Origin of the sequence: Cellulomonas alba, from assembly GCF_030362835.1 — a bacterium.
Classification (GTDB): Bacteria; Actinomycetota; Actinomycetes; order Actinomycetales; family Cellulomonadaceae; genus Cellulomonas; species Cellulomonas alba.
Window position 1 is genome coordinate 283355 of the sequence record NZ_JAUCGQ010000002.1, and the last position, 57671, is coordinate 341025.

53 protein-coding genes (2 of these 53 running past the window's edge) are annotated in these 57671 nt (G+C 74.1%); 44 read left to right on the plus strand and 9 right to left on the minus strand.

Annotated features, from left to right (window positions below; translation table 11 throughout):
• The 30 genes from ileS to whiG all read left to right on the plus strand — a co-directional run.
• On the plus strand, positions 1-1677 hold the 3' portion of the coding sequence (ileS, locus tag QRT04_RS14035; RefSeq protein ID WP_289456126.1) for an isoleucine--tRNA ligase. Its footprint begins 1599 nt before the window's first position; the window shows 1677 of its 3276 coding nt (coding positions 1600-3276); its start codon lies off the left edge, out of view; it ends in the stop codon at positions 1675-1677.
• The gene (locus QRT04_RS14040; RefSeq protein WP_289456127.1) at positions 1674-3047 is read left to right on the plus strand and encodes a bifunctional folylpolyglutamate synthase/dihydrofolate synthase; all 1374 of its coding nucleotides are present in this window, start codon (positions 1674-1676) and stop codon (positions 3045-3047) included. Before ileS ends, QRT04_RS14040 begins: the two co-directional genes overlap by 4 nt.
• Before the next feature lie 202 nt (positions 3048-3249).
• A complete protein-coding gene (gene dhaK / locus QRT04_RS14045) occupies positions 3250-4245 on the plus strand; it encodes a dihydroxyacetone kinase subunit DhaK (RefSeq protein ID WP_289456369.1) in 996 nt (331 codons plus the stop codon).
• Between the two features lie 37 nt (positions 4246-4282).
• Positions 4283-4915 carry a dihydroxyacetone kinase subunit DhaL gene (dhaL, locus tag QRT04_RS14050; protein ID WP_289456128.1) on the plus strand — a complete coding sequence of 211 codons (633 nt, stop codon included), beginning with the start codon at positions 4283-4285 and terminating at the stop codon, positions 4913-4915.
• Complete coding sequence (gene dhaM, locus QRT04_RS14055; RefSeq protein WP_289456129.1) at positions 4912-5652, plus strand: dihydroxyacetone kinase phosphoryl donor subunit DhaM; 741 nt, start codon at positions 4912-4914, stop codon at positions 5650-5652. The genes dhaL and dhaM overlap by 4 nt, the downstream gene beginning before the upstream one ends.
• 83 nt (positions 5653-5735) lie before the next feature.
• Positions 5736-6431: a TetR/AcrR family transcriptional regulator gene (locus QRT04_RS14060; protein WP_289456130.1), complete on the plus strand. Its 696-nt coding sequence runs from the start codon at positions 5736-5738 to the stop codon at positions 6429-6431.
• A 101-nt stretch (positions 6432-6532) separates the two neighbouring features.
• The gene (locus QRT04_RS14065; protein WP_289456131.1) at positions 6533-8269 is read left to right on the plus strand and encodes an MDR family MFS transporter; all 1737 of its coding nucleotides are present in this window, start codon (positions 6533-6535) and stop codon (positions 8267-8269) included.
• 9 nt (positions 8270-8278) lie between these two features.
• Positions 8279-8731 (plus strand): DUF4233 domain-containing protein, encoded by a 453-nt coding sequence (locus tag QRT04_RS14070; protein ID WP_326522473.1) that lies wholly within the window; start codon positions 8279-8281, stop codon positions 8729-8731.
• Positions 8732-8915: 184 nt separating this feature from the next.
• Positions 8916-9350 carry a nucleoside-diphosphate kinase gene (ndk, locus tag QRT04_RS14075; RefSeq protein ID WP_289456132.1) on the plus strand — a complete coding sequence of 145 codons (435 nt, stop codon included), beginning with the start codon at positions 8916-8918 and terminating at the stop codon, positions 9348-9350.
• Between the two features lie 24 nt (positions 9351-9374).
• Positions 9375-12941, plus strand: a complete 3567-nt coding sequence (smc, locus tag QRT04_RS14080; RefSeq protein ID WP_289456133.1) for a chromosome segregation protein SMC — start codon at positions 9375-9377, stop codon at positions 12939-12941.
• A gap of 120 nt (positions 12942-13061) precedes the next feature.
• A complete protein-coding gene (locus QRT04_RS14085; RefSeq protein WP_289456134.1) occupies positions 13062-13370 on the plus strand; it encodes a hypothetical protein in 309 nt (102 codons plus the stop codon).
• A 96-nt stretch (positions 13371-13466) separates the two neighbouring features.
• Positions 13467-14711: a signal recognition particle-docking protein FtsY gene (ftsY, locus tag QRT04_RS14090; protein WP_289456135.1), complete on the plus strand. Its 1245-nt coding sequence runs from the start codon at positions 13467-13469 to the stop codon at positions 14709-14711.
• A 164-nt stretch (positions 14712-14875) separates the two neighbouring features.
• Positions 14876-16201, plus strand: coding sequence for an ammonium transporter (locus tag QRT04_RS14095; RefSeq protein WP_289456136.1), 1326 nt, complete (start codon positions 14876-14878; stop codon positions 16199-16201).
• The gene (locus tag QRT04_RS14100; RefSeq protein WP_289456137.1) at positions 16201-16542 is read left to right on the plus strand and encodes a P-II family nitrogen regulator; all 342 of its coding nucleotides are present in this window, start codon (positions 16201-16203) and stop codon (positions 16540-16542) included. The genes QRT04_RS14095 and QRT04_RS14100 overlap by 1 nt, the downstream gene beginning before the upstream one ends.
• Before the next feature lie 2 nt (positions 16543-16544).
• Positions 16545-18368, plus strand: coding sequence for a [protein-PII] uridylyltransferase (locus QRT04_RS14105; RefSeq protein ID WP_289456138.1), 1824 nt, complete (start codon positions 16545-16547; stop codon positions 18366-18368).
• Positions 18369-18376: 8 nt separating this feature from the next.
• On the plus strand, positions 18377-19966 hold the full coding sequence (gene ffh, locus QRT04_RS14110; RefSeq protein WP_289456140.1) for a signal recognition particle protein: 1590 nt from the start codon (positions 18377-18379) through the stop codon (positions 19964-19966).
• 11 nt (positions 19967-19977) lie between these two features.
• Positions 19978-21072, plus strand: coding sequence for an amidohydrolase family protein (locus QRT04_RS14115; RefSeq protein WP_289456141.1), 1095 nt, complete (start codon positions 19978-19980; stop codon positions 21070-21072).
• Positions 21073-21271: 199 nt separating this feature from the next.
• Positions 21272-21718: a 30S ribosomal protein S16 gene (gene rpsP / locus QRT04_RS14120; protein ID WP_289456143.1), complete on the plus strand. Its 447-nt coding sequence runs from the start codon at positions 21272-21274 to the stop codon at positions 21716-21718.
• The gene (locus tag QRT04_RS14125) at positions 21718-21957 is read left to right on the plus strand and encodes an RNA-binding protein (protein WP_289456144.1); all 240 of its coding nucleotides are present in this window, start codon (positions 21718-21720) and stop codon (positions 21955-21957) included. Before rpsP ends, QRT04_RS14125 begins: the two co-directional genes overlap by 1 nt.
• Before the next feature lie 70 nt (positions 21958-22027).
• On the plus strand, positions 22028-22576 hold the full coding sequence (gene rimM / locus QRT04_RS14130) for a ribosome maturation factor RimM (protein ID WP_289456145.1): 549 nt from the start codon (positions 22028-22030) through the stop codon (positions 22574-22576).
• A gap of 5 nt (positions 22577-22581) precedes the next feature.
• On the plus strand, positions 22582-23352 hold the full coding sequence (trmD, locus tag QRT04_RS14135; RefSeq protein WP_289456146.1) for a tRNA (guanosine(37)-N1)-methyltransferase TrmD: 771 nt from the start codon (positions 22582-22584) through the stop codon (positions 23350-23352).
• 248 nt (positions 23353-23600) lie between these two features.
• On the plus strand, positions 23601-23963 hold the full coding sequence (gene rplS, locus QRT04_RS14140; protein ID WP_289456147.1) for a 50S ribosomal protein L19: 363 nt from the start codon (positions 23601-23603) through the stop codon (positions 23961-23963).
• Between the two features lie 173 nt (positions 23964-24136).
• Complete coding sequence (gene lepB, locus QRT04_RS14145) at positions 24137-25024, plus strand: signal peptidase I (protein ID WP_326522477.1); 888 nt, start codon at positions 24137-24139, stop codon at positions 25022-25024.
• 7 nt (positions 25025-25031) lie between these two features.
• Positions 25032-25961 carry a ribonuclease HII gene (locus QRT04_RS14150; protein ID WP_289456149.1) on the plus strand — a complete coding sequence of 310 codons (930 nt, stop codon included), beginning with the start codon at positions 25032-25034 and terminating at the stop codon, positions 25959-25961.
• A 33-nt stretch (positions 25962-25994) separates the two neighbouring features.
• A complete protein-coding gene (locus tag QRT04_RS14155) occupies positions 25995-26318 on the plus strand; it encodes a DUF2469 domain-containing protein (RefSeq protein WP_289456150.1) in 324 nt (107 codons plus the stop codon).
• Positions 26319-26551: 233 nt separating this feature from the next.
• A complete protein-coding gene (locus QRT04_RS14160; protein ID WP_289456151.1) occupies positions 26552-26908 on the plus strand; it encodes a YraN family protein in 357 nt (118 codons plus the stop codon).
• Positions 26909-28432, plus strand: a complete 1524-nt coding sequence (locus tag QRT04_RS14165; protein ID WP_289456152.1) for a YifB family Mg chelatase-like AAA ATPase — start codon at positions 26909-26911, stop codon at positions 28430-28432.
• Positions 28429-29679: a DNA-processing protein DprA gene (gene dprA / locus QRT04_RS14170; protein ID WP_289456153.1), complete on the plus strand. Its 1251-nt coding sequence runs from the start codon at positions 28429-28431 to the stop codon at positions 29677-29679. Before QRT04_RS14165 ends, dprA begins: the two co-directional genes overlap by 4 nt.
• A gap of 203 nt (positions 29680-29882) precedes the next feature.
• A complete protein-coding gene (locus QRT04_RS14175; RefSeq protein ID WP_289456154.1) occupies positions 29883-30815 on the plus strand; it encodes a tyrosine recombinase XerC in 933 nt (310 codons plus the stop codon).
• A gap of 20 nt (positions 30816-30835) precedes the next feature.
• Positions 30836-31756: an RNA polymerase sigma factor WhiG gene (gene whiG / locus QRT04_RS14180; protein WP_289456155.1), complete on the plus strand. Its 921-nt coding sequence runs from the start codon at positions 30836-30838 to the stop codon at positions 31754-31756.
• A gap of 17 nt (positions 31757-31773) precedes the next feature.
• Here whiG and QRT04_RS14185 read toward each other — a convergent pair whose 3' ends face one another.
• On the minus strand, positions 31774-32334 hold the full coding sequence (locus QRT04_RS14185) for a murein hydrolase activator EnvC family protein (RefSeq protein WP_289456156.1): 561 nt from the start codon (positions 32332-32334) through the stop codon (positions 31774-31776).
• A gap of 470 nt (positions 32335-32804) precedes the next feature.
• Here QRT04_RS14185 and rpsB point away from each other — a divergent pair, with 470 nt between their 5' ends.
• The 8 genes from rpsB (at position 32805) to dxr (ending at position 39926) form a co-directional block, all read left to right on the plus strand.
• Positions 32805-33782 carry a 30S ribosomal protein S2 gene (gene rpsB / locus QRT04_RS14190; protein WP_289456157.1) on the plus strand — a complete coding sequence of 326 codons (978 nt, stop codon included), beginning with the start codon at positions 32805-32807 and terminating at the stop codon, positions 33780-33782.
• A 34-nt stretch (positions 33783-33816) separates the two neighbouring features.
• Positions 33817-34662 (plus strand): translation elongation factor Ts, encoded by an 846-nt coding sequence (gene tsf, locus QRT04_RS14195; RefSeq protein ID WP_289456158.1) that lies wholly within the window; start codon positions 33817-33819, stop codon positions 34660-34662.
• A gap of 139 nt (positions 34663-34801) precedes the next feature.
• Complete coding sequence (gene pyrH, locus QRT04_RS14200) at positions 34802-35533, plus strand: UMP kinase (protein ID WP_289456159.1); 732 nt, start codon at positions 34802-34804, stop codon at positions 35531-35533.
• A 50-nt stretch (positions 35534-35583) separates the two neighbouring features.
• Positions 35584-36141 carry a ribosome recycling factor gene (gene frr / locus QRT04_RS14205; protein ID WP_289456160.1) on the plus strand — a complete coding sequence of 186 codons (558 nt, stop codon included), beginning with the start codon at positions 35584-35586 and terminating at the stop codon, positions 36139-36141.
• Positions 36141-36983: a phosphatidate cytidylyltransferase gene (locus tag QRT04_RS14210; RefSeq protein ID WP_289456161.1), complete on the plus strand. Its 843-nt coding sequence runs from the start codon at positions 36141-36143 to the stop codon at positions 36981-36983. The genes frr and QRT04_RS14210 overlap by 1 nt, the downstream gene beginning before the upstream one ends.
• Before the next feature lie 37 nt (positions 36984-37020).
• Positions 37021-38148 (plus strand): 23S rRNA (adenine(2503)-C(2))-methyltransferase RlmN, encoded by a 1128-nt coding sequence (rlmN, locus tag QRT04_RS14215; protein WP_289456163.1) that lies wholly within the window; start codon positions 37021-37023, stop codon positions 38146-38148.
• Positions 38145-38699 carry a DivIVA domain-containing protein gene (locus QRT04_RS14220; protein ID WP_289456164.1) on the plus strand — a complete coding sequence of 185 codons (555 nt, stop codon included), beginning with the start codon at positions 38145-38147 and terminating at the stop codon, positions 38697-38699. The genes rlmN and QRT04_RS14220 overlap by 4 nt, the downstream gene beginning before the upstream one ends.
• Before the next feature lie 54 nt (positions 38700-38753).
• A complete protein-coding gene (gene dxr / locus QRT04_RS14225) occupies positions 38754-39926 on the plus strand; it encodes a 1-deoxy-D-xylulose-5-phosphate reductoisomerase (protein ID WP_289456165.1) in 1173 nt (390 codons plus the stop codon).
• Positions 39927-39944: 18 nt separating this feature from the next.
• Here the strand turns inward: dxr and QRT04_RS14230 are convergent, their stop codons facing one another.
• The 3 genes from QRT04_RS14230 to QRT04_RS14240 are packed head-to-tail and all read right to left on the minus strand — an operon-like array spanning position 39945 to position 43131.
• On the minus strand, positions 39945-41303 hold the full coding sequence (locus QRT04_RS14230) for an NAD(P)/FAD-dependent oxidoreductase (RefSeq protein ID WP_289456166.1): 1359 nt from the start codon (positions 41301-41303) through the stop codon (positions 39945-39947).
• On the minus strand, positions 41288-42667 hold the full coding sequence (locus tag QRT04_RS14235) for an aspartate aminotransferase family protein (protein ID WP_289456167.1): 1380 nt from the start codon (positions 42665-42667) through the stop codon (positions 41288-41290). Before QRT04_RS14235 ends, QRT04_RS14230 begins: the two co-directional genes overlap by 16 nt.
• Positions 42664-43131 (minus strand): Lrp/AsnC family transcriptional regulator, encoded by a 468-nt coding sequence (locus tag QRT04_RS14240; RefSeq protein WP_289456168.1) that lies wholly within the window; start codon positions 43129-43131, stop codon positions 42664-42666. Before QRT04_RS14240 ends, QRT04_RS14235 begins: the two co-directional genes overlap by 4 nt.
• A gap of 173 nt (positions 43132-43304) precedes the next feature.
• On the opposite strand from QRT04_RS14240, the gene QRT04_RS14245 reads away from it, so the two are divergent.
• Positions 43305-44738, plus strand: coding sequence for a gamma-aminobutyraldehyde dehydrogenase (locus QRT04_RS14245; RefSeq protein WP_407653633.1), 1434 nt, complete (start codon positions 43305-43307; stop codon positions 44736-44738).
• A gap of 2 nt (positions 44739-44740) precedes the next feature.
• Positions 44741-46024 (plus strand): saccharopine dehydrogenase family protein, encoded by a 1284-nt coding sequence (locus tag QRT04_RS14250; RefSeq protein WP_289456169.1) that lies wholly within the window; start codon positions 44741-44743, stop codon positions 46022-46024.
• A gap of 19 nt (positions 46025-46043) precedes the next feature.
• Here QRT04_RS14250 and gabT read toward each other — a convergent pair whose 3' ends face one another.
• Both gabT and QRT04_RS14260 read right to left on the minus strand, forming a co-directional pair.
• Entirely contained in the window at positions 46044-47360 is a 1317-nt protein-coding gene (gene gabT, locus QRT04_RS14255; protein ID WP_289456170.1) for a 4-aminobutyrate--2-oxoglutarate transaminase, read from the minus strand.
• Complete coding sequence (locus QRT04_RS14260; RefSeq protein WP_289456171.1) at positions 47357-49093, minus strand: APC family permease; 1737 nt, start codon at positions 49091-49093, stop codon at positions 47357-47359. Before QRT04_RS14260 ends, gabT begins: the two co-directional genes overlap by 4 nt.
• 218 nt (positions 49094-49311) lie before the next feature.
• Here QRT04_RS14260 and QRT04_RS14265 point away from each other — a divergent pair, with 218 nt between their 5' ends.
• The gene (locus QRT04_RS14265; protein WP_289456173.1) at positions 49312-50616 is read left to right on the plus strand and encodes a M50 family metallopeptidase; all 1305 of its coding nucleotides are present in this window, start codon (positions 49312-49314) and stop codon (positions 50614-50616) included.
• 25 nt (positions 50617-50641) lie between these two features.
• On the opposite strand, the gene QRT04_RS14270 is transcribed toward QRT04_RS14265, so the two are convergent.
• Entirely contained in the window at positions 50642-51937 is a 1296-nt protein-coding gene (locus QRT04_RS14270) for an MFS transporter (protein WP_289456174.1), read from the minus strand.
• A 193-nt stretch (positions 51938-52130) separates the two neighbouring features.
• On the opposite strand from QRT04_RS14270, the gene ispG reads away from it, so the two are divergent.
• Entirely contained in the window at positions 52131-53267 is a 1137-nt protein-coding gene (gene ispG, locus QRT04_RS14275) for a flavodoxin-dependent (E)-4-hydroxy-3-methylbut-2-enyl-diphosphate synthase (protein ID WP_289456373.1), read from the plus strand.
• A 99-nt stretch (positions 53268-53366) separates the two neighbouring features.
• A complete protein-coding gene (locus tag QRT04_RS14280) occupies positions 53367-54254 on the plus strand; it encodes a GNAT family N-acetyltransferase (RefSeq protein ID WP_289456175.1) in 888 nt (295 codons plus the stop codon).
• A gap of 15 nt (positions 54255-54269) precedes the next feature.
• Here the strand turns inward: QRT04_RS14280 and QRT04_RS14285 are convergent, their stop codons facing one another.
• A complete protein-coding gene (locus QRT04_RS14285) occupies positions 54270-55160 on the minus strand; it encodes an Fpg/Nei family DNA glycosylase (protein WP_289456176.1) in 891 nt (296 codons plus the stop codon).
• 100 nt (positions 55161-55260) lie between these two features.
• Between QRT04_RS14285 and QRT04_RS14290 the strand changes: the two genes are divergently transcribed.
• Entirely contained in the window at positions 55261-57054 is a 1794-nt protein-coding gene (locus tag QRT04_RS14290; protein WP_289456177.1) for a proline--tRNA ligase, read from the plus strand.
• Positions 57055-57089: 35 nt separating this feature from the next.
• Here the strand turns inward: QRT04_RS14290 and QRT04_RS14295 are convergent, their stop codons facing one another.
• On the minus strand, positions 57090-57671 hold the 3' portion of the coding sequence (locus QRT04_RS14295) for a DUF4439 domain-containing protein (protein ID WP_289456178.1). Its footprint extends 459 nt past the window's final position; the window shows 582 of its 1041 coding nt (coding positions 460-1041); its start codon lies off the right edge, out of view — the gene reads right to left on this strand; the stop codon is at positions 57090-57092.

A 57671-nucleotide genomic window follows, 5' to 3' on the forward strand; every position in this document is an offset into this window, starting at 1 on the left:
CCCGACCTGCACCGCCCGTGGATCGACGACCTGACGCGCCCGAACCCGGACGACCCGACCGGTGCGTCCACGATGCGCCGCATCCCCGACGTGCTCGACGTCTGGTTCGACTCGGGGTCGATGCCGTTCGCGCAGGTGCACTACCCGTTCGAGAACGCGGACTGGTTCGAGCACCACTACCCGGGCGACTTCATCGTCGAGTACATCGGCCAGACGCGCGGCTGGTTCTACACGCTGCACGTGCTCGCCACGGCGCTGTTCGACCGCCCGGCGTTCCGCGACGTGATGTGCCACGGCATCGTCCTGGGCGACGACGGCCGCAAGGCCAGCAAGTCGCTCCGCAACTTCCCCGACCCCACCACGATGTGGGACGTCTACGGCTCGGACGCGGTGCGCTGGTCGCTCATGAGCAGCACGATCCTGCGCGGCGGCAACCTCATCGTCTCCGAGGAGGGCATCCGCGAGGGCGTCCGCCAGGTGCTGCTGCCGCTGTGGAGCACGTACTACTTCTTCAGCCTGTATGCGGCGGCCGCGCGCGGGGGCGAGGGTGTCGAGGGGCACCGCGTCACCGACGCCGGCGGCCTCGCCACGATGGACCGGTACGTTCTGGCGCGCACGCGCGAGCTCGTCGTGACGGTGACGGCGCAGCTCGACGCGTACGACATCCCGGCGGCGTGCGAGTCGGTGCGCGAGCACCTCGACGTCGTCACGAACTGGTACGTGCGCACGCAACGGCAGCGGTTCTGGGACGAGGACGCGGCGGCGTTCGACACGCTGTGGACGGTCCTCGAGACGCTGACGCGTCTGATGGCGCCGCTCGCGCCGCTCGTCACCGAGGAGATCTGGCGCGGCCTGACGGGTGGCCGCAGCGTGCACCTCACCGACTGGCCGACGGCGGACGACATCGTCGCGACCGATGCGGGGCAGGCGTTCACCGACGCCGAGCTCGTCGTCGCGATGGACCGCGTGCGCGAGGTCGTGTCGGTGACCCTCGGCCTGCGCAAGGCCGAGAACCTGCGGGTGCGCCAGCCGCTGCGCGAGCTGCGCCTCGCGGTGCCGCACCCGGAGTGGAACCTGCCGTTCGCCGACCTGGTCGCTGCCGAGGTCAACGTCCGCAAGGTCACCGTGCTCGGCGTGGACGACGCCGCGGCCGCCGAGGTGAACGTCTCGCAGCGCCTCGACGTCAACGCGCGCGCCGCGGGCCCGCGCCTCGGCCGCGCCGTCCAGTCCGTCATCCGCGCCGCGAAGGCGGGGGAGTGGCGCACCGACGAGGGCGCGGTCGTCGTCACGACGCCCGACGGCGAGGTGCCGCTGCTCGAGCCCGAGTACACGCTCACGACGGTCGTGGCGGACCGCGAGGGCGACGACGTCGCCGCGGCGGTGCTGTCCGGCGGCGGGTTCGTCGTGCTCGACCTGTCGCTCGACGACGACCTGATCGCCGAGGGCTACGCGCGCGACGTGGTGCGGGCGGTGCAGGACGCGCGCAAGGCGGCCGGTCTCAACGTCGGCGACCGCATCAAGCTGCTGCTCGACGTCCCGGCCGACAAGGCGCCGGCGGTCGAGGCGCACCGCGACTTCGTCGCCCGCGAGACGCTCGCGGTCGCGATCGAGGTCGGTCACGCTGACGAGCTCGCCGTCACGGTCGAGCCCGTCGCGGCCGGGGGGTACGAGCCGTGAGCGGCGCCCAGCACCAGCGCGACGAGGCGGCCCGCGCGGCGCGTGCGGCCGCCGACGCGGTGTACGCGCAGATCCTGGCGCGTGCCCCGGAGCACGAGCCGAACCCGTCGACCGACCGGGTGCGCGAGGTGTGCGAGCTGCTCGGCGACCCGCAGCGCGCGTACCGCGTGGTGCACCTGACGGGCACGAACGGCAAGACGTCGACGAGCCGGATGGTCGAGCGCCTGCTGCGCGAGCACGGGTTGCGCACGGGCCGGTTCACGAGCCCGCACCTGACGCGCGTCAACGAGCGGATCGCGATCGACGGCGAGCCGATCAGCGACGAGCGGTTCGTCGAGGTGTGGCACGACGTCGAGCCGTACATCGCGATGGTGGACGAGCGGTCGGCGCAGATCGGCCGCCCGCGGCTCTCGTTCTTCGAGGTCTTCGTGGTCATGGCGTTCGCGGCGTTCGCCGACGCGCCCGTCGACGTCGCGGTGATCGAGGTCGGCATGGGCGGCTCGTGGGACGCGACGAACGTCGCCGACGGCGAGGTCGCGGTCATCACTTCGGTCGGCCTGGACCACCAGCAGTGGCTCGGCGACACGATCCTCGACATCGCCGAGGTCAAGGCCGGCATCGTCAAGGACGGCGCGACCCTCGTGCTCGCGCAGCAGGAGGAGGACGTCGAGGGCGTCGTGCTGACGGTCGCCGCGGAGCGCGGCGCGCGCGTGGTGCGCGAGGGCGTCGACATCGCCGTCGTCGAGCGCCAGGTCGCGGTCGGCGGCCAGCTGCTGACCCTGCGCGGCCTCGGCGGCGTGTACGCCGACGTGTACCTGCCGCTGCACGGCGAGTTCCAGGCCCACAACGCGCTGCTCGCGCTCGCGGCGACCGAGGCGCTGCTCACCGGCGGCGCGGCGCTCGACGGCGACGTGGTCGGCACGGCGTTCGCCGACGTGACGTCGCCGGGCCGGCTCGAGGTCGTGCGGTCGAGCCCCACCGTCGTGGTCGACGGCGCGCACAACCCGCACGGCGCGGAGGCGCTCGTCGCGTCGCTCGACGAGGCGTTCGCCTTCGACCGGCTCGTCGGGGTGGTCGGCGTCATGGCCGACAAGGACCCCGAGGCGATCCTGTCGGTGCTCGAGCCCGTGCTGGCCGAGGTCGTCGTCACGCGGGCCTCGGTGCCGCGCGCGATGGAGCCGGACGACCTCGGCGAGGTCGCGGTCGACGTGTTCGGCGAGGACCGGGTGCACGTGGTCGAGCGGCTCGACGACGCGATCGCGCTCGCGGTCGAACGTGCGGAGAGCGAGGTCGAGCGCGGCGCGGGCGTGCTCGTGACGGGCTCGATCCTCGTCGTCGCCGAGGCGCGGGTGCTGCTGGGCCGCGCCTGACGCGCGCACGGTCCCGCGCCCGCGTCGGTCTCGGCCCGCGGGCGTGAGCCTGCACGAACGTGCAGCACGGCCGCACGTCCTCCACTTGACGCTCCCTTGGGCACGCCCTGAAGGTGAGTTTTGTCGCGGCGACCAGCCGCGACACCCCTGCGCAAGCGCCGAGGCGGGCTCGCCGACGAGCCCGCGAGGAGGGATGGCCGCAGTGAAGAAGCTCATCAACGACCCCCAGGACGTCGTCGCGGAGACCCTCGCGGGCTTCGGTGCGGCCCACCCCGACGTGGTCGCGGTGCACACGGACCCCAACTACGTGACGCGCGCCGGCGGCGCGAGGAGCGGCAAGGTCGGGCTCGTCAGCGGGGGCGGCAGCGGGCACGAGCCGCTGCACGCGGGGTTCGTCGGCGAGGGCATGCTCGACGCCGCCGTCCCCGGAGCGGTGTTCACGAGCCCGACGCCGGACCAGATCGCGCCCGCGCTGCAGGCCGCCGACTCGGGCGCCGGCGTGCTCGCGATCGTCAAGAACTACACGGGCGACGTGCTCAACTTCGAGACCGCCGCCGAGCTCGCGGACGCCGACGACGTCAACGTCAGGAGCGTCGTCGTCAACGACGACGTCGCCGTCGAGGACTCCCTCTACACAGCGGGCCGCCGTGGCGTGGCCGGCACGGTGTGCGTCGAGAAGATCGCGGGCGCCGCGGCCGAGCGGGGCGACGACCTCGACGCCGTCACCGCGGTCGCCGAGAAGGTCATCGCCAACGTGCGCTCGATGGGCGTCGCGCTCACGGCCTGCACCGTGCCGCACGCGGGCAAGCCGAGCTTCGACCTGCCCGAGGACGAGATCGAGATCGGCATCGGCATCCACGGCGAGCCGGGTCGCCGTCGGATCCCGCTCGCGGGGGCCGACGAGATCACGGAGATGCTGCTCGCGCCCGTCGCGGACGACCTCAAGCTCGCCTCCGGCGAGAAGGTCCTGCTGTTCGTCAACGGCATGGGGGGCACCCCCTCGTCCGAGCTGTACATCGTCTATCGTCGAGCGCGCGCCCTGCTCGAGGAGCGCGGCGTCGAGGTGGTCCGGTCGCTGGTCGGCAACTACGTGACGTCGCTCGAGATGCAGGGCGCGTCGGTCACCGTGCTGCGGCTGGACGACGAGCTGACGACGCTGTGGGACGCCCCGGTGCACACGACCGCGCTGCGGTGGTGAGGGCCGTGGCCGCCCGGCGGGGACGAGGAGCGTGGGCATGACCCTGGACGTGGCGTGGGCGATCGACTGGGTGCGACGCTCGGCGGCGACCGTCAAGGAGCACCGCGAGGAGCTCATCGAGCTCGACCGGCAGATCGGCGACGGCGACCACGGCGAGAACCTCAACCGGGGGTTCACCGCCGTCGTGGGGAAGCTCGACGCGCTCGAGTCCCCGCCCGGCGACGTCGGCGAGGTGCTCAAGCTCGTCGCGACGACGCTCATGTCCACGGTCGGTGGCGCCGCGGGTCCGCTCTACGGGACCGCGTACCTGCGGGCCGCGAAGGCGGCGGCCGTCCCCGAGCTCGACGCGAACGGCGTGGTCGCCATGCTCGAGGCGGCGCTCGAGGGCATCGTCGCGCGCGGCAAGGCGACCACGGGCGAGAAGACGATGGTCGACGCGTGGACGCCCGCCACCGAGGCGGCGGTCGCCGCTGCCGACGAGGGGGCGGCCCCGGCCGCGGTGCTCGCGGCGGCGGCGGACGCGGCGACGCGCGGCGCCGAGTCGACGATCCCGCTCGTCGCCACCAAGGGGCGTGCGTCCTACCTCGGCGAGCGCTCGGCGGGCCACCTCGACCCGGGCGCCCGCTCGACCGAGCTCATCCTGCACGCCGCCGCCGAGGCGGCCCAGTGAGCGAGACGGCGAACCGCGCCGAGGTCGCGCTGGTGCTCGTCTCGCACTCGCGCGACCTCGCCCGCGGCGCCGCCGAGCTCGCGGGCCAGATGGCTCCCGGCGTGCTGCTGCTGCCGGTCGGAGGCACGGCCGACGGCGGCATCGGCACGGACTTCGACGGCGTGCAGGCGGCGATCGAGCAGGGCACCGCGGACGGCGGGTCCGTGGTCGTCCTGACGGACCTCGGCTCGGCCGTGCTCACCACCGAGTCGGTGCTCGAGTTCCTCGACGACGAGGTGCAGGCGCGCGTGTCGCTCGCGGACGCGCCGTTCGTCGAGGGCGCGGCCGCGGCGGCGGTCACGGCGCACGGCGGGGCCCACCGCAAGGCCGTCCTCGACGCCGCCGAGCACGCGGGGCACACGTTCGCCCCGCACCCGGACGCGCCGCCTCCGGACGCCCCGCCGAAGCCGACCACCGGCGAGCAGGCTCCGCTGGACGACGGCGTCGCGCGCGCTCAGGTGACGCTGCGGAACAAGCTCGGCCTGCACGCCCGGCCGGCCGCCGTCGTCGCCCGCATGCTCGCCGGCTACGACGCCAAGGTCCGCGTCAACGGCGTGAACGCGGCCAGCGTCCTCGAGCTCATGAAGCTCGGCGCGACCGAGGGGCACTCGCTGACCATCGAGGCGGAGGGACCCCAGGCGCAGGCCGCGCGAGACGCGCTCGTCGACGCCGTCGAGAGCGGGTTCGGCGAGCTCTGACCGCGCCGGTGTGACGAAGGTCCCGTCCGTCGGGCCCGAATTGCAGTCGGTGCAAGTTTGCACGGGGTGTAAGTTTTAATTCCGTGAAGATTCTCGACGAGGGCTCGGCCGCGTCCGCGGCCGAGCCGAGCGGCGCCCAGCGCGGCCCCGCGACGGCCGACGCGGCCGAGGGTGCCCGCGCCGAGGGTCCCGCCGCGGTCGGCCTGCGCGAGCGGAAGAAGCGCGCGCGCCGCGAGGCGCTCATCGACGCCACGCACCGCCTCGTCGCGCGCGACGGGCTCGACGCCGTCACGGTCGACGCGATCTGCGAGGAGGCGGGCGTCTCGACGCGCACCTTCTTCAACTACTTCGACTCGAAGGACGACGCCGTGCTCGGCCACGCTCCGTGGCCGCTCACGGACGAGGCCGCCGAGACGTTCGCGACGGGCGGCCCGACGGGCGACCTGCTGGCCGACCTGCGCGTCCTCGTCACGCACGTCCTCGAGACGCCGCCCACGGGCCACGACCGCATGCGGCGCGGCTTCGAGCTCGCGGCCCACGAGCCGCGCCTGCTCGCCAAGCACATCGCCTGGATGGAACGCAGCAAGGGCGAGCTCACCGCGCTGCTGACCCGCCGGCTGGGGGACGACCCGAGCCACCCGCTCGACGTCGTCACGACCCTCGTCCTGTTCGTCACGCACACCGCCGTCATGCGGTGGGACGCGAACGGCGGCGAGGGCGACGCGGCCGACCAGGTGGACGCCGTGATCGCCGACATCCGGGCGCTCGTCGCGCCCTGACCTCTGCGCAGCCCGCAGACCCACCCGCAGACCCCGCACCACCACCCCGGCCGACGCACCCGCGGCCGGGTGAGCACCACCGACAGAACGAAGGTCCCCGCATGTCCGCCGCTGCCCCCGCAGCCGAGGCTACGAGCGACAAGCCGCTCATCGTCCTCACGCCACGCACCGTGTGGCTCATCTTCGGCGCCCTCATGGCGTCGATGTTCCTGTCCTCGCTCGACCAGTCGATCGTCGGCACCGCGATGCCCACGATCGTCGGCGAGCTGCACGGCGTCGAGCACCAGGGCTGGGTCGTCACCGCCTACATCCTGGCGATCGCCATCGTGATGCCGCTGTACGGCAAGTTCGGCGACCTGTGGGGGCGGCGCTGGCCGTTCCTCGTCGCGATCGGCCTGTTCACGCTCGCGTCCGCGGGCGCCGGGTTCGCGCAGTCGTTCGGCTGGCTCGTCGCGTTCCGCGGCATCCAGGGCCTCGGCGGCGGCGGTCTGATGATCCTGTCGCAGGCGATCATCGCCGACATCGTCCCCGCCAAGGAGCGCGGCAAGTACATGGGCCCGATGGGTGCCCTGTTCGGCATCGCGGCCGTCGTCGGCCCGCTGCTCGGCGGCCTGTTCACGCAGCACGCCACGTGGCGCTGGTGCTTCTGGGTCAACATCCCGATCGGCATCGCGGCGTTCGCCACGGCGTGGTTCACGCTCAAGCTGCCCTCGCACCGGTCGGGCAAGCGCATCGACTTCGGCGGCATCTTCTTCATGGTCGTGGCGACGTCAGGCCTGGTGCTCGCGACGGCGTGGACCAGCTGGAGCGGCAACACGGGCTACGACTGGTCGAACACCGGGTTCCTCGCGCTCGTCGCCGGCACGCTCGTCGCGATCGCGGCGTTCATCCTGGTCGAGCTCCGCGCGAGCGAGCCGATCCTGCCGCTGCGCCTGTTCAAGAACTCCACGTTCACGATCGCGACGCTGATCGGCCTGATCCTCGGCATGGGCATGTTCGCGGCGCTGGCGTTCCTGCCGACGTTCCTGCAGATGTCCACCGGCGCGGGCATCACCGAGTCCGGCTTCCTCATGCTGCCGATGATGGTCGGCGTCATGGCGACGGCTATCGGCTCGGGTATCGCGATCACCAAGACTGGTCGCTACAAGCTGTTCCCGATCGTCGGGCTCGCGGTCACCGCGGCGGGCCTCGCGTGGCTCACGCAGATCACCGGCGACATGTCGATGTGGCTGTTCGGCGCCATGATCTTCCTGCTCGGCGTCGGCATCGGCCTCGTCATGCAGCCCGTCGTGCTGGCCGTGCAGAACGCGGTCGACCCGCACGAGATCGGCACCGCCACCAGTGCGAACAACTTCTTCCGCGAGATCGGCGCCGCGGTCGGCACGGCGCTGTTCAGCTCGATCTTCACCGCGCGGCTGACCGAGCGGCTGACGGACGTGTTCGCCGGTTCGCCGGCGGCGGGCGGCAGCGGCGGCGCCTCGGGCATCACGCCGGCGGCCGTGCAGCAGCTGCCCGAGCCGTACAAGACGGGCGTCATCGACGCGTTCACCGACGCGCTCGCGCCGACGTTCTGGTACGTCATCCCGCTGGTCCTCGTCGGCCTCGTGCTGGCGATCTTCCTCAAGGAGGTCAAGCTCTCCGACGTCGCCGGCATGGTGGCGCGCGGCGAGGCGCTCGCGGCCGACGGCTCGGGTGTCGCGGGCTCCGCGGCGGCCGAGGTGGTCGACGAGCTCACGCCGCACGCGACCGAGGTCGACGTGCCGCACCAGCGCGGACCGGGCGCCGAGGCGGGCTCGGACGACGAGGTGCCCGACGGCGACCTCACGGCGCGCCGGTAGCCTGAGCGCGTGACTTCCCCCGAGCCGACGCCCGCGCCGGACGGGTCGGCAGGACCGACCGACGGCCAGGCCGTGCGCCGCAAGCGCCCCGCGAAGCCCCAGTTCACCCAGACGATCCTCGTGCTCGAGGCCGTCCTGGTGTTCTTCGCGACGCTCGTGGCCTACGGCCTGGCCCAGGGCGATCCCTCGCGGTCGCCCTCGACGAGCACCGTGTGGTGGCTCGGCGGCATCACGTCGGTCGTGCTGATCGTGCTCGCGGGCCTCGTCGGGCGACCCGGCGGGTACGTGCTCGGCTGGATCGGCCAGGTCGCGGTGCTCGCCGGCGGGTTCGTCGTGCCGATGATGTTCGCGATCGGCGGCCTGTTCGTCGTGCTCTGGATCGTCGCGCTGCGCCTCGGCGGCCGCATCGACCGCGAACGCGCGGAGTACGACGCGGCCCACCCGGGCGCCGTCGGTCCCTGACCCGCCGTGCCGGCCGGCGGCTCTCGACGGCCCGGCTCTCGACCTGCGAACAACGCCGCAAGAAGCGAACTGCGCAGTTCGTCTCTCGCGGCGTTGTTCGCGGCCGGCGGGTCCCGCGGCGCACCGTCTCGCCGTCCGGCGCACGCGACCGGCGGGTTCCGGCGGTCCCGTTAGGGTTTCCCCCGTGACCGACGCACCCGCCACGCAGCGCACCCTCGTCCTCGTCAAGCCGGACGGCGTCCGCCGCGGCCTCGTGGGAGAGGTGCTCCGCCGCATCGAGGCCAAGGGCTACGCGCTCGTCGCGCTCGACCTGCGCACCGCCGACGAGGCGCTCCTCGCCGAGCACTACGCCGAGCACGCGGGCAAGCCGTTCGTGCGGCCGCTCATCGACTTCATGCGCTCGGGGCCCGTCGTGGCCGCAGTGATCGAGGGCCACCGCGTCATCGAGGGCTGGCGCTCTCTGGCCGGTGCGACCGACCCCACGAGCGCCGCCCCCGGCACCATCCGCGGCGACCTCGCGCGCGACTGGGGCCAGAAGGTGATCGAGAACATCGTGCACGGCAGCGACGGCGAGGACGCCGCGGCCCGCGAGATCGCGCTCTGGTTCCCGGGGCTCTGACCCACCGAACCGTAGGCTCGGCCCGTGCACCTCAAGACCCTCACGCTGCGGGGGTTCAAGTCGTTCGCGTCCGCGACGACCCTGAACTTCGAGCCCGGCGTCACCTGCGTCGTCGGACCCAACGGCTCCGGCAAGTCCAACGTCGTCGACGCCCTCGCGTGGGTGATGGGCGAGCAGGGCGCCAAGTCCCTGCGCGGCGGCAAGATGGAGGACGTCATCTTCGCCGGCACGTCCGGCCGTCCGCCGCTCGGCCGCGCCGAGGTGTCGCTGACCATCGACAACACCGACGGCGCGCTGCCGATCGAGTACTCCGAGGTGACGATCAGCCGCACGCTGTTCCGCAACGGCGGCTCCGAGTACGCGATCAACGGCCAGGGCTGCCGCCTGCTCGACATCCAGGACCTGCTCTCCGACTCCGGCCTCGGCCGCGAGATGCACGTGATCGTCGGCCAGGGCCAGCTCGACGCCGTGCTCCGCGCGACCCCCGAGGAGCGACGCGGCTTCATCGAGGAGGCCGCAGGCGTCCTCAAGCACCGCAAGCGCAAGGAGAAGGCCCTCCGCAAGCTCGAGGCGATGCAGGGCAACCTGACGCGCCTCGGCGACCTGACCGCCGAGATCCGCCGGCAGCTCGGCCCGCTGGGCCGGCAGGCCGAGGTCGCACGCAAGGCCGCCGTCGTCCAGGCCGACCTGCGCGACGCACGCGCGCGCCTGCTCGCGGACGACCTCGCGCAGCTCACTGCGACGCTCGAGCAGGAGATCGCCGACGAGACCGCGGTGCGCGCGCAGCGCGAGCAGGTCGAGTCCGCGCTCGCCGAGACGCGCGCCCGGCTGGCGGCGCTCGAGGTCGAGGCAGCGTCCGCCGCGCCCGCGCTGTCCGAGGCGAGCGAGGTCTGGTACCGGCTGTCGTCGCTGCGCGAGCGGCTGCGCGGCACGGCGTCCCTCGCCGGCGACCGTGTCCGGCTGCTGGGCTCGGCGTCGGGCGGGGGAGAGCGCCAGGGCGCCGACCCCGACGACCTCGCCGCCCAGGCCGAGCGGGTCCGCGCCGCGGAGGCCGAGCTCGCGGCCGAGGTCCAGATCGCGCGCTCCGCGCTCGAGGCCGCGGTCGCGGCTCGCACCAGGGCCGAGACGGAGGCCGGTGACGCCGAGAAGGCGCTCGCGACCGCGTTGCGCGGCGCGGCCGACCGGCGCGAGGGCGTCGCCCGCCTCGCCGGCCAGGTGGCCGCGCGGCGGAGCCGCGTCGAGGCGACGCAGGCCGAGATCGGCCGCCTGCAGGAGGCGCTGGTCGCCGCCGAGCGGCGCGGCGAGGAGGCCACCACCGAGTTCGCGGCTCTCGAGTCGCAGGTCGCGGGCGTCGAGGAGGGCGAGGAGGGCCTGGACGCCGAGCACGAGGCCGCGACGCTGGCCCTCGAGAGCGCGACCGCGCGCGTCGCCGAGCTGAGCGAGCAGCTGCAGGCGGCCGAGGCGCAGCGCCAGCAGCTGACGGCACGCGCCGAGACGCTCGAGCTGAGCCTGACGCGCAAGGACGGCGCGGGTGCGCTGCTCGCGGCGGACTCGTTGCCGGGCACGATCGGCTCGGTCGCGGCGCTGCTCGCGGTCGACGCGCGCGACGAGGACGCGGTGGTCGCCGCGCTCGGTGCGCTCGCCGACGCGGTCGCCGTGGAGTCGGTCGACGCCGCGGTCGACGCGATCCGCTACCTGCGCACCGAGGACGCGGGCCGCGCGTCGGTGCTCGTCGCCGGCGGCTCGGGCGACCGGCGGCCCGGCGCCGCACCCGCGGGCTCGGCGTGGGCGGTCGACCTCGTCCGCGCGCCCGACCAGGTCCGCCCCACGGTCGAGGCGCTGCTCGCCGACGTCGTCGTGGTCGACGACCTCGCCGCCGCGCGCGCCGTCGTGGCCGCGCACCCCGACCTCGTGGTCGCGACCCGCACGGGCGACGTCCTGTCGCGCCACCGCGCGTCCGGCGGGTCGGTGAGCGCGCCGAGCGCGTTGCACCTGCAGGCCGCGCTCGACGACGCGCGCACGGGCGCGGCCGACGCCGCGGCGCGGGCCGAGCGGCTGCGCTTCGAGCTCGCCACCGCGACGACCGCGCGTGCCGAGGCGCGTTCCGACCACGAGCGCACGCTCGACCGCCTCAACGAGTCGGACGCGGCCCTCGCGGCCGTCGCCGAGCAGCTCGGCCACCTCGGGTCGACGGCCCGCGCGGCTCGCGCGGAGGCCGAGCGCCTGCAGTCCTCGCTCGACGCCGCCTCCCGCACGCTCACGGACGACACCGACCAGCTCGCCGAGCTCACCGAGCGCCTCACGGCGGCGGAGGTCGAGCCCGCCGACGCGGAGGCCGCGATCGTCGCGGGCACGGCCGCCCGCGACCGGCTCAACGAGGCCGCGTCGGCGGCGCGAGCGCGCGAGACCGAGGCCCGCCTCACGCTGCGCACCGACGAGGAGCGCGCCCGCGCGCTGTCGGGCCGCGCCGAGTCGCTCGAGCGCGCGGCGCAGGCCGAGCGCGTCGCCCGCGAGCGCGCCGCCGAGCGCGAGCGTGCGAGGGCGCGCCAGGCGGCCGTCGCACGCGCGGTCCACGAGGGTGCGACGCGCGCGCTCGCGGTGCTCGACCGCTCGCTGCGCCGCGCGTCCGACGAGCGCGACGGCGCCGAGGCCGCCCGCGCGCAGCGCGACGTCACGATCACGGCGACCCGGGCGGAGGTCGACCGTCAGGCGGGCGAGCTCGCGAAGCTGACCGACGTCGTGCACCGCGACGAGGTCGCCCGCACGCAGCAGCGGCTGCGCATCGAGGCCCTCCAGCAGCGGGCCGTCGAGGAGCTCGGCATCGACCCCGCGGTGCTCGTCGAGGAGTTCGGCCCGCACCAGGACGTGCCCGTCGTCGTGGTGCCCGGCACCGAGGTGGACCCCGACGCGCCGACCGCGGTGCCCTTCGTGCGCGAGCAGCAGGAGAAGCGCCTGCGCGCCGCCGAGCGCGCGCTGTCGCTGCTGGGCCGCGTCAACCCGCTGGCCCTCGAGGAGTTCGCGGCCCTCGAGGAGCGCCACAAGTTCCTGACGGACCAGCTTGCCGACCTCAAGAAGTCGCGGGCGGACCTGCTCGAGATCGTCAAGGAGATCGACGAGCGCGTCGAGCAGGTGTTCGCCGAGGCGTACCGCGACACCGCCGCGGCGTTCGACGTCGTCTTCCCGCGCCTTTTCCCTGGCGGCGAGGGCCGCCTCGTGCTCACCGACCCCGACAACATGCTGACCACCGGCATCGAGGTCGAGGCTCGCCCGGCGGGCAAGAAGGTCAAGCGGCTCTCGCTGCTCTCGGGCGGCGAGCGGTCGCTGACGGCGGTCGCGATGCTCGTCGCGATCTTCAAGGCGCGCCCCAGCCCGTTCTACGTCATGGACGAGGTCGAGGCAGCGCTCGACGACGCGAACCTCGGGCGCCTGCTCGAGATCTTCCGCGAGCTGCAGGAGGACTCGCAGCTGATCGTCGTGACGCACCAGAAGCGCACGATGGAGATCGCCGACGCGCTGTACGGCGTGACGATGCGCGGCGACGGCGTCACCACGGTCATCAGCCAGCGCATGCGGGAGGACGCGGCCGTCTGACGCCGATCTCCGCCGGCCGGCAACGGGCCGGTTGCAGGGCGGTGGAGATTCTGTGACGGTTCGCCGCGCGCCCCGGGAGTGGGCGTGCCGGGTACCGGGGTGCCACCGGAGACTGGACGCATGGCCGTTCTCGTCGGAATCGTCCTCGCCCTCATCGTCGCCGCCGCCGTGCTCCTCGTGGCCAGCGTCGCCGCTGGACCGCGTGACGTCGACGAGTCGCCGTGGCAGGCCTTCCGCCGCGGCTGGGCGTCCCGCCACGAGACCGAGGGCGAGGCCGCAGCCGCCGCCTCGGCCGAGCCGGTCGACCTGTCGCTGACCGAGTTCCTGTCGGCCACCGCCGAGCGCGGCGAGGGCTACCTCCAGGTCGACGAGCTGGCGGACACGCTCTCCCGCGCCCGCGACCGCGTCCCGGGTCTGCGCCGCGGCTGACGCGCCGACGGCGCGTCCTGCCGACCTGCGACCGACCCGCGGACCGCAGGACGACCCAGGTCGCGCGGGGCGCTCGACGCCCGACAGACTGTCCGCGTGAACGACACCCTCGCCACCCTCCTCGCGGCCGGCGTGCCGATCGCGATCCTCATCGCGCTGGGCACGCTGCTGGTCCGTCGCCGCGGCAACCGCCCACCGACCGGCCCCGGCTCCGACGAGGACTCCAGCGGCTCCGTGCTCGCCCCGCCCCGCCCGGGTGGCTCCACGGTCGACGAGACGACCGCCGTCGACGTCCCCGGCACTCCGCCCGCGCCCGCCGCCGAGCCCGCCTCGGGGAGCGCCCCGCCCGCCGGGGCCGCCGTCCTCGAGCCGGAGCTCCTCGAGCCCGAGGCGCCGGCTCTCGAGGTCCCGGCCCCGGTCGCCGGTCGGCTCGCGCGCCTCCGTGGGCGCCTCGCCCGCTCGGGCTCGCCGCTCGGCGCGCGGCTGCTCCAGGTGCTGTCCCGCGACCACCTCACGGAGGACGACTGGGACGAGCTCGAGGAGACGCTGCTGCTCGCGGACGTCGGCGCCGGCCCGAGCGCCGAGCTGATCGAGGCGCTTCGTACGCGGGTTCGCGTCGAGGGCGTCAAGGACCCCGCCCACGTGCGCACGATGCTGCGCGAACAGCTCCTCGCGCTCGTCGACCCGGCGCTCGACCGCGAGCTGAGCACCGCGCGCACCGCCGACGGCGCGCCCGCGGTGGTCCTCGTCGTCGGCGTCAACGGCACCGGCAAGACGACGACCGTCGGCAAGCTCGCCCGCGTCCTCGTGGCCGAGGGCCGCACCGTCGTGCTCGGCGCCGCCGACACGTTCCGTGCCGCGGCCGCCGACCAGCTCCAGACGTGGGGCTCGCGGGTCGGCGTGCACACCGTGCGCTCGGACCGCGACGGTGCCGACCCGGCCGCCGTCGCGTTCGACGCGGTCCGTCAGGGCCGCTCGGAGGGCGTCGACGTCGTGCTGGTCGACACGGCCGGGCGGCTGCAGAACAAGGCCGGCCTGATGGACGAGCTCGGCAAGATCACGCGCGTCATCACGCGCGAGGCGCCGCTGTCCGAGGTCCTGCTCGTCCTCGACGCCACGACGGGCCAGAACGGGCTCAACCAGGCGCGCGTGTTCGGCGAGGTCGCGGGCGTCACGGGCATCGTGCTGACCAAGCTCGACGGCACCGCCAAGGGCGGCATCGTGGTCGCGGTGCAGCGCGAGCTGGGCGTGCCGGTCAAGCTGGTGGGCCTGGGCGAGGGCCCCGACGACCTCGCGCCGTTCGACCCGGAGGCGTTCGTCGACGGGCTCCTCGAGGCGTAGGCCGCCGGCGCGCGGTCCCGGACGCTCGACCAGCACGAAACCGAACGTTTACGCCGATGTGCGGCTTGTCACACGGCTGTAACGCGCCCCGCAACCGTCCGAAACGGCCGCGGCCGACTGTTGTCCCCGACCGACCGGGTGGTCGGCGGAGGGAGAGTCGGGACATGCTGGCAGCAGATGCCTTCACGTTGGACTCCGGCAACACCGCGTGGATGATGACGTCGGCAGTGATCGTCTTGATGATGACGGTCCCGGGTCTGGCGTTCTTCTACGGCGGCATGGTCCGGGGCAAGTCCGTGCTCAACATGCTGATGATGAACTTCATCGCGGCGGGCACGGTCGGGTTCATCTGGATCCTCTACGGGTACTCGATGGCCTTCGGTTCGAAGACCGACGGCTTCGGCCAGTTCTTCGCGAACCCGTTCCAGTACTTCGGTCTCGTGGGTCTCACGGACGACAAGGGCCTGGGTGCCGGCGTCGGGGTGCCGTCGCTCGTGGGCGTCGGCTTCCAGGCGACCTTCGCCGTGATCACCGTCGCGCTCATCACGGGCGCCATCGCCGACCGCATCAAGTTCGGCAGCTGGGTCGCCTTCACGGTGGTCTGGGCGACCGCGGTGTACTTCCCCCTGGCGCACATGGTGTGGGGCGGCGGCTTCCTCAGCCCGGTGGGCAAGGTCGCGGGCTGGCTGTCGGCGCCGATCGACTTCGCGGGTGGCACGGTCGTCCACATCGACGCCGGTGCCGCGGGCCTCGCGCTCGTGCTCGTGCTCGGCAAGCGGAAGGGCTGGCCGACCACGCTGTTCCGGCCGCACAACCTGCCGTACGTCATGCTCGGTGCCGGCCTGCTGTGGGTGGGCTGGTTCGGCTTCAACGCCGGGTCCGAGGGTGCTGCGGACGGCACGGCGGCCCGTGCGTGGATCAACACCTTCGTCGCGACGTGCGTCGCGATGCTCACGTGGCTCCTCACGGAGAAGTTCCGTGACGGCAAGGCGACCTCGCTCGGTGCGGCCTCGGGCATCGTCGCGGGTCTCGTCGCGATCACGCCGGCGGCGGCCGCGGTCGACTCGTACGGAGCCATCGCGATCGGCGCGATCGCGGGTGTCGTCTGCGCCCTCGCGGTCGGCCTGAAGTTCAAGTTCGGCTTCGACGACGCGCTCGACGTGGTCGGCGTCCACCTGGTCGGCGGCATCACCGGTACGGTCCTGATCGGCCTGTTCGCCACGCACCACCAGGGCGCGTGGTACCCCGACGGCGCGAAGGACGGCCTGTTCTACGGTGGCGGCGTCACGCAGCTGCTCTCGCAGATCGTCGTGGCCGCGTTCGCGATCGTGTTCTCGTTCGTCGTCACCTACGTGCTCGCCCTGATCTTCAAGGCGATCACCGGGCTGCGCGTCAGCGAGGAGACCGAGTCGGCGGTCGACCTGCAGGTGCACGGCGAGACCGCGTACGAGAGCCTCGACGGCTCGCGTGTCCTCACGGAGGTGAACTGATGACGAAGCTCGTCACGGCGGTCATCCAGCCGCACAGGCTCGATGACGTGAAGTCGGCCCTCGAGGCGGCCGGCATCCGCGGCCTGACGGTGAGCGAGGCGAGCGGCTACGGCCGTCAGCGTGGCCACACCGAGGTCTACCGCGGCGCCGAGTACACGGTCGACCTCGTGCCGAAGGTCAAGGTCGACGTGCTCGTCACGGACGAGGACGTGACCGGTGTCGTCGAGGTCGTCATCAAGGCGGCCCAGACCGGCAAGATCGGTGACGGCAAGGTGTGGGTGACCCCCGTCGAGGAGGTCGCCCGGGTCCGGACCGGCGAGCGCGGCGCGGACGCCCTGTAGCGATGACCGAAGGACGGCCGCCCGCGGGGGGCGCGGCCGGGAGCGACCCGCAGGTCCCGCACTCCACCCCCGGAGTGCGGGACCTGCGCGCTTCCCGGCTCGACCTCGCGGCTCGCATGACGGGCCCCGGCACGGACGGGGTGGCGCGCCGCACGGCCGGTGTCGACGTGGTGCTGGCGGCGCTGCGCGAGCTCTGGGACGACGTCACCGGTGGCGTCGACACGACCGGGCTGGCGCTGGGCGCGGTGGGCAGCGTGGGCCGCGGCGACGCGAGCCCGGTGAGCGACCTCGACCTGCTGCTCGTGCACGAGGGCCGCGCGCGCGGGCCCGAAGAGCTGGCCGCGCTCGCACAGCGGCTCTGGTACCCGATCTGGGACGCGGGTCTCGACCTCGACCACGCGGTGCGCTCGCTCGCGCAGTGCCGGCAGATCGCGTCGAAGGACCTGCCGGCCGCCGTGGGCCTGCTCGACCTCCAGCCGGTCGCCGGCGATGCGGCGCTCGTGGCTCGTGCGACGAGCGCGCTGCTCGAGGACTGGCGGGCGGCGGCCCGCCGGCGCCTGCCCGAGCTGCTGGCCTCGACGCGGCAGCGCGCGGACCGTCACGGCGAGCTCGCGTACCTGATCGAGCCCGAGCTCAAGGAGGCGCGCGGCGGCATCCGTGACGCGGTGGTCCTGTCGGCGCTCGCGGCCACGTGGCTCACGGACCGCCCGCACGGCGCGGTCGACGCCGCCTACACGCACCTGCTCGACGTCCGCGACGCGGTGCAGGTCGTCACGCGCCGGCACACCAACCGCCTGCTCCTCGCGGACCAGGACGAGGTCGCGGCGCTCGTGGGGTTCGACGACCGCGACGACCTGCTCGCGAGCATCGCGGAGGCGGGCCGCATCATCAGCTACGCGCTCGACACGACCGCGCGCAACGCGCGCCAGGCGCTGCAGCGCCCCGCCCGCAAGCCCGTCATCGTGCGGGGCCGGCGCACCGGGCCGCGCCTGCGCACGATCGCGGAGGACCTCGTCGAGCACGACGGCGAGATCGTGCTCGCCGTCGACGCCCGGCCCGCCGACGACCCGCTGCTCTCGTTGCGCGCCGCCGCCACGGCCGCGCGCACCGGTCTCGTGCTCAGTCCGGTGACGGTCGCGAGCCTGACGGCCACGCCGCCGCTGCCCACGCCGTGGCCGCGCGCCGCACGCGCGTCGTTCCTGACGCTGCTCGGCTCGGGCCACGCTCAGGTCCCGGTCTGGGAGGCGCTGGACCTCGCGGGCGTCGTCACGACGTGGATCCCGGAGTGGGCGGGCGTCCGCAACCGGCCGCAGCGCTCGCCCGTGCACCGCCACACGGTCGACCGGCACCTCGTCGAGACGGTCGCGCGCGCCGACCGGCACGCGGTCGAGACGCCGGACACCCTGCTGCTCGCGGCGGTCCTGCACGACATCGGCAAGCGCGCCGGCGCGGGGGACCACGCCGTCGAGGGCGCGCGGCTCGCGGGTCCGATCGCGGCGCGGATGGGCTTCGACGACGCGGTGGCGGCGGACGTCGCGCGGCTCGTCCGCGAGCACCTCACGCTCGTCGAGCTGGCCACCACCGCCGACCCGGACGACCCGGTGACCGTCGCCCGCCTGCTCGACGCCGTGGACCGCCGGGAGGACCTGCTGCTCGTGCTGCGCGCGCTCACCGTGGCGGACGCGACCGCGGCCGGCCCGGCCGCGTGGAGCCAGTGGCGCGCCACCCTCGTCGACGAGCTCGTGGCGCGGGCGCGGGCCGCGCTCGGCGGCACGACGCGCGGGCGTCCCGGTTACCCTGGGACGTCCGTGATCCCCCGAACCTGAGGACGGCCGTGTTCGCCACCCTGTCGGACCGACTGACGTCGACCTTCAAGAACCTGCGCACCAAGGGCCGGCTCTCCGAGGCGGACATCGACGCGACCGTCCGCGAGATCCGACGCGCGCTGCTCGACGCCGACGTCGCCGTCCCGGTCGTCCGGCAGTTCACGGGCGCGATCCGCGAGCGCGCGCTCTCGGCCGAGGTGTCGCAGGCGCTCAACCCGGCGCAGCAGGTCGTCAAGATCGTCAACGAGGAGCTCGTCTCGATCCTCGGCGGGCAGACCCGCACCCTGAACCTCGCGAAGAACCCCCCGACGGTCATCCTGCTCGCGGGCCTGCAGGGTGCCGGCAAGACGACGCTGGCCGGCAAGCTCGCGCTGCACCTCAAGGGCCAGGGCCACACGCCGATCCTCGTCGCGGCCGACCTCCAGCGCCCCAACGCCGTCACGCAGCTCCAGGTCGTCGGCGAGCGCGCGGGCGTCCCGGTCTTCGCTCCGCACCCGGGCAACCAGGGTGCCGACGACGTGCTGCCACAGGGCGCCGACCCCGTCGCCGTCGCGCGTCAGGGCGTCGAGACGGCGACGGCCCGGCAGCACGACGTCGTCATCGTCGACACGGCGGGCCGGCTCGGCATCGACGCCGAGCTCATGCGGCAGGCCGCGGACATCCGCGACGCGACGAACCCGGACGAGGTCCTGTTCGTCATCGACGCGATGATCGGGCAGGACGCGGTCACGACCGCGCAGGCGTTCCTCGACGGCGTCGGCTTCACGGGCGTCGTGCTGTCCAAGCTCGACGGCGACGCGCGCGGTGGTGCCGCGCTGTCCGTCGCGTCCGTCACGGGTCGCCCGATCCTCTACGCCAGCACCGGCGAGAAGCTCACCGACTTCGAGGTCTTCCACCCCGACCGCATGGCCGGCCGCATCCTCGACATGGGCGACGTCCTGACGCTCATCGAGCAGGCCGAGCGCGCGTTCGACCAGGACCAGGCCGAGAAGATGGCGGGCAAGCTCGCCGCCGGCGAGGACTTCACGCTCGCCGACTTCCTCGAGCAGATGCAGCAGCTCAAGAAGATGGGCTCGATGAAGAAGATGCTCGGCATGATGCCGGGCATGGGCCAGATGCGTGAGGCCCTGGAGAACTTCGACGAGCGCGAGGTCGACCGCATCGAGGCGATCGTGCGCTCGATGACTCCGGGCGAGCGCGACAACCCGAAGATCATCAACGGCTCGCGTCGCGCCCGCATCGCCCGCGGGTCGGGCACCACGCCGACCGACGTCAACCAGCTGCTCGAGCGCTTCGACGGCGCGCAGAAGATGATGAAGCAGATGGCGCGCAACGGCGGCGGCATGCCGGGCTTCGGCAACCTGCCGGGCATGGGCAAGAAGGCGCGCGGTCGCGTCGCCGCCCCGTCCAAGCGCGTCAAGGGCAAGTCGGGCAACCCGGCCAAGCGCGCCGAGCAGGAGAAGGCCGCGCTCGAGGGTCGTCCCGCGGCGGCGGCGCAGCAGGGCTCGGCATTCGGGCTCGGCGCGCCGAAGGCGCCCGCCGACTTCGACCCGTCACAGCTGCCGTCCGGTCTCGACCGGTTCCTCGGCGGGCGCTGAGGCCGTTCGTCGTGCCCGGCGTCCTGCACCTGCGGGGGACGGTCGTCCTCGACGACCACCACGAGGTCGGCGACGTCTGGGTCGTGGGGGACCGGCTGACGTTCGAGCGCCCGGCCACGGCGCCCGACGCGACGATCGAGGGCTGGGTGCTGCCCGGCCTCGTCGACGTGCACTGCCACATCGGCCTCGCGGCCGACGGCCCGGTCGACGACGCCACGGCCGAGAAGCAGGCGGTCGCCGACCGCGACTCGGGCGTGCTCCTCATCCGCGACGCCGGCTCGCCGGCCGACACGCGCTGGGTGCACGCGCGCCCGGACCTGCCGCGCCTGATCCGCTCGGGCCACCACCTGGCGCGCCCCAAGCGCTACCTGCGGCACTACGGCCGCGAGCTCGCCTCGGTCGACGACCTGCCGACCGCGGTGCGCGAGGAGGCGCTGCTCGGCGACGGCTGGGTCAAGCTCGTCGCCGACTGGATCGACCGCGACCTGGGGGCCGACGGCGACCTGCGCCCGCTCTGGCCGGACGACGTGCTGCGCCGCGCGGTGGCCGTGGCGCACGACGAGGGTGCGCGCGTCACCGCGCACACGTTCGCGGCCGAGGCCGTCGACCCGCTGCTCGACGCCGGCGTCGACTGCCTCGAACACGCCTGCGGTGCGACACCGGAGCAGGTCGCGCGCATCGCGGCCGCCGGCATCCCCGTCACCGCGACGCTCCTCCAGGTGGGCCGGTTCGAGGACATCGCGGCGCAGGCCGACGGCCGGTACCCGCGGTTCGCGGCCCGCATGCGCGGCCTGCACGCCCACCGGTACGACCAGGTCCGTGACCTGTACGACGCGGGCGTCCCCGTGCTCGTCGGCACCGACGCGGGAGGGACGATCGGCCACGGGAACATCGCCGACGAGGCCACGGAGATGGCCCGCGCCGGCATCCCCGCGCGCGACGTCGTGGCCGCCGCGAGCTGGCGCACCCGCGCGTGGCTCGGGGCCGACGGCATCGCCGAGGGCACGAGCGCCGACGTCGTCGTCTACGACCGCGACCCGCGCACGGATGTCGAGGCCCTGCGCGAGCCCGTCGCCGTGATCCTGCGCGGCGTCCGGTACGCGTGACGCGGCGCCGCGGCTGAGCCGTGAGCCGCCGCCGACCGATTCGGACCCGGCGCGGTTCGTCTGGCACAATGGTCGGCTGTACCCGACGGCGGCAGCCCCTCTACCTGCCCTCGTCGTGTCCTTCGTCGGACCGGCGCGCCCTACCCCACGGGCTGCGCGGCGAGACACCCCCAGACAGACATCGGGAGAAGACCACACCGTGGCCACCAAGATCCGCCTCAAGCGCCTGGGCAAGATCCGCGCGCCGTACTACCGCATCGTCGTCGCCGACTCGCGCACCAAGCGCGACGGTCGCGTGATCGAGGAGATCGGCAAGTACCACCCCACCGAGGAGCCCTCGCTCATCGAGGTCAGCTCGGACCGTGCGCAGTACTGGCTCGGTGTCGGCGCGCAGCCGACCGAGCAGGTGCTCGCGCTCTTCAAGGTCACCGGTGACTGGCAGAAGTTCAAGGGCCTGCCGGGCGCCGAGGGCACGCTTCGGACCAAGGGCGACAAGGTCGACCCGAAGGCCGCCGTCGAGGCCGCCGCCGCCGACGCGGAGAAGGTCAAGGCGAAGGCGTCGGAGAAGAAGGTCGCCGCTGACGAGGCTCCGGCCGATGAGCCGGCCGCCGAGGTCGAGGCGCCAGCCGAGGACGAGCAGGCCTGATGCTGGCCGACGCGCTCGAGCACCTGGTGCGCGGCATCGTCGACCACCCGGACGACGTGCGCGTCACGTCCTCCGCGCTGCGCCGCGGCGAGCTGCTCGAGGTCCGGGTCAATCCCGAGGACCTCGGCCGCGTGATCGGCCGCAACGGCCGGACCGCCAAGGCGCTGCGCACCGTCGTCGGCGCGCTGTCGACCGACGGCCCCGTGCGCGTCGACGTCGTGGACGTCGACCGCCGCTGAGCACGACTCGTCGAAGGCCCGGCCCCCTAGCCTGGGGGTCGGGCCTTCGTCATGGACACCGGAGGACGACATGCAGCTGACGGTCGCACGCATCGGCCGTGCCCACGGCCTGCGCGGCGAGGTCGCGCTCGACCTGCGCACCGACGTGCCCGACGAGCGCCTCGCCGCGGGCACCGAGCTCGCCACCGAGCCGGCGTCCGCCGGTCCGCTGACCGTGGTCCGCACGCGCATCCAGCAGGGTCGCTGGTACGTGACGTTCGCGCAGGTCAGCGACCGGACGGCCGCGGAGGCGCTGCGCGGGGTCGAGCTCGTCGTGGACGCGGACGAGGCGGACGACGACGAGGACGCCTGGTACCCGCACGAGCTCGCGGGCCTGCGCGTCGAGCACGTCGACGGCCGCGTGCTCGGTGAGGTCGTCGGCCTCGACCAGGGTCCCGCGCACGACCTCCTGGTGATCCGCGAGACGGGTGGCGCGCGCACGGCGGTGCCGTTCGTCCGGGCGATCGTCCCCGTGGTCGACGTGCCGGGCGGCCGCGTCGTGCTCGACCCGCCGGGCGGCTTGCTCGCGTCGGACGCGGCGAACCTCGTGGTGTCCGACGACGAGACGCGCGGGAGCTGACCCGCGTGCGCATCGACGTCGTCACGATCTTCCGGGACTACCTGACGCCGCTGGACCTCTCGCTCGTGGGGAAGGCGCGCAAGGCCGGCCTGCTCGACCTGCGGGTCCACGACCTGCGCGACTGGACCTCGGACCGGCACCGCACCGTGGACGACACGCCGTTCGGCGGCGGTGCCGGCATGGTGATGCGCCCCGACGTCTGGGGGCTCGCGCTCGACGAGCTGCTCGACGACGACGCGCACCTGCTGGTGCCGACCCCGTCCGGCGAGCCGTTCACGCAGCGCACCGCCGAGGCGCTCGCCGGCGAGCAGCACCTGGTGCTGGCATGCGGCCGCTACGAGGGCATCGACGCGCGCGTCGCGGAGCATTACCGCTCGCGCGTGCGCGTCACCGAGTACTCGATCGGCGACTACGTGCTCAACGGGGGAGAGGTCGCGGCGCTCGTCGTGGTGGAGGCCGTCGCGCGGCTGCTGCCCGGCGTCGTGGGCAACCCGGAGTCGCTGGTCGAGGAGTCGCACGGTGCGGCCGGCCTGCTCGAGTACCCCGTCTACACGAAGCCGCCGGAGTGGGCCGGGCTCGAGGTGCCGGACGTCCTGCTCTCGGGCCACCACGCGCGCGTCGCGCGGTGGCGGCGCGACGAGGCGCTCGCGCGGACGTCGCAGCGGCGACCCGACCTGGTCGCGGCCCTCGACGTCGCCGAGCTCGACAAGCACGACCTCGCGACGCTCGACGGGCTCGGCTGGGTCGTCGTCGACGGGCGGCTCGCCAGGCGCTGAGTGGGACCACCTGCGGGCGGCCGAGGACGCCCGATTACCGGCGCGCAGACGCCCTGTGGCAGACTTGTGCGCTGGTGCGCGCCGGTCGCGTCTCTGCCACAGGGGAGACGAACCACGACCACCGGAGCCCCGACGGTTCACGCCGACCAGGCCCGACGCACCGCGAACAGACCACCGGGACACCGCCACACGTGCGCGTGCCCTCGACGACGTCGCTGACCTGTGGCAGGGCGAGGAAGCGAACCATCATGCACACGCTCGACCAGATCGACGCGCAGTCGCTGCGCAGCGACGTCCCCGAGTTCCGCGCCGGCGACACCGTCAAGGTCAACGTCAAGGTCGTCGAGGGCAACCGCTCCCGCATCCAGGCGTTCCAGGGCGTCGTCATCGCGCGCCAGGGCGCCGGCGTCCGCGAGACGTTCACGGTCCGCAAGATCAGCTTCCAGGTCGGTGTCGAGCGCACGTTCCCCGTGCACTCGCCGTCGCTCGAGTCGATCGAGGTCATCACCCGTGGTGACGTCCGTCGCGCGAAGCTGTACTACCTGCGTGGCCTGCGCGGCAAGGCCGCCAAGATCAAGGAGAAGCGCGACACCCCGGCCGCCAAGGCCTGAGCTCGCTGCTCCAGCCCGACGGGCGGTCACCGGAACTCGGTGGCCGCCCGTCGGCGTCCCCGGGGGCGTGTGGACGCCCTCGCCCGGGCGATCTGTGAATGCACGATCCGTCCCGGTCTCGGGGCGTGGTCGGGCGCACGCAACCCGGTCGAGCATGCGACAGTTGGCCAGTGATGGACCGCTCTCCTGAAGGGCTCGACGACGAGCCGCTCGTCGTCCCGCCCGCCGCCGCGCACGGTGCGCGCAGCACCTCGGACGCCCACGCCACGCGCCGCGAGGCCCGTCACGGCGACGGCGCCCGGCACCCGGGGGGCACGGAGGACGGCGACCTCGTCGAGGCGAGCGCCGACCGCCGCCACGCGGCGCCGCGCACGCGCAGCTCGGGTCCGATGGCGTTCCTCCGCGAGACGGCGATCATCCTGATCTGCGCGCTCGCGCTGTCGTGGGTCGTCAAGACGTTCTTCGTGCAGGCGTTCTTCATCCCGAGCCCCTCGATGCACGACACGCTCATCGAGCACGACCGGATCCTGGTCAACAAGCTCGCGCCCGGACCGTTCGAGCTGCATCGTGGCGACATCGTCGTGTTCAAGGACCCGGGCGGCTGGCTGCAGGGCGAGACCGAGCAGACGCCGAGCCGCAGCCGCTCGATCGTCAACGACGTGCTGACGTTCGTCGGCCTGTACCCGCAGGACGCGGGCCAGCACCTGGTCAAGCGCGTCATCGGCACGGCCGGCGACCACGTCGCGTGCGCCGGCCCGGGCAAGCCGGTGACCGTCAACGGCGTCGCGCTCGACGAGCCGTACCTCGCGCCGGGCTCCGAGCCGAGCGAGCAGAAGTTCGACATCACCGTCCCGGCGAACTCGATCTGGGTGATGGGGGACAACCGCCAGCACTCGTGGGACTCGCGGTTCCACCAGGGCAACCCGGGCGGCGGGTCGGTGCCGATCAGCAACGTCGTGGGCGTCGCGTTCGTGACCGTGTGGCCCATCGAGCGCGCCGGTCTGCTGCACAACCCCGCCAAGACGTTCGAGGACGTGCCGGCGCCGACCGCCACGAACTGAGCCGCGCATGACCGACCTGCTCGAACCCGGAGCCCTCGTCCCGACGGACGACGACGCGACCGCGCCCGCACCGGCCCGTGGCCGGTCGGCCGTTCCGCCGGCGCGCGGCATCCGCACTGCGCCGCACCTGCGGCACGAGCGGGTGCTGCTGCGCGAGGGCGCGCGGCTCGTCGCCGGCATGGACGAGGTGGGCCGAGGCTCGCTCGCCGGACCGGTGAGCGTCGGCGTGGTCGTGATCGACGCGTCGACGCGGTCGGCGCCGCAGGGAGTCGCGGACTCGAAGCTCCTGACGGCCGCCGCACGCCAGGCCCTCGTTCCGCGCCTGCGCCGCTGGGGGCTCGCGCGGGCCGTCGGGCACGCGAGCGCCGCCGAGATCGACGAGATCGGCATCATCGCCGCGCTGCGTCTCGCGGGGACGCGCGCGTTGTCGGTCGTGGCCGCGAGCGTCGGACCGGTGGACGTCGTGCTGCTGGACGGCTCGCACGACTGGCTCACGGCGCCCGCGCAGGGGGACCTGTTCGCACCCGAGCCGGACGTCGGGCTCGACGGCGTCGCCAGCGGCCCGCGCGTCGTGACGCGCGTCAAGGCGGACCGGACCTGCGCGACCGTCGCCGCCGCCAGCGTGCTCGCCAAGTGCGAGCGCGACGGCCTCATGGCGGAGCTCGCGGGGACGCACCCGCACTACGGCTGGGACGAGAACAAGGGCTACGCGTCGCCCGGCCACGTCGCAGCGCTCCACGACCACGGGCCGTGCGAGCTCCACCGACGGTCGTGGCGGCTGCCCGGCATCGGCGGGTGGCCGGGCGGCGACGAGCTCGCCGCGGCGCTGGCGGCAGGTGACGACGCGGCGCTGCTGCTCGCGGCCGAAGGGGCGGAGCTCGCGGCCGACGACGAGTTCGACGCACTCGAGGGCGGCTCGCTCGGCGAGGCGCGGTGACCCGTCGCGCGGGCGATGGGGGATGATGGGTCCGTGAGTGCGGAGGACCTCGAGAACTACGAGACCGACATGGAGCTCGCGCTCTACCGCGAGTACCGCGACGTCGTCGGGCTGTTCTCCTACGTCGTCGAGACCGAGCGCCGGTTCTACCTGGCGAACCAGGTGGACCTGCAGGTCCGTTCCGCGGCGGGCGAGGTGTACTTCGAGCTCACCCTCTCCGACGCGTGGGTCTGGGACGTGTACCGCTCGGCGCGGTTCGTGAAGTCGGTGCGCGTGGTGACGTTCAAGGACGTGAACGTCGAGGAGCTCGCGAAGGCCGAGCTCGACCTGGGCGGCGGCGCGGGGTTCGCGCGCTAGCTGACGCCGGTCGTGCACGCGTCGGCCGGCGCGGTGCGCTGACGCCCCCCGAGCACGCGTCGGTCCGCTCGGTGCGCTGACGCGTCCCCAGCGACGAGCCGCGTGCCCGCCGTGTCGCGCGCCCGCCGTCGAGCCGTCCACAGCCCCGGCCGTGAGCCCCTCGTCCACGGATCCGCCGGGCGGCCAGGGGCGTTCGCGCCGCGGCGGCACGCTCGTCGCCGGAGGTGGTGCAGGTGCGGGCGAAGGACGCGCTGGGGCGGTACGGCGAGGAGGTGGCGGCCGCTCACGTCGTCAGGCGTGGATGGCAGGTGCTCGACCGGAACTGGCGGGCGCCTCACGGCGAGCTCGACCTCGTGGCCCTCGACGGCGACGAGCTCGTGGTCGTCGAGGTGAAGACCCGGCGCTCCGTCGTCTTCGGGCACCCGGCCGAGGCGGTGACGCCCGTCAAGCTCGCGCGCGTGCGTCGGCTCGCGGCGGCCTGGCTCGCCGAGCACCAGGTGCGGCCCGCATCGGTGCGGGTCGACGTCGTGGCGGTGCTCGTCACGCCCGGATCGCCGGTGCGCGTGCAGCACCTCGAGGGGGTGGTGTGAATGGCGCTGGGTCGCACGCTCGGGGTCGCGCTCGTCGGCCTGACCGGCCACGTCGTCGAGGTGGAGGCCCACCTCGCGCCCTCGCTGCCGGCGTTCTCGCTGGTCGGCCTGCCGGACGCGTCGCTCGCCGAGGCCCGCGACCGGGTGCGCGCGGCGGTGACCTCGTCGGGCATCGCCTGGCCGAACCGCCGCATCACGGTGAACCTGTCGCCCGCGTCGCTGCCGAAGTCCGGCTCGGGCTTCGACCTGGCGGTGGCGGTCGCGACGCTCGCGGGCGCGGGGGTGGTCGACCCGGCGCGGGTCCGGGACGTCGTCCACGTCGGCGAGCTCGGACTCGACGGCCGCGTCCGGCCGGTGCGCGGGGTGCTGCCGGCGGTGGCGGCGGCAGTCGCGGCGGGGCGCACGCAGGTCGTGGTCGCCGAGGCCAACGCCGCCGAGGCGGCGCTCGTGCCGGGCGCCGACGTGGTCGCCGTGCGCAGCCTCGCCCAGGTCGCGGTCCGCCACGGCGCCGACGTGGAGGTGCCGGACGTGCCGCCGGTCCACGCGGAACGGACCATGGCCGGCCCGTCGCCCGCGACGTCCGACCTGCGCGAGGTGGTCGGCCAGGACGAGGCCCGGTCGTGCCTCGAGGTCGCGGCGGCCGGTGGGCACCACCTGCTGATGGTCGGGCCACCGGGAACGGGCAAGACCATGCTCGCGGCGCGCCTGCCCGGTCTGCTGCCGGATCTCGGGGAGGCCGATGCCGTCGAGGTCACGGCCGTCCACTCGCTCGCGGGGACGTTCGACCCGGCGGGCGGGCTGCTGCGCCGGCCGCCCTTCGAGGACCCCCACCACACGGCGACGTCGGCGAGCGTCGTCGGTGGCGGCTCGGGGATCGCTCGCCCGGGCGCCGCGTCGCGCGCGCACCGCGGCGTGCTGTTCCTCGACGAGGCACCCGAGTTCGCGACGGCCGTGCTCCAGACGCTCCGGCAGCCGCTGGAGCACGGCGAGCTGGTGCTGCACCGCGCCGGCGGTGCCGCCCGGTACCCGGCGAGGTTCCAGCTCGTGCTGGCCGCGAACCCGTGCCCCTGCGGCCGCGCGGTCGGCAAGGGCCTCGACTGCTCGTGCCGCCCGGAGCAGCGGCGGCGGTACTTCGGCAAGCTCTCGGGGCCGCTGCTCGACCGGATCGACCTGCAGGTCGAGCTCCAGCCGGCGCGCGCGGGCGATCCCGACGGCGAGTCGACGGCGGCGGTGGCGCGGCGGGTCGCGACCGCGCGTGCAGCGCAGGCCGAGCGGCTCGCCGCGACGCCGTGGCGCACGAACGCCGAGGTGCCGGGCGCGTGGCTCAGGGCGCGGCTCGGCCCCGACCGCGGCCTCGTCGCCGACCTCGACCGCGCCGTCGACCGCGGCACCCTCAGCCTGCGCGGCGTCGACCGCGTCTTGCGCGTCGCGTGGACGATCGCGGACCTGGCGGGACGGCCGTCGCCCACGGCGGCCGACGTGGGCCGCGCGCTGCTGATGCGGACGCGGGGGCACGGGGCGTGAGCGACGTGCACGATCGCGAGCGCCTCGCCCGCGTGGCGTGGAGCGGGATCGCGGAGCCCGGTGACGCGGTCGCGGGTGCGCTCGTCGGGGCGCTCGGCGCGGCCGACGCGCTCGACTGGCTGCGCGACGCGACGGCCCGCCTGGACGGCGGCGGTGCTGTCGAGCAGGGCCGCCTGGACCGCGGCGGTGCCGCCGACCGCGACGGCTCCGCCGCGCCGGGACGCGACGGCGAGCCGGGCCGGCGCCACCCGCTCGACGACCCGCGACTCGGCCGGGCGGTCAGGCGCTGGGCGCCGCGGCTCGCGCGGAGCGAGCCGGCGGCCGCGCTGGCCGCGGTCGAGCGGCTCGGGGGAGGCGTGCTCGTTCCGGGCGACCGGGCCTGGCCCGCGGGGATCGACGACCTCGGCCCGGAGGCACCCGCCTGCCTGTGGGTCCGCGGTCGCCTCGACCTCGGCGCTGTGCCGCACGGCGCCGCCGCCGTCGTCGGAGCGCGCGCCGCGACGACCTACGGCGAGCGCGTCGCGTTCGACCTGGCGGCGGGCCTCGCGACGCGGGGCGTCGCGGTGGTCTCCGGCGGGGCGTACGGCATCGACGCGGCGGCGCACCGCGGCACGCTCACCATGGCGGGCCACGCGGTCGTGGTCCTTGCCGGTGGAGTCGACCGGGCGTACCCGACGGCGCACGCGCGGCTGTTCGAGGCCGTGCTCGACGGCGGTGGCGCGGTGGTGTCCGAGCTCCCGCCGGGCGGCCTGCCGACGCGCAGCCGGTTCCTGCAGCGCAACCGCCTGATCGCGGCGATGGCGGGCGCGACGGTCGTCGTGGAGGCGGCGTGGCGGTCGGGCGCGCTGAGCACGGCGCACCACGCGGCGCGCCTGCTCCGGCCGGTCGGAGCGGTGCCGGGTCCGGTCACGTCGATGGCGTCGGCGGGGTGCCACCGCCTGCTCCGCGACGGCGTCGCGGTGTGCGTCACCGATGCGGGAGAGGTGCTGGAGCTGGTCCGCCCGGCGGGCGGGGCGCCGGAGCCGGAGCGCCCCCAGGACGTGCGGCTGCACGACGGGCTCGACCATGTGGCCCGCGCCGTCCACGAGGCGTTGCCGCGACGCACCGGCCACGACGTCACCCGAATAGCCGTGACCGCAGGGGTGACGGCCGACGAGGCACTCGGCGCCCTCGGTCTCCTCGAGCTGCGCGGCCTGGCGGCACGGACGGGTGACGGATGGCGCGTACGGCCGGGGAGCGTTGTCTAGCGCTAGTACGCGCGTTCGTGGGGAGGCGCGCCGAAAGTCCTAGGGCGCAGAGGCGCTTGATCGTTCGACCGGGTGAAAAAACAACGGGCGACCGCGATTTCCGGTCGGCGAATCGGACATTGCCGTCGCATTCGCCCGGCATTAGCCCGGCCAGGTGAAAGACGTGCTTGTTCTGGCTGTGTGTTTCCCGTCACCGTAGGCACATGGCAGTGGTCGAGATCACCCGAGAGGCGCAGAGTCGTGCGCGCCTTGTGGCTGACTTCTCGGCACATCTCGAGGCTCAGCGCGGCATGTCGCAGCACACGGTCCGCGCCTATGTGGGCGACATCGACCAGATGCTCGCGTACGCCGCGCGGCACGGACGGACCACGCTCGCCGACGTCGACCTCGCTGCCCTCCGCGGCTGGCTCGCGTCGATGGCTGCGCAGCACCGCGCCCGCACCACGCTCGCGCGGCGGAGCGCCGCGGTCCGCACGTTCTTCGCCTGGGCCACCCGCAACGGCGCCGTGCCTGCCGACCCGTCGCTCCGGCTCGCGAGCCCGAAGACCGCCGCGTCGCTGCCGGGTGTGCTCCGCCAGGAGCCGGCCCGCGACCTGCTCGACGGCGCGCGCGACGCCGCCGCCGAGGGCGAGCCCGGCGCGCTGCGCGACTGGGTGCTCGTCGAGCTCCTGTATGCGACGGGCGTGCGGGTCGGCGAGCTCTGCGGCGCCGACGTGAGCGACGTGGACCTGGGCGGTCGCACGCTGCGCGTGCTCGGCAAGGGCGGCAAGGAGCGGGTCGTCCCGTTCGGCAAGCCTGCCGCGACCGCGCTCGAGGCGTGGCTGGGCCGCGGGCGTCCCGCGCTCGCGCAGCCGACGACGGGCGACGCGCTCCTGCTCGGCGTGCGGGGTGGGCGGCTCGACCAGCGCCAGGCGCGCGAGATCGTGCACCGGCTGGCTGCGGCCGCTGGTGTCGACGACATCGCCCCCCACGGGCTGCGCCACTCGGCGGCGACCCACCTGCTCGAGGGTGGCTCCGACCTGCGCAGCGTCCAGGAGCTGCTCGGCCACGCGAGCCTCGCGACCACCCAGCGCTACACCCACATCTCCGCCGACCGTCTGCGCAGCGCGTACGCGCTGGCGCACCCGCGAGCCTGAAGAACCGAACGGAGCCGACGATGACGACGACCCCGACCGACACGGCCGTGCGTGAGCGCGACGCCGTGCTGTCCGACGGCTCGCTCCCGATCGCGCGGGCGATCGCCGCAGCGGAGGCGGTCGCGGGACCGCTCCTGACCGAGGTCCCCACCCAGCGTGGCGCCGCGGTCGAGGAGCTCGACCCCGCGGTGGCTCTCTGGGGCGAGTTCAGCGCCACGCGCAGCCGGGCCGCGCGCGAGGGCCTGATCCTCCACTACGCGTCGCTGGTGTCGGCGGTCGCGAGCCGCGTGGGCATGCGGCTGCCGAGCACCGTCGAGCAGGCCGACCTCGTCTCGTACGGCATGTTCGGCCTGATCGACGCGATCGAGAAGTACCAGACCGACCGCTCGGTGAAGTTCGAGTCCTACGCGTCGTCGCGCATCCGTGGCGCGATCATCGACGAGCTCCGCGCCATGGACTGGGTGCCGCGTTCGGTGCGCACCAAGGCGCGCTCCGTCGACCGTGCGTACGCCGAGCTCGAGGGGCGCCTGCACCGCGCGCCGACCGAGGGCGAGCTCGCCGCGCACCTCGGAGTCTCCGTCGACGACCTCCGCGCCGTGTACTCGCAGCTGTCCACCGTCAACATCGCGGCTCTCGACGAGCTGCTCGGGGGGGCCGACGACCGGGCCACCGGCGTGAGCCTGGTCGACACGCTCGGCGACGAGCGCTCGCAGGACCCGGCCGGGTCGATGGAGGCGGCGGAGACGAAGTTCCTGCTCAGCCGCGCGATCGAGCAGCTGTCCGAGCGGGAGCGCATCGTCGTCGTCCTCTACTACTACGAGGGCATGACGCTCGCGGAGATCGGCCGCGTGCTCGGCGTCACCGAGTCACGCATCTCCCAGATGCACACCGCGGCGATGGTCCGGCTCCGCACGCGGCTCCTGGACGCCGAGCGCGTCTGAGGGTCCTTCGCGCCGGCTCACGGGTCTGCGGCGTCGGGCACGGCGTCGCCCTCCAGCGGCAGGAGCACGATCGGGCCCGAGCTCGGCACCAGGCGCAGCGGGTCCAGGTAGACGGCGCCCCTCCGCACGCCCCAGTGCAGGCACGTCACCGGCGCGCAGTGCGCGCTCACACCGTCGAGCACCCCGACGCGCTCGCCGGCCTCGAGGCGGGTCCCGACGGGCACCGTCGCGCGGACGGGCTCGAGGCTCGTGCGCAGCCCGTCGGGGTGCGCCACGGCAACGACGCCACGCCCCGCGACCCGGCCCGCGAACACCACGACGCCGTCGCCGGGTGCGAGCACGTCGGCGCGAGCCGGCGCCGCCAGGTCGACGCCCCGGTGCCCGGCGGCCCACGGCTGCGGCGGCGGGTCGAACGGGTGCACGACGCGCGCGAGGCCGGCGACGGGCAGGCGGTAGGCGACCGCGGCGTCGGGCGCTGGGGGAGGGGACGCACCCGACGCCGCGGTGACGACGAGCAACGCGCCCAGCACGACGGTGGCTCCCGCGGCGACCGCGGTCCGGAACAGGTGGCTCGTCATGGGCACCACTCCATCCGGCGTGGCGATCCGCCCGGCCGGTCGAGGCCCGAACGGTGGATGGCGCAGCACCGCGCTGGGCTGTGGGCGGCTCGGCGCACCGCAGGGACACCCCGCCGGGCCGCCCGGCGCACGGGGTCGCACGTCCGTGCGCAGGGGCGCGCCTCGGGGCGGCCGGTCGCACGCGGTCGGACCTCGTCACGGTCCTCGTACCGGGCGGTCCGCGCCGCCGCCCGCGTCGGCTAGACTTCTCGCGCGACCGGTACCACGCCGGTCGACATCGCGCGCCATCTCCCCGCCACCAGGCAGGGGTCGTCCACGCACCGGTCCGGGACCACGTCCCGGCGCGGGGTCGGCATGGCGCCAGGGGCACCGGCACCCGCCGGGGCCGACAACCGCACCGCGGGTCCGCAGGGCCCGCCTTTCACGCGCGTGCACCCGGGTCGCCCAGGGCCGCGCCAGGAGGAACCGCCATGGCCGTCGTGACCATGCGCCAGCTGCTCGAGAGCGGTGTCCACTTCGGGCACCAGACCCGCCGCTGGAACCCCAAGATGAAGCGCTTCATCTTCACCGAGCGCAACGGCATCTACATCGTCGACCTGCAGCAGTCGCTGTCGTACATCGACCGCGCCTACGACTTCGTCAGCCAGACCGTCGCGCACGGTGGCTCGATCCTGTTCGTCGGCACCAAGAAGCAGGCGCAGGAGCCCGTCGCCGAGCAGGCCGCCCGCGTCGGCATGCCGTACGTCAACCAGCGCTGGCTGGGTGGCATGCTCACCAACTTCTCGACCGTCCACAAGCGCCTGCAGCGCCTCAAGGAGCTCGAGCAGATCGACTTCGACGACGTCGCGGCCTCGGGCCTGACGAAGAAGGAGCTCCTCGTCCTGCGTCGCGAGAAGGACAAGCTCGCGAAGACGCTCGGCGGCATCCGCGACATGGCCAAGGTCCCCTCGGCCGTGTGGATCGTCGACACGAACAAGGAGCACCTCGCCGTCGACGAGGCGCGCAAGCTGGGCATCCCGGTCGTCGCGATCCTCGACACGAACTGCGACCCCGACGTGGTCGACTACCCGATCCCGGGCAACGACGACGCGATCCGCGCCGTCCAGCTGCTCACCCGCGTGATCGCCGACGCGGCCGCCGACGGCCTGCTCAAGCGCCACTCGGGCCGCACGGCCACGGAGCAGGGTGCCGACGCCGACGCCGAGCCGCTCGCCGAGTGGGAGCGCGAGCTCCTCGCCGGTGCCGAGGCGGGCCTCCAGGAGGGTGAGTCGGCCGCCGCGCCGGCCGCCGTCCAGGCCGAGCAGGAGTCGCCGGCCGAGGTCGTCGCCGCCGACGCGGACGCGCAGGAGGCCGCCGAGGCCGCCGACGCGACCGAGGTCGCCCCCGCCGCCGAGGCAGCGGTGGAGCCGGAGGCCGACGCGGCCGCCGGCGCCGCGACCGCCGAGTGACCTCGTACCCGATCGAAGAGAACGGACACCACTGATGGCGAACTACTCGCTCCAGGACATCAAGGACCTGCGCGAGAAGACCGGCGCCGGCATGCTCGACGTCAAGAAGGCGCTCGAGGAGGCCGAGGGCGACTCGGAGAAGGCTCTCGAGATCATCCGCGTCAAGGGCCTCAAGGGCGTCGGCAAGCGCGAGGGCCGCGCGGCCAGCGACGGTCTCGTCGCCGCGCACGTGGCGCCGACGGCCGACGGCGAGGGCCAGACGGGCGTGCTCGTCGAGGTCAACTCGGAGACCGACTTCGTCGCCAAGAGCCAGTCGTTCATCTCGCTCGCCGACCGCGTGCTCGCGGCGGCGGTCGCCACGGGTGCCCGCGACGCGGACGCGCTGACGGCGGCCGAGTACGAGGGCACGACCGTGCAGAACATCGTCGACGAGACGGCCGCCACCCTGGGTGAGCGCGTCGTCGTGCGCCGCCTGGCCCACCTGGCCGGCGAGCACGTCGAGGTCTACCTGCACAAGGTCAACAAGGACCTGCCCCCGCAGGTCGGCGTCCTCGTGGCGACCGACGCGGCCGGCGCGTCCGTGGCGCGCGACGTCGCGACGCACATCGCCGCGTTCTCGCCGCAGTTCCTCACGCGTGACGAGGTGCCGGCGGACACGGTCGAGAACGAGCGTCGCATCGCCGAGGAGACGGCCCGCAACGAGGGCAAGCCCGAGGCCGCGCTCCCGAAGATCGTCGAGGGTCGCCTCAACGGGTACTTCAAGGAGAACGTGCTGGTCGACCAGGCGTTCGCCAAGGACCCGAAGAAGTCGGTCGGCCAGGTGCTGACCGAGGCCGGTGGCACGCTGACCGGCTTCGTGCGCTTCCGCGTGGGAGCCTGATCCCACCACCGCACGGTGGCCCCGTCCCGGTCTCGGGTCGGGGCCACCGTCGCACCGGGCGCCGGGCGCCCAGCACGCCCGAACCCCAGCAGACCCGAGCCGAGCGCCGGGCCGCGAACCCGAGCCGCAGGAGGCGCACGTGACCACGGACCCGACGATCCCGAGCCACCGCCGCGTGCTCCTCAAGCTCTCCGGCGAGACGTTCGGCGGCGGCGACGTGGGCCTCGCGGCCGACGTGGTCCAGCGCATCGCCGGCGAGATCGCGGTAGCCGTCCGGGCCGGGGTGCAGGTCGCCGTCGTCTGCGGCGGTGGCAACTTCTTCCGCGGCGCCGAGCTGAGCCAGCGCGGCCTGGACCGCGCGCGCGCCGACTACATGGGCATGCTCGGCACCGTCATGAACTGCCTCGCGCTGCAGGACTTCCTCGAGCAGGCGGGCGTGAGCACGCGCGTGCAGACCGCCATCGCCATGGGCCAGGTCGCCGAGCCGTACATCCCGCTGCGGGCGATCCGTCACCTGGAGAAGGGCCGGGTCGTCATCTTCGGCGCGGGCGCCGGCATGCCGTACTTCTCGACCGACACCGTCTGCGTGCAGCGCGCCCTGGAGACGCACTGCCAGGAGGTGCTGATGGGCAAGAACGGCGTCGACGCGGTGTACACGGCGGACCCGCGCAAGGACCCGAAGGCCGAGCGCCTCGAGCACCTCACGTACACCGAGGCGATCGTCGGCGACCTCGGCGTCATGGACCAGACCGCGCTCTCGATGGCGCGCGACAACGACATCGCGATGCGCGTGTTCGGGCTCGAGGAGACGGGCAACGTCACGCGCGCGCTCGAGGGTGAGAAGATCGGCACGCTGGTCACCGCGGGCTGACCTCGCCGTTCGACCGTTCGACCCCCGTCACCACGAACCAAGGAGTACCGGTGATCGACGAGACCCTCCTCGAGGCCGAGGAGAAGATGGACAAGGCGATCGAGGTCGCCAAGGACGACTTCGCGACGATCCGCACGGGCCGCGCGAACGCAGCGATGTTCGCGAAGGTCTTCGTCGACTACTACGGCACGCCGACGCCGCTGCAGCAGCTCGCGTCCTTCAACGTGACCGAGGCGCGGACCATCCTCGTCTCCCCGTTCGACAAGAGCTCGACGCCCGCCGTCGAGAAGGCGCTGCGCGACTCCGACCTGGGCGTCAACCCCACGAACGACGGCAACGTCATCCGGATCGTGCTGCCCGCCCTCACCGAGGAGCGCCGCCGCGACTACGTCAAGCTCGCCAAGACGAAGGCGGAGGACGCGCGGGTCTCGGTCCGCAACATCCGCCGGCGCGCCAAGGAGGAGCTCGACCGCATCGTCAAGGACGGCGAGGCGGGCGAGGATGAGGTGGTCCGCGCCGAGAAGGAGCTCGAGGCGCTGACGAAGAAGCACGTCGAGCTCATCGACCACCTGCTCGCCTCCAAGGAGAGCGAGCTGCTCGAGGTCTGATGTCCCAGGACAACGCCGTCGCCGCGCGCACCCCGCGCGCGGGCCGTGACCTGCCGGTCGCGTCGACCGTCGGGGTCGGCCTGCTGCTCCTCATCGTCGCGGCGCTGTTCATCCGCAAGGAGGTCTTCGCCGTCCTCGCGGTGATCGCCGTCTGCGCGGGGCTCTGGGAGCTCGCGCAGGCGTTCACGCGGCGGTCGATCCACCTGCCGCTGCTGCCGCTCCTGGTCGGCGCCGTCGGCATCCTCGTGTCCGCGTACGTCGCGGGCTCCGAGGCGCAGTTCGTCGCCTTCCTGCTGACCGTGGGCGGGATCGTCGTGTGGCGGGTGCTCGACGGGACCGGCCAGCCCGCGATCCGCGACGTCACGGCCGGCACGTTCGCCGCGGCGTACCTGCCGTTCCTTGCGGGCTTCGTCATGCTGATGCTGGCCGCCGACGACGGGCCCGCGCGCGTGCTGGTGTTCATCCTCTGCGTCGTCGCGAACGACACCGGCGGGTACGCGGTCGGCTCGCTGCTCGGCCGGCACCCGCTCGCGCCGACCGTGAGCCCGAAGAAGTCGTGGGAGGGCCTGCTCGGCTCGCTCGTGCTCGCGTGCGTCGTCGGCGTCGTCTCGGTGCAGATCGCGTTCGGCGCGAAGCCGCTGGTCGGTGCCGTGCTCGGCCTCGCGACGGTGTTCACCGCGACGCTCGGCGACCTCGCCGAGTCCATGCTCAAGCGCGACCTCGAGCTCAAGGACATGGGGCGCCTGATCCCCGGCCACGGCGGCATCCTCGACCGCCTGGACTCCCTGCTGCTCACCGCGCCTGCCGCCTACCTGATCCTCAGCTCGTTCCTGGGCAGCTGAGCCCGGGCCTCGCTCGACCCCTCGAAGGAGGGCACCCATGACCGGAACCCCTGTGCGGCTCGACCTCTCGTCGCCTTCGCGCGGCCCGCGCGGCAAGCCGCCGAAGCACTTCGTCGACCTCACGCCCGAGCAGCGCGTCGCGGCGGTGACGGAGCTCGGCGAGCAGCCGTTCCGCGCCAAGCAGCTCGCGACGCACTACTTCACGCACCTGACGTCGGACCCGCAGGCGATGACCGACCTGCCGAAGGCGACGCGCGACAAGCTCGCGGCCGAGCTGTTCCCCCGGCTGATCACGGCGAGCCGCACGCTGACGGCGGACCGCGGCACGACCGTCAAGACGCTGTGGCACCTGTTCGACGGCGCCAAGGTCGAGTCGGTGCTCATGCGCTACCCGAACCGTTCGACGCTGTGCATCTCGAGCCAGGCCGGCTGCGGTCTCGCGTGCGCGTTCTGCGCGACGGGCCAGCTCGGCCTGACGCGCAACCTCTCGACCGCCGAGATCGTGGAGCAGGTCCGCGCGGCGGCGCGCTCGCTCGCCGACGGCGAGGTGCCCGGCGGCCCGGGCCGGCTCAACAACGTGGTCTTCATGGGCATGGGCGAGCCGCTCGCCAACTACAAGTCGGTGATGGAGACGGTGCGCCGCCTGGTCGCGCCGACGCCGGACGGCCTCGGCATGTCGGCGCGCAACGTGACGGTCTCGACCGTGGGGCTCGTCCCGGCGATGGACAAGCTCGCCAAGGAGGGCATCCCGGTGACCCTCGCACTGTCCCTGCACGCGCCCGACGACGAGCTGCGCTCCGAGCTGGTGCCGGTCAACACGCGCTGGTCGGTCGACGAGGCGCTCGACTCCGCGCGCCGGTACTTCGACGCGACGGGCCGCCGCGTGTCGATCGAGTACGCGCTGATCCGCGACGTCAACGACCACGCGTGGCGGGCGGACCTGCTCGGGGAGAAGCTCAACGCGCGCGGGCGCGGCTGGGTGCACTGCAACCCGATCCCGCTCAACCCGGTCCCCGGCTCGCGGTGGACCGCGAGCGATCCCGCGGTGGAGCGCGAGTTCGTGGCACGCTTGCGGGCGCACGGGGTCCCCACGACGGTGCGGGACACGCGCGGCAGCGAGATCGACGGTGCCTGCGGCCAGCTCGCGGCGGAGGAGGACGAGTGAGCGACGGGATGTTCCGGACCGTCTCCGGGCTCAAGACCGGCTACGACCCCGACGAGGTCGACGAGTTCTTCACGCACGCCCGGTCGGTCTACGAGCAGGGACCCGCCGGGTCGCTCGCGGCGAAGGACGTGCGCTCGGTCGCGTTCGACATGGTGCGCGGCGGCTACATGACGGGCGCCGTCGACGCGGCGCTCGACCGGCTCGAGGCCGCCTTCGTGGCCCGTGCGCGGTCGGAGTTCGTGGCCGAGAACGGCCAGCAGGCGTGGATGCAGCGGCTCGCCGACCAGGCGCGCACGCTGTACGGCCGGCTGGGTCGCCCGGACGGCGACCGGTTCGCGCCTCCCGAGGGCCGCGACCAGGGCTACGAGCCCGCGGACGTCGACGAGCTGTGCCACCGGCTGATCGGCTACTTCGACAAGGGTCAGCCGCTGGCGGCGGCCGAGGTGCGGTCGGCGACGTTCCGCATGCGCCGCGGCCACAACGCGTACGCCGAGGCGCCCGTCGACGCGTTCTTCGCGCGCGCGGTCGAGGTGCTGCTCGGCGTCGAGTGACCGCGTCGCGTCCGTGCGCCGTCCGCGCCCGTCGTGGTCGGCGATGATGGGCGCGTGACCAGGCGCAGCATCGTCATCCTCGGCTCCACGGGGTCCATCGGCACGCAGGCGATCGACGTCGTGCGGCGCAACCCCGGCAGGTTCGAGGTCGTGGGCCTGTCCGCCGGCGGCGGCGACGTCGCCCTGCTCGCGCAGCAGGCGGCCGAGCTGGGCGTCCGCACCGTCGCGGTCGCACGGCCCCAGGCGGCCGACGACGTGCGTGCGGCGCTCGAGGCCGCCGGGGCCGCTCGCGTCGAGGTGCTCGCCGGTCCGGACGCGTCCACGCGCCTCGCGGGCACCGGCGCCGACGTCGTGCTCAACGGCATCACGGGCTCGGTGGGCCTGCGGCCGACGCTCGCGGCGCTCGCTGCGGGGTCGACGCTGGCGCTCGCCAACAAGGAGTCGCTCGTGGTCGGCGGCCGGCTCGTGCAGGGCGCGCGGCAGCGGGCGGACCAGATCGTGCCCGTGGACTCGGAGCACTCGGCGATCGCCCAGGCGCTGCGCGGTGGCGCCCGCTCCGAGGTCCGCCGCCTGGTCCTCACCGCGTCGGGCGGCCCGTTCCGCGGCTGGGCGCGTGACGACGTCAAGGTCGTGACCGCGGAGCAGGCGCTCGCGCACCCGACGTGGTCCATGGGCCCCGTCGTGACGGTGAACTCCGCGACGCTCGTCAACAAGGGCCTGGAGCTCATCGAGGCGCATCTGCTGTTCGACGTGCCGCCCGACGACATCGCCGTCGTGGTGCACCCGCAGTCGGTGGTGCACTCGATGGTCGAGTTCCACGACGGCTCCACGATCGCCCAGGCCAGCCCGCCCGACATGCGGCTGCCGATCGCGCTCGGGCTGTCCTGGCCGGACCGTGTGCCGGACGTCGCGCCCGCGTGCGACTGGTCCCGCGCGACGTCGTGGACGTTCGAGCCGCTCGACGACGAGCTGTTCGGCGCGGTGCGCCTCGCCCGCGCTGCCCTCGCCGCGTCGGCCACGCACCCCGCCGTCTACAACGCCGCCAACGAGGAGTGCGTCGCCGAGTTCCTCGCGGGGCGGATCGGGTTCCTCGACATCGTGACGACCGTCGAGCGCGTGCTCGACGAGCACGCCGGCACCCCTGCCGACGCGCTCGACCTGGATGCGGTGCTCGGCGCCGAGGCGTGGGCGCGGGCGCGCGCGCACGAGCTGCTCGACCGCAGCTGAGCGCGCCCGGCGCGTCGGTCAGCGCGTCAGCCGCTCCAGCAGCGCCGACGCCCGGCTCTCGTGCCCGGTCCGCGCCTCGGCACGGTCCGCCCACGCCGCCGCGCGCCGCGCCGCGGTGATGCCCGCCCACCGGACGGGCTCCGGCTCCCACGCGGGCGAGCGGTGCCCGACCCACGGCAGCCGCGTCAGCTCCGAGTCGCTCCCGTGCACGAGGTCGGCGAGCGTGCGGCCCGCGAGGTTCGCGGCCGCGACGCCGTCGCCCACGTAGCCGCCCGCCCAGCCGAGGCCGTCGTCGCCGAGGCCGACCGACGGCATGTGGTCGCGGGGGACGGCGAGCGGACCGCCCCAGCGGTGCGTGACGACCACGCCGTCCAGCACGGGGAACAGGTCGACGAGCGCGCGCTCCAGGTGGTGGGCGACGCCCCGCGGGTCGTCGAACCCGGGACGGATCGCCGAGCCCGCGTGGTACGGCGCGCCCCGCCCGCCGAACGCGAGGCGGCCGTCGGCCGTGCGCTGCCCGTAGACGATCAGGTGGCGGCCGTCGGTGAACGTCTGGCCCCGCTCGAGCCCGATCGCGGCCCACGCCCGCGCCGGCAGGGGCTCGGTCGCGATCATGTGCGAGTACACCGGCGCCACCTCGCGCCGCGCCGAGGGCAGGTGCGCCGACCACGCCTCGGTCGCCCGCAGCACGTACCGCGCGCGGACCGTGCCGTGCGCCGTCACGACGGCCCGCGGAGCGATCCGCAGCGCGCGCGTGCCCTCCACCAGCCGCGCTCCGCGCGCGAGCACGACGTCGAGCAGCCCGCGCACGAGCGCCGCCGGCTGGACGCGCGCGCAGTCCGGCGTGAACGCGCCGCCGATCGCGCCGTCCGCCTGCACGTGCTCCTCGAGGTCGTGCGGCCCGAGCAGCTCGGCCTCGTCGCCCCACGCGGCGCCCGCCGCGACGGCCGACGCGATGCGCTCGAGCTGCGGCCGGTTGCGGGCCACGGTGACCGCGCCGCCGAACGCGAAGTCGCAGGCGATCTGCTCGGCCGCGGCGACGCCACCGACCTCGACGACGGTGTCGCGCATCGCGGCCCGCATCGCGAGCGCGGCGTCCCGGCCGTGCGCCCGGGCGATCGTCTCGGCGGAGACCGGGAACAGGGCCGAGCACCAGCCCCCGTTGCGGCCGCTCGCGCCGAAGCCCACGGTCTCGGCCTCGACCAGCAGCACGTCGAGCGACGGGTCGTGCTCGAGCAGGTAGTACGCGGTCCACAGACCCGTGAACCCGGCGCCGACGATCACGACGTCGGCCTCCGCGTCGCCGTCGAGCGGCGGCACCGCCTCGCGCGGGGGCAGGAGGTCGGCCCAGAGCGGCGTCGTCACACGTGCATCCACGCGTCGGACAGTACGCCGCGCAGGATCTGCTCCATCTCGTCGAACTCGGCCTGTCCGCACGTCAGCGGCGGTGCGAGCTGCACCACGGGGTCGCCGCGGTCGTCGGCGCGGCAGTACAGGCCGGCGTCGAAGAGGGCGTGCGAGAGGAAGCCGCGCAGCAGCCGCTCGCTCTCGTCGGCGTCGAACGTGGCACGCGTCGCCTTGTCCTTGACGAGCTCGATCCCGTAGAAGAAGCCCTCCCCGCGCACGTCGCCGACGATCGGCAGGTCGAGCAGGCGCTCGAGCGTCGCGCGGAAGGCCGGCGCGGTCTCCTTGACGTGGTCGAGCAGGCGCTCGTCCTCGAAGATGTCGAGGTTCGCCATCGCGACCGCCGCCGAGACGGGGTGGCCGCCGAACGTGTAGCCGTGCGGGAACATCGCGGTGCCGCTGCGGAACGGCTCGTACAGGCGGTCGTTCGCGATGAGGGCGCCGATCGGCGAGTAGCCGGACGTCATGCCCTTGGCGCACGTGATCATGTCGGGCTCGTACCCGAAGTCCTCGCACGCGAACATCGAGCCGATGCGGCCGAACGCGCAGATCACCTCGTCGGAGACGAGCAGCACGTCGTACCGGTCGCAGATCTCGCGCACGCGCTCGAAGTAGCCGGGCGGCGGCGGGAAGCAGCCGCCGGCATTCTGCACGGGCTCGAGGAACACCGCGGCGACGGTGTCGGGCCCCTCGAACTCGATCGCCTCGGCGATGCGGTCGGCCGCCCAGCGGCCGAAGGCCTTGGGGTCGTCGCGCAGGTGCTCGGGCGCGCGGTACTGGTTGGTGTTCGGCACCTTGTGCGCGCCTGGCACGAGCGGCTCGAACGGCTCGCGCAGCGCGGGCAGCCCGGTGATCGACAACGCCCCGTGCGGCGTTCCGTGGTACGCGACCGCGCGCGAGATCACCTTGTGCTTGCCCGGGCGCCCGACGAGCTTCCAGTACTGCTTGGCGAGCTTCCACGCGGTCTCGACCGCCTCGCCGCCGCCCGTCGTGAAGAAGACGTGGTTCAGCGTGCCGGGGGCCGCCGCGGCCAGCCGCTCCGCGAGGTCGATCGCCTGCGGGTGCGCGTACGACCAGAGCGGGAAGAACGCGAGCTGCTCGGCCTGCTCCCGCGCCCGGGCGGCGAGCTCGGCGCGTCCGTGGCCGACCTGCACCACGAACAGCCCCGACAGCCCGTCGAGGTACCGCTTGCCGTGCGCGTCCCAGATCTGGTGGCCCTCGCCGCGCACGATCGTCGGGACGCCGTGCTCCCACGCGCTCTGCCGGGTGAAGTGCCCCCAGAGGTGGGCGCGCGCCGCCTCGTCGCGGTCCGTGCCGAGCGGAGTCGTGCCGGTCATCGCGTCCCCCAGTTGTAGAGCTGCTTGCGCAGGCGCAGGTAGACGAACGTCTCGGTGCTCTGCACGCCGGGCAGCGCCCGGATCTTGCCGTTGAGGATCTCGAGCAGGTGCGCGTCGTCCTCGCACACGACCTCGGCGAGCAGGTCGAACCCGCCGGCCGTGATCACGACGTAGTCCACCTCGGGCAGCGCCGCGACGGCGTCCGCGAGCCGCTCGAGGTCGCCCGCCGCGCGGAGGCCGATCATCGCCTGCCGGGCGAACCCGACCTGGAGCGGGTCGGTCACGGCGACGATCTGCACGACGCCCGTCTCGGTGAGGCGCTGGACGCGCTGGCGCACGGCCGCCTCGGAGAGCCCGACGGCCTTGCCGATCGACGCGTACGAGCGGCGACCGTCCTCCTGGAGCTGCTCGATGATCGCCTTCGACACGTCGTCGAGCGGGGCGTGGTTCGCCGGTCGCGTCATCCCACGATCGTCTCGTGCGCGCACACGGGGTGCAAGGGATTCCGTCGTCTGCGGCGGCCCCGATGACGAATTGCGCGGAGCGGCACGTCCCTGACGAAGGAATGCGCGGTCGAGGGCTGCCGTCGTGGCCCGCTGCGGCGTAGCGTCGGCGCAACAGCGCACAGGAGGCCGCCGTGAGCCAGACCGAGCTGCACAACGTCGTCGGGGGAGAGCGCCGCGCCGCCGCGGACGGGCGCACGACCGCGGTCGTCGACCCGTCGACCGGGCAGGAGTACGCGCGCGCACCGCTCTCGGGCGCCGCAGACGTCGACGCGGCGTACGCCGCGGCCGCGGCCGCGTTCCCCGCCTGGGGGCGCGCCACGCCGGGCGAGCGCCAGCTCGCGCTGCTGCGGCTCGCGGACGCGGTCGAAGCGCGCGCGGACGAGTTCGTCGCCGTCGAGTCGCGCAACACCGGCAAGCCGCTGCACCTCGTGGCGGCCGACGAGGTGCCGCCGAGCGTCGACGAGCTGCGGTTCTTCGCAGGCGCGGCACGCGTGCTCGAGGGGCTCGCCGCGGGGGAGTACCTCGCGGGCCACACGTCGTGGGTGCGGCGCGAGCCGGTGGGGGTGATCGGCCAGGTCACGCCGTGGAACTACCCGCTCATGATGGCGATCTGGAAGATCGCACCCGCGCTCGCGGCCGGCAACACCGTGGTGCTCAAGCCGTCGGACACCACGCCGGCGTCGACCGTGCTGCTCGCCGAGGTCGCGGCCGAGATCCTGCCGCCCGGCGTGCTCAACGTCGTGTGCGGAGACCGCGACACCGGCCGTGCGCTGGTCGCGCACCCGAGGCCCGACATGGTCGCGATCACCGGCTCGGTGCGCGCCGGCTCGCAGGTCGCCGAGGCGGCCGCGGGCGGGCTCAAGCGCGTGCACCTCGAGCTCGGCGGCAAGGCGCCGGTCGTCGTGTTCGCCGATGCCGACGTGGCCGCGGCCGCCGAGGGCATCGCCGGCGCGGGGTACTACAACGCGGGCCAGGACTGCACCGCCGCGACCCGGGTGCTCGTCCACGAGAAGGTGCACGACGACTTCGTCGCCGCGCTCGCGGAGGCGGCGCGGCACCAGCGCACGGGTCCGCCCGACGACCCGGGCGTGGCGTTCGGACCGGTGAACAACCCCGCCCAGCTCGAGCGCGTGACCGGCTTCCTCGACCGGCTGCCCGACCACGCGGACGTCGTGGCCGGCGGCTCGCGGCTCGACCGGCCCGGGTACTTCGTCGAGGCGACCGTCGTCGACGGCCTGCGGCAGGACGACGAGGCGTCGCAGGACGAGATCTTCGGACCCGTCATCACCGTGCAGACGTTCACCGACGAGGCCGACGCGATCGAGCGCGCCAACGGGGTGCGGTACGGGCTGTCGAGCTCGGTCTGGACCACCGACCACGCGACCGCCCTGCGCGTCTCGCGCGCGCTCGACTTCGGCGTCGTCTGGATCAACACGCACATCCCGTTCGTCTCGGAGATGCCGCACGGCGGGTTCAAGCACTCGGGCTACGGCAAGGACCTGTCGATGTTCGGCTTCGAGGACTACACGCGCATCAAGCACGTGATGTCGGCGTTCGGGGAGTGAGCGTGCGGATCCTCGTGGTCGGCAGCGGTGGGGTGGGCGACGCGGTCGCGCGGATCGCCGCCCGGCGGGACTTCTTCGAGCGGCTGGTCGTCGCGGACGTCGACGCGGACCGCGCCGGGCGGACCGTCACCGCTGCCGCGCAGCGCGACGTCGTGGGCGGGCGGTTCGCGGCGGCGGTCGTGGACGCGTCCAGCGCGGAGGCGGTCGCGGCGCTCGCCCGGGAGCACCGCGCGACGCACGTGCTGAACGCGGTCGACCCGCGGTTCGTCATGCCGATCTTCGAGGGCGCGCTCGCGGCGGGCGCGGACTACCTGGACATGGCGATGTCCCTCTCGCGCCCGCACCCCGAGAAGCCGTACGAGCTGCCGGGCGTCAAGCTCGGCGACGAGCAGTTCGCGCGCGCGGCCGACTGGGTCGCGGCGGGTCGGCTCGCGCTCGTCGGCATGGGCGTCGAGCCCGGGCTGTCCGACGTGTTCGCGCGCTACGCGGCGGACCACCTGTTCTCGGCGATCGACGAGGTCGGCGTCCGCGACGGCGCGAACCTCGTCGTCCACGACGACGACGGCCGGCCTGTGTTCGCGCCGTCGTTCTCGATCTGGACGACGATCGAGGAGTGCCTCAACCCGCCGGTCGTCTGGGACGCCGACCGCGCCGCGGGCGACCTCGAGCGCGGCTGGTACACGACGCCGCCGTTCCACGAGCCCGAGGTGTTCGACTTCCCCGACCCGATCGGCCCGGTCGAGTGCGTGCACGTCGAGCACGAGGAGGTGCTGCTCGTGCCGCGCTGGGTCGACGCCCGGCGCGTGACGTTCAAGTACGGGCTGGGCGCGGAGTTCATCGGCGTGCTGCGGACGCTGCACCAGCTGCACCTCGACTCGACCTCGCCCGTCCACGTGCGTGGCGGCGACGTGAGCCCGCGCGACGTCGTGGCGGCCGTGCTGCCCGACCCGGCGACGCTCGGCCCGCACATGACGGGCTCGACCTGCGCGGGCGTGCTCGTCACGGGCACCGGCACCGACGGCCGGCGGCGCGAGGTCTACCTGCACCACGTCGTCGACAACGCGTGGACCATGGCGGAGTACGGCGCGCAGTGCGTCGTGTGGCAGACCGCCGTGAACCCGGTGGTCGCGCTCGAGCTGCTCGCGACGGGCAGGTGGAGCGGCACCGGGGTGCTCGGACCCGAGGCGTTCGACGCGGTGCCGTTCCTCGACCTGCTCGCCGGCCCGTACGGCTCGCCGTGGGGGCTGCAGGAGCGCGTGCCTACGACGGCACCGGCACAGGTCTGAGCGACCTCGCGGACGCCGGTCAGACCGCGAGCAGGGCGTTCTCCAGCACGCCGAGCGCGTCGTCGAGCAGCTCGTCGCCGATGACGAGCGGCGGCAGCAGCCGCACGACGTTGCCCCACGACCCGCACGTCAGCACGAGCACGCCCTGCTCGGCGCAGCGCCGCACGACCTCGCGCGCGGCCGCGGGGTCCGGGTCGAGGCTCCCGGGCCGGACCAGCTCGACCGCGAGCATCGCGCCGCGCCCGCGGACCTCGCCGACGGCGGGTGCCCCGAGTGCCTCGAGGCGTGGCCGAACGCGCGCCTCGATCGCCCGCGCCGCGCCCGCGAGGTCGTCGCGCTCGAACGCCTCGATCGCCGCGAGCGCCGCGGCGCACGCGACCGGGTTGCCGCCGAACGTGCCGCCCAGACCGCCGGCGTGCACCGCGTCCATCAGCTCGGCGCGGCCCGTCACGCCCGCGAGCGGCAGTCCGCCCGCGATGCCCTTCGCGGTCGTCACGAGGTCGGGCACGACGCCCTCGTGCTCGCACGCGAACATCGCACCCGTCCGGCAGAAGCCCGTCTGCACCTCGTCCGCGACGAGCACGATGCCGTGGGCCGCGGCCCACTCCGCGAGCCCGGGCAGGAACCCGGGCGCCGGCACGACGAAGCCGCCCTCCCCGAGCACCGGCTCGACCACGAGCGCCGCGACGCGGTCCGCCCCGACCTGCCGCTCGGCCGTCGCGATCGCGCGCGCGGCTGCCTGCTCGCCCGTCATGCCGTCGGGGTCGCGCAGCGGGTAGGACGCCGGGACGCGGTAGACCTCGCCCGCGAACGGCCCGAACCCCGTCTTGTACGGCATCGCCTTCGCCGTCATCGCGAGCGTGAGGTTGGTGCGCCCGTGGTACGCGTGGTCGAGCACCAGCACGGCGTCCCGACCCGTGGCCCGCCGCGCGACCTTGACGGCGTTCTCGACGGCCTCGGCGCCCGAGTTCACGAGCACCGACCGCTTCTCGTGGTCGCCCGGGGTGAGCCGCGCGAGGGCCTCGCAGACCGCCACGTACTCCTCGTACGGGCTGATCATGAAGCACGTGTGCGTGAAGTCCGCGGCCTGCGTGCCGACCGCGGCGACGACGCCCGGCGCGCTCGCTCCGACGCTCGTGACCGCGATGCCCGAGCCGAGGTCGACGAACCGGTTGCCGTCGACGTCCTCGACGATGCCGCCGCCCGCCCGGGCCACGTAGACGCCGAACGTGGACGAGACGCCCGTCGAGACGGCCTGCGCGCGGCGCGCCGCGAGCTCGAGGGAGCGCGGGCCCGGCACGGCGGTGAGGAGCGCGCGGCTCTGCGGCAGGGTCACGGCGTGCCCTCGTCCTCGACCTCCTCGCGGGTCGACGCGTCGACCGCCGTCGCGCCCTCCGGGAGGTTCGACAGGTCGCGCGCGATCACGATGCCGGGCAGGCCGGAGTCGGGCAGCCGGAACACGGGCTCGCTGACCGTCTCCGGCCCCGCAAGCACCAGGTCGTGCGCGCCGCGGCGCGGCAGCGTCTGGCCCTTGAAGAACGCGGGCGAACGCAGTCGCCACACCACCATGAGCACGAGCCCGAGCAGGATCGCGACGACGCCGACCACAGCCACCGCGCCGAAGCCGAAGATCGTCACGTTGTTGCCGTCGTCGTCAGTGAGCCAGTCGACCTCGGCGTAGGACTTGAGCGCGTACACGAACGCGACGAGCAGGATCAGCCCGCCGAGCGACGGCAGCACGCCCTGCATGAAGAAGTCGCGCCGCGTGTGGTGCAGCGTCCGCCGGTAGAACCACGAGCACGCGAAACCGGTGAGCCCGTAGTAGAAGGCGATCATCAGGCCGACCGACCCGACGAGCGCGGTGAGCAGGCTGGGGCTGATGACCGTGAAGATGCCGTAGAACAGCATCGACGCGAGGCCCATGGCGATCGTCGAGACCGTCGGTGTCAGGAACCGCGGGTGGATCTTCGCGAACGACGTGGGGATCGCCTTGTAGACGGCCATCGAGAGCGTCGTGCGGGCCGTCGGCAGGATCGTCGTCTGCGTCGACGCCGAGGCCGAGGTGAGGATCGACGCCGAGAGCAGCAGCAGTCCGATGTGGCCGAGCGTCGACGAGCCGAACAGGACGGGCCCGATCGAGCGGAACACGTCGTCGGCGTTGTCGGGGTTGCCGAGGCCGATGCCGGTGGTCCCGACGCCGGCGAACGCGACGGCGGCGATCGACACGAGCGCGTAGGTCACGAGCAGCAGGAGCGTCGACAGGATCGCGGCGCGGCCCGGGGTCCGCGCCGGGTCGTCCGACTCCTCGTTCACCGAGACCGCGGTGTCCCAGCCCCAGTAGATGAAGACCGCCGTGAGCAGAGCGGGCGCGATGACGTCGGCGACGCTGAGGCCGCCGGGCCACAGCCAGGACCACGCCGGGTGCAGCGACCCGTCGACGCCGTTGCCGCTGTACACCCGGCCGAGCGCGACCGCCGAGAAGATGATCAGCACGAGGATCTCGACCGAGAGCAGCACGTACTGGATGCGCGCCGAGACCTCGATGCCGCGGTAGCAGATCCACGTCATGACGGCGATCCAGACGAGACCCGCGACGGTCGTCCAGGTGGTGCTCGAGTCGAGGTTGCCGGCGGCGTCCCACCCGAGGTCGCCCAGGAACGTGAACGAGTACGAGCCCGCGATCTGCGCCAGGTTCGCCATGACGATGACGTCGGCCGCCACGATGCCCCAGCCGCCGAGCCACCCGGTGACGGGCCCGAACGCGCGGGTCGCCCACGTGAAGGTCGTGCCGCAGTCGGGCTCCGCCTTGTTGAGCTCCTGGTACGCGAGCGCGATCAGGTACATCGGCACGAACGCGAGCAGGATGATCGCCGGCGCCTTGACGCCCGCGAGGATCGCGCCGCCCCCCGCGACGACGAAGCCCAGGCTGGCGGCCAGGCTGTACGCGGGTGCGGTCGAGGCGGTGCCGACGACGACCGAGGACAGCAGCCCGAGGGCGCCGCCCTTCAGGCCCTTGCTCGCGGTCTCGGGGTAGCCGAGCGGTGCCGCGTCGGTCTCGGTGGCGGACATGGGGACCTCGCAGGCTGCCGGCGGGTCCGGCGACGACGGTGCCGCCGGAAGGACTTGTCGAGTGAATCCGTCGTCGACTCCGTCGAAGTGCACCGAATCGTGTGGTTCGGAGCAGGTCGACGATGGAAAACGTAGCCTTTCGCCTTCGGCGTGGGAAGGGTCGCCACGCTCGGGTGGCCTTCAGCCGACTGTCAGCGTCGTCGGTGACAATGGCCCGCATGGCTTACCTGGTCGGCGTCGTCGTCGTGGTGCTCGTCGTGCTCGCGTCGATCGCGCTGCACGAGATCGGGCACATGGTCCCCGCCAAGCGGTTCGGGGTCCGCGTCAGCCAGTACATGGTCGGCTTCGGGCCCACGCTGTGGTCGCGCACCCGCGGCGAGACGGAGTACGGCCTCAAGGCCATCCCGCTCGGCGGCTACGTCCGGCTGATCGGCATGTACCCGCCCGGCGAGGCCGTCGGCAACCCGCCGGCCCGGGGCTGGCTCGGCCGCGTCGCGCGCGACGCGCGTGCGGCGAGCGCCGAGGAGATCCGCCCGGGCGAGGACCACCGCGCCTTCTACCGGCTGTCGACGCCGAAGAAGCTCGTCGTCATGCTCGGCGGCCCGGTCATGAACCTCGTCATCGCGTTCGTCCTCATGGCGATCGTGACGGTGCTCATCGGCTCGCAGGTGCCGGGCACCACGGTCTCGGCCGTGTCGGAGTGCGTGCTGCCGGCGACGTCCACCGCGACGACCTGCGCGTCGAGCGACCCGAAGGCGCCCGGCGCCGTGGCCGGGCTGCGCGCGGGCGACCGGATCGTCGCCTGGGGCGGCACCGCCATCACGTCGTGGGACCAGCTGACCGAGCTCATCCGCGGCGACGGCGGACGGACGGTGCGCGTGGTCGTCGAGCGCGACGGGCAGCAGGTCGACCTGACCGCCACCCCGGTCGTCACGCAGCGTCCCGTGCTGGACTCGAACGGCATCGCCGAGACGGACGGGTCCGGCAAGGTCAAGACGGTCGACGCCGGGTTCCTCGGGGTGTCGCCGACGTACGTGGTCCAGCGCGGCTCGATCGCGTCGGTGCCGGGCGAGGTGTGGTCGATCACGAGCCAGACGGTCTCCGTCGTCGCGACGCTGCCGACGCGCGTGCTCAGCGTCGCGGACTCGACGGTGCACGGCACCCCGCGCGACGGGAACAGCGTGATGGGCATCGTCGGCGTCGGACGCGTCGCGGGCGAGATCGGCGCGGCGCACGTCGGCTGGCAGCTCAAGCTCGGCGGCTGGCTCTCGGTGCTCGCCGGCCTGAACATCGCGCTGTTCGTCTTCAACCTCATCCCGCTGCCGCCGCTCGACGGCGGCCACGTCGCGGCGGCGCTCTGGGAGGGCGCGCGCCGCCAGGTCGCCCGGCTGCGCGGCCGCGTGCGCCCGGGGCCGTCCGACTCGGCCCGGCTCGTGCCGCTCGCCTACGGGGTCTTCGTGCTCCTCGGCGCGGTCGGGCTGCTGCTCATCTGGGCCGACATCGTCAACCCCGTCCAGGTCTGACGCGCGGGCCGTCCGCGTCGCGCGGTCAGCGCAGCGGCTGCCGTTTCGTCCGCGACAGCGGCCGGACCTGGCCGGCGACCGCGAGGCTCAGCACCATCGCGGCGCAGATCACGAGCAGCGCGTGCCGCTCGCCCCACCCGTCGGCGAGCAGGCCCAGCACGGGCGGCGCGCTCAGCTGCGCGACCGAGCTGAACGACGTCACGACCGAGACGCGCCCGGGCGCCCGGAGCGGGTCGTCCGACGCCGCGGCGATCGCGATCGGGTTGGCGAGCGCGGCGCCGCAGCCCCACGCGACGATGCCGAGCCACGACAGGCCGAGCGAGGGCGCGAGCCCGAACAGCGCGAGCCCGAGGATCGACGCGACTCCCGACGCGCGGAGCACGGCGACGCGGCCGTACCGGTCGATCAGGCGCGTCCCGGACAGCCGGAACACCGTCATCGCGATCACGAACGTGCCGTAGGCGAGGTCGCCGACCGCCTCGGCGCTGTCGAATCCGTGCACCACGGCGAGCGCGAGCCAGTTGCTCGCCGAGCCCTCCGAGAGCGACGCTGCGAGCAGCACGCACCCGATGAGCAGCGTGCGCGGCTCGGCCCATGCGGCCAGCGCGGCGCGCGTGCTCGAGCCGCGCGGGGCGGCGGCCACGACCGCCGTCGCGTCCTCGTCGACACTCGCGACCACGGACGGCGCGGCCCGGCCGGGCCGGGGTACGAGCGCGGTCGCCGGCCGCACGAGCGCGAACCGCGTGCCCGCGACGACCACGGCGACCACCAGCAGGTGCGCGGTCACGGAGACGTGCGCAGCCGAGAAGGCCGCGCCCACGAGCGCACCCGCGGCGGCGCCGATCGAGAACGCCGCGTGGAAGTGGGGGAGGATCGCGCGCCCGACGCGCTGCTCGACGAGCGCCGCCCCGAGGTTGATCGGCACGTTGATGAACGCCCCGCACGCCCCGTTGACGAGCACGCCCGCGGCGAACAGCGGCACGTCGGCGGCCGCGACACCTGCCGCGACGAGCGCGAAGCCCACGAGGTTGCCGGTGGTCGCGCACAGGATCGCGGCGCGCGCGCCGAACCGCGTCACGAAGACGCCGGTGGTGCCGACGGCCACGAGCGACCCGCACGCGCCGACCAGCAGGAGCGCGCCGAGCTGCCCGGACGTCAGCCCGAGGTCGGCGCGGATGGACGGCAGCCGCGACAGCCAGCTCGGGTTCACGAGCCCGAAGACGAGGAACAGGCCGAGCAGCGACCAGCGCGCGCGCCGGACGACGGGGTCGACGGCTGTGGTCCCGGCCGAGGGCCGGCCGCCGCCGAGGGTCGTCGTCACCGAGGCATCGTAACGATTCGATCGACCGTGCTCGACCAGGCGGGCGAGGGGTCGTCCGACGGCGTGCGCCGTGAACGCGGCCCGCACGTCGCCGTCGGGACTCGTGGACGTCGGGTGGTGGGGCCGACGTCACGCCCGGTCCGGCCCGGCGCGGTGCGATGATGACGAGGTGAGCGTCCCGATCTCCCTCGGCATGCCGGAAGCGCCGGCCCCCGTCCTCGCCCCTCGTCGCAAGACCCGCAAGATCCGCGTCGGCAAGGTCGAGGTCGGCGGCGACGCGCCGATCAGCGTCCAGTCGATGACGACCACGCTGACCGCCGACGTCAACTCGACGCTGCAGCAGATCGCCGAGCTGACCGCCTCCGGCTGCGACATCGTCCGAGTCGCGGTGCCGAGCCAGGACGACGCCGACGCGCTCCCCGCGATCGCGCGCAAGTCGCAGATCCCGGTGATCGCCGACATCCACTTCCAGCCCAAGTACGTCTTCGCCGCGATCGACGCCGGCTGCGCCGCGGTCCGCGTCAACCCGGGCAACATCCGCAAGTTCGACGACCAGGTGAAGGAGATCGCGGCGGCGGCCAAGGACGCCGGCGTCTCGCTGCGCATCGGCGTCAACGCCGGGTCGCTCGATCCTCGCCTGCTCGCCAAGTACGGCAAGGCGACGCCCGAGGCGCTCGTCGAGTCCGCGGTCTGGGAGGCGTCGCTGTTCGAGGAGCACGACTTCCACGACTTCAAGATCTCGGTCAAGCACAACGACCCGGTCGTCATGGTGCGTGCCTACGAGCTGCTCTCCGAGCGCGGCGACTGGCCGCTCCACCTCGGCGTCACCGAGGCAGGCCCGGCCTTCCAGGGCACGATCAAGTCGGCGACCGCGTTCGGCGCGCTGCTCAGCAAGGGCATCGGCGACACGATCCGCGTCTCGCTCTCCGCGCCTCCCGTCGAGGAGGTCAAGGTCGGCATCCAGATCCTGCAGTCGCTCAACCTGCGGCCGCGCAAGCTCGAGATCGTCTCGTGCCCCTCGTGCGGCCGCGCGCAGGTCGACGTGTACACGCTCGCCGAGCGCGTCACGGCGGGTCTCGAGGGCCTCGAGGTGCCGCTGCGCGTCGCCGTCATGGGCTGCGTCGTCAACGGCCCCGGCGAGGCGCGCGAGGCCGACCTCGGCGTCGCGTCCGGCAACGGCAAGGGCCAGATCTTCGTCAAGGGCGAGGTCGTCAAGACGGTTCCCGAGGCGCTGATCGTCGAGACGCTCATCGAGGAGGCCATGCGCATCGCGGAGACGATGGAGGCCGAGCCGGGCCAGAGCACGTCCCCTGTGGTGACCGTCGGCTGAACCGCAGGTGAGGCCGACCGTGGTTTCCTCGGCCGAACCGGCCGATCGTCATGCCCGTGCGTCGGGTCACTGACGGCTCGGTAAGGCACAATCCGAGGCATGGTCCTGCGTCGGGCTTCACTGGTCGACGGGCGTGCCGCCGCCCGGGTGCTCGACGACGCCGACGTCCGTGCCGCGCTGGCGGTCTGCGCGCTCGACCCGGTCGGGTCCGTGCTGGCCGCGGCGCGGATCGAGCAGGCGCAGACCACGGGCATCCGCGGCGCCGGCGGCGCGCTGTGGGGGTTCGAGGTCGACGGCTCGCTTCGGGCCGTCTGCTGGGCGGGCGCCAACATGGTTCCCGTCGTCCCGGTGGACGACGGGAATCTCGCCTCCCGGGCGCTCGACGCGTTCGCCGAACGCGCGAAGGACCACGGGCGGCGCTGCTCGTCGATCGTCGGGCCGGCTCCGGCGGTGCTCGCGCTGTGGGAGCGGCTGCGCCCGACGTGGCCGGGCGCGCGCGAGGTCCGCGACGACCAGCCCTCGATGGTGATCGACACCCGACCGCGGATCACGTCCGACCCCGACGTGCGACGCTCGCGGCCCGACGAGTTCGAGTCCGTGCTGCCGGCGTGCATCCGGATGTTCACCGAGGAGGTCGGCTACTCGCCGGCGAGCGGCCCGGGTGGCCCCTACGAGGCGCGTGTGCGCGGGCTGATCGCGGAGGGCCGGTCGTTCGTGCGGACGGACCGCGACGGCCGGGTCCAGTTCAAGGCCGAGCTCGGCGCCGTGGCCGGCGGAGTCGCGCAGATCCAGGGCGTGTGGGTCGCACCCGAGCTCCGCGGCCGGCGGCTGTCCGAGAAGGGCATGGCGGCGGTCGTCGAGCACACCCGTCGCGACGTCGCGCCGGTCGTGTCGCTGTACGTCAACGACTACAACGCCCGCGCGCTCGCGGCGTACCGCGCGGTCGGCTTCCGCCAGGTGGGGACGTACGCGACGGTCCTGTTCTGATCCCGCCGTCCCGGCTCAGCGCAGCAGCCGTGACATCCGCCGGTCGGCGAGCGGCTTGCCGCCCGTCTGGCACGTCGGGCAGTACTGCAACGACGAGTCGGCGAACGACACCTCGTGCACGGTGTCGCCGCACGGCACGCCGTTCCACCCCGGGCAGGGCTCGCCCGTGCGGCCGTGGACGCGCATGCCGCGGCGCTTGGCGTCCTTCAGCTCGGCCGCGGGCCGGCCGGACGCGGCCGCGACGGCCTCGGTGAGCACCTCGCGCGTCGCGTCGTAGAGCGCCGCGGTCCGCGCGTCGTCGAACGACCGCGTCATGGCGAACGGGGACATCCGCGCGGCGTGCAGGATCTCGTCCGAGTACGCGTTGCCGATGCCCGCGATCGTGCCCTGGTCGCGCAGCAGGCCCTTGACCTGCTGGTTCCTCGCGTGGAGGAGCTCGCCGAGGCGCTGCGGCGTGAACTCGTCGGAGAGCGGCTCGACGCCGAGCGTCGCGATCTGCGGCACGTCCTGCGGGTCCTCGACCACGTGCACCGCGAGCCGCTTGCGCGTGCCGGCCTCCGTGAGGTCGTAGCCCGAGCCGTCGTCGAGCCGGACCCGCAACGCGAGCGGCGACTTGCCGGGTCGCACGGGCGTCGCGGGGAGCTGCTCGTACCAGCGCAGCCACCCCGCCCGGGCGAGGTGCCACACCAGGTGCAACGGCTCGCCGGTGGGCGTCGCGACGAGCAGGTCGAGCCACTTGCCGTGCCGCGACACGTCGACGACCGCGCCGCCGACGAGCGCGTCGGGCGCGGGCCGGAACGTCTTGAGCGCGCTGATCGCGCCCACGTCGACCTTGGTCACGACGCGACCGGCCGTCCGCTCGCGGAGGAACTGCGCGAGCGCCTCGACCTCGGGGAGCTCCGGCACGCGGCCCATCGTGGCGCACGCCGCCGACACGCGCACCGGGCGCGCCCGACCGGTTCCTCCGCGCGCCGGGCGGCCCGTGACGAGCCCCTAGGCTTGGCGCATGCCTCTGCGCCTCTCCACGCTGTTCGTCCGCACGCTGCGTGAGGACCCCGCCGACGCCGAGGTCGCGAGCCACAAGCTCCTCGTGCGCGCGGGCTACATCCGCCGCGCCGCTCCCGGCATCTACACGTGGCTCCCGCTCGGCCTGCGCGTGCTCGCCAAGGTCGAGGCCGTCGTCCGGGAGGAGATGGCGGCGGCGGGCGCCCAGGAGGTGCACTTCCCGGCGCTCCTGCCCCGCGAGCCGTACGAGGCGACGAACCGGTGGACCGAGTACGGGCCGAACCTCTTCCGGCTCCGGGACCGCAAGGGCGTCGACTACCTGCTCGCGCCGACGCACGAGGAGATGTTCACGCTCCTGGTCAAGGACCTGTACTCGTCGTACAAGGACCTGCCGCTCACGCTGTTCCAGATCCAGACGAAGTACCGCGACGAGGCGCGCCCGCGTGCCGGGCTCATTCGCGGCCGCGAGTTCGTCATGAAGGACGCCTACTCGTTCGACGTCGACGACGCCGGCCTGGACGCGTCCTACCAGGCGCAGCGCGACGCGTACCGGCGCATCTTCGACCGGCTCGGCCTCGAGTACGTGATCGTCGCGGCGACGTCGGGCGCGATGGGCGGGTCGCGCTCGGAGGAGTTCCTCACGCCCACGCCGATCGGCGAGGACACGTTCGTGCGGTCGCCCGGCGGCTACGCGGCGAACGTCGAGGCCGTGACGACGGTCGTGCCCGACGCGGTCCCGTTCGACGACGCCCCGGCCGCGCACGTCGAGGACACGCCCGACACGCCGACGATCGAGTCGCTCGTCGGGCTCGCGAACGCGCGGTACGCGCGCCCCGACCGTGCATGGACCGCGGCGGACACGCTCAAGAACGTCGTCGTCGCCCTGGTGCGCCCGACCGGCGAGCGCGAGCTGCTCGTCGTCGGCCTGCCGGGCGACCGCGAGGTCGACCTGAAGCGGCTCGAGGCGTCGGTGAGCCCCGCCGAGGTCGAGCCGGCCGGCGACGCCGACTTCGCGGCGCACCCGGAGCTCGTCCGCGGCTACATCGGCCCCGCGGTGCTCGGCCCGAACGCGGACGGTCGCGCGGTGGACGACGAGGAGCGGACGTCCGTCCGCTACCTGCTCGACCCGCGCGTCGTCGCGGGCACGCGCTGGATCACGGGCGCGAACGAGAGCGGCAAGCACGTGTTCGACCTCGTCGCGGGCCGCGACTTCACGGCCGACGGCACCGTCGAGGCCGCCGAGGTCCGCGCCGGTGACGAGGCGCCCGACGGGTCCGGCCCGCTCGAGCTCGCGCGCGGCATCGAGATCGGCCACATCTTCCAGCTCGGCCGCAAGTACGCCCGCGCGCTCGGCCTGACGGTGCTCGACCAGAACGGCAAGGCCGTCGTCGTGACGATGGGTTCGTACGGCATCGGCGTGACGCGCGTGCTCGCCGCGCTCGCCGAGGCGAACAACGACGACAAGGGCCTCGCGTGGCCCGCGCACGTCGCGCCGGCGCACGTGCACGTCGTCGCTACCGGCAAGGACGCCACGGTGTTCGACGCCGCCGAGGAGCTCGTGCGCGACCTCGAGCGGCGCGGGGTCGAGGTGCTCTACGACGACCGGCCGAAGGTGTCGCCGGGCGTCAAGTTCGCGGACGCGGAGCTCCTCGGCGTGCCGCTCGTGGTCGTCGTCGGGCGCGGGCTCGCGGACGGCGTGGTCGAGGTGCGGTCGCGCGCCGGCGGTGACGCCGAGCAGGTCCCCCTCGCCGAGGCCGCCGAGCGCGTCGCCCGGCAGGTGGCCGCACTGCTCTAGGCGGTCGCCCGGTCGGGCCGGCGACGGCGCGGGCGTCAGCCCGTGTGGTCCTGAGCGAGCTCGGGCATCCCCGGGAACGCGACGGCCGCGGCGCCCCACGTGCGTGCGTCCGCCGTCGCCGCGCGCAGGCCCGCGACGGCGTCCGCGCGCTGCCCCGCGCTGGTGTGCGCGACCGCCGTCGCGTACGCGTCGGCGAGCGACGTCTCGAGCGAGCGCGCGAGCGTCCGGACGACCTTCGGGTCCGACAGACCCGCGGGCAGCGTGTACGCCGCGCGACGGGGGTCGTCCGGCGTGCCCGCGATCCCGGCGTCGGCCGCGAGCTCGGCGGCGGTGAGCCGGTGCCGCGCCGCGGCGGCCACCGCGCGCGTGCGCTCGGCGCCGGAGAGCTGGGCGGCGACGACCTCGAAGCCGTAGCCCGCCTGGTCCTGCGCGCGCACGAGCGCCTGCGCATCGGCGTCGGTGAACGGCGTGCCGGCGGTGGGCGTCGGTCCTGGTGCGGGCGTCGACGCTGCGGGCTTCGCGGCGGCGCTCGAGGCGGGCACCTTGGTCCGCAGTGCGACCGCGAGCCGCGTCGCGAGCTCGGCGCGCGACGTGCCGACCGACGCCAGCAGCCGCGC

Excerpts from the sequence above, each read along its gene's own strand:
- whiG (WP_289456155.1), top strand. The coding sequence starts at position 30,836 with ATGACGACGACCCCGACCGACACGGCCGTGCGTGAGCGCGACGCCGTG.
- QRT04_RS14150 (WP_289456149.1), top strand. The coding sequence starts at position 25,032 with ATGACCGACCTGCTCGAACCCGGAGCCCTCGTCCCGACGGACGACGAC.
- rplS (WP_289456147.1), top strand. The coding sequence starts at position 23,601 with ATGCACACGCTCGACCAGATCGACGCGCAGTCGCTGCGCAGCGACGTC.
- QRT04_RS14175 (WP_289456154.1), top strand. The coding sequence starts at position 29,883 with ATGGCAGTGGTCGAGATCACCCGAGAGGCGCAGAGTCGTGCGCGCCTT.
- lepB (WP_326522477.1), top strand. The coding sequence starts at position 24,137 with ATGGACCGCTCTCCTGAAGGGCTCGACGACGAGCCGCTCGTCGTCCCG.
- QRT04_RS14085 (WP_289456134.1), top strand. The coding sequence starts at position 13,062 with ATGGCCGTTCTCGTCGGAATCGTCCTCGCCCTCATCGTCGCCGCCGCC.
- rimM (WP_289456145.1), top strand. The coding sequence starts at position 22,028 with ATGCAGCTGACGGTCGCACGCATCGGCCGTGCCCACGGCCTGCGCGGC.
- QRT04_RS14100 (WP_289456137.1), top strand. The coding sequence starts at position 16,201 with ATGACGAAGCTCGTCACGGCGGTCATCCAGCCGCACAGGCTCGATGAC.
- dhaL (WP_289456128.1), top strand. The coding sequence starts at position 4,283 with ATGACCCTGGACGTGGCGTGGGCGATCGACTGGGTGCGACGCTCGGCG.
- QRT04_RS14260 (WP_289456171.1), bottom strand. The coding sequence starts at position 49,093 with ATGTCCGCCACCGAGACCGACGCGGCACCGCTCGGCTACCCCGAGACC.
- QRT04_RS14290 (WP_289456177.1), top strand. The coding sequence starts at position 55,261 with ATGCCTCTGCGCCTCTCCACGCTGTTCGTCCGCACGCTGCGTGAGGAC.
- QRT04_RS14095 (WP_289456136.1), top strand. The coding sequence starts at position 14,876 with ATGCTGGCAGCAGATGCCTTCACGTTGGACTCCGGCAACACCGCGTGG.
- tsf (WP_289456158.1), top strand. The coding sequence starts at position 33,817 with ATGGCGAACTACTCGCTCCAGGACATCAAGGACCTGCGCGAGAAGACC.
- rlmN (WP_289456163.1), top strand. The coding sequence starts at position 37,021 with ATGACCGGAACCCCTGTGCGGCTCGACCTCTCGTCGCCTTCGCGCGGC.
- rpsB (WP_289456157.1), top strand. The coding sequence starts at position 32,805 with ATGGCCGTCGTGACCATGCGCCAGCTGCTCGAGAGCGGTGTCCACTTC.
- QRT04_RS14185 (WP_289456156.1), bottom strand. The coding sequence starts at position 32,334 with ATGACGAGCCACCTGTTCCGGACCGCGGTCGCCGCGGGAGCCACCGTC.
- QRT04_RS14065 (WP_289456131.1), top strand. The coding sequence starts at position 6,533 with ATGTCCGCCGCTGCCCCCGCAGCCGAGGCTACGAGCGACAAGCCGCTC.
- ispG (WP_289456373.1), top strand. The coding sequence starts at position 52,131 with ATGCCGGAAGCGCCGGCCCCCGTCCTCGCCCCTCGTCGCAAGACCCGC.
- QRT04_RS14165 (WP_289456152.1), top strand. The coding sequence starts at position 26,909 with ATGGCGCTGGGTCGCACGCTCGGGGTCGCGCTCGTCGGCCTGACCGGC.
- QRT04_RS14235 (WP_289456167.1), bottom strand. The coding sequence starts at position 42,667 with ATGACCGGCACGACTCCGCTCGGCACGGACCGCGACGAGGCGGCGCGC.
- QRT04_RS14280 (WP_289456175.1), top strand. The coding sequence starts at position 53,367 with ATGGTCCTGCGTCGGGCTTCACTGGTCGACGGGCGTGCCGCCGCCCGG.
- QRT04_RS14210 (WP_289456161.1), top strand. The coding sequence starts at position 36,141 with ATGTCCCAGGACAACGCCGTCGCCGCGCGCACCCCGCGCGCGGGCCGT.
- QRT04_RS14105 (WP_289456138.1), top strand. The coding sequence starts at position 16,545 with ATGACCGAAGGACGGCCGCCCGCGGGGGGCGCGGCCGGGAGCGACCCG.
- QRT04_RS14125 (WP_289456144.1), top strand. The coding sequence starts at position 21,718 with ATGCTGGCCGACGCGCTCGAGCACCTGGTGCGCGGCATCGTCGACCAC.
- QRT04_RS14265 (WP_289456173.1), top strand. The coding sequence starts at position 49,312 with ATGGCTTACCTGGTCGGCGTCGTCGTCGTGGTGCTCGTCGTGCTCGCG.
- QRT04_RS14240 (WP_289456168.1), bottom strand. The coding sequence starts at position 43,131 with ATGACGCGACCGGCGAACCACGCCCCGCTCGACGACGTGTCGAAGGCG.